Source organism: Kitasatospora sp. NPDC023120, from assembly GCF_055560835.1.
Genome location: NZ_JBVHHY010000022.1, coordinates 1 through 56,830, shown reverse-complemented (window position 1 = coordinate 56,830; position 56,830 = coordinate 1). Strand labels below are relative to the sequence as shown.

At 72.7% G+C, this 56,830-nt stretch carries 48 protein-coding genes, 1 rRNA gene, 1 pseudogene and 3 riboswitches (1 of these 53 cut by a window edge); of the genes and pseudogenes, 19 read left to right on the top strand and 31 right to left on the bottom strand.

Going from position 1 to position 56,830, the window contains the following annotated elements; translation table 11 throughout:
- Nucleotides 1–1,735, top strand: the 3' portion of a protein-coding gene (gene polX / locus ACZ3TI_RS29080; RefSeq protein ID WP_465731297.1) for a DNA polymerase/3'-5' exonuclease PolX. The gene continues 23 nt to the left of window position 1, outside the view; the window shows 1,735 of its 1,758 coding nt (coding positions 24–1,758); the start codon falls outside the window, past its left edge; its stop codon occupies nt 1,733–1,735.
- 27 nt (nt 1,736–1,762) lie between these two features.
- Here the strand turns inward: polX and ACZ3TI_RS29075 are convergent, their stop codons facing one another.
- On the bottom strand, nt 1,763–2,656 hold the full coding sequence (locus ACZ3TI_RS29075; RefSeq protein ID WP_465731295.1) for a carbohydrate kinase family protein: 894 nt from the start codon (nt 2,654–2,656) through the stop codon (nt 1,763–1,765).
- Nucleotides 2,657–2,659: 3 nt separating this feature from the next.
- Nucleotides 2,660–3,661 (bottom strand): pseudouridine-5'-phosphate glycosidase, encoded by a 1,002-nt coding sequence (locus tag ACZ3TI_RS29070; RefSeq protein WP_465731293.1) that lies wholly within the window; start codon nt 3,659–3,661, stop codon nt 2,660–2,662.
- Between the two features lie 148 nt (nt 3,662–3,809).
- On the opposite strand from ACZ3TI_RS29070, the gene ACZ3TI_RS29065 reads away from it, so the two are divergent.
- Together ACZ3TI_RS29065 and ACZ3TI_RS29060 are read left to right on the top strand one after the other, a co-directional pair.
- The gene (locus ACZ3TI_RS29065; RefSeq protein ID WP_465731291.1) at nt 3,810–4,712 is read left to right on the top strand and encodes a LysR family transcriptional regulator; all 903 of its coding nucleotides are present in this window, start codon (nt 3,810–3,812) and stop codon (nt 4,710–4,712) included.
- 135 nt (nt 4,713–4,847) lie between these two features.
- Nucleotides 4,848–6,512: a peptide-N4-asparagine amidase gene (locus ACZ3TI_RS29060; protein ID WP_465731289.1), complete on the top strand. Its 1,665-nt coding sequence runs from the start codon at nt 4,848–4,850 to the stop codon at nt 6,510–6,512.
- Between the two features lie 376 nt (nt 6,513–6,888).
- Here the strand turns inward: ACZ3TI_RS29060 and ACZ3TI_RS29055 are convergent, their stop codons facing one another.
- Both ACZ3TI_RS29055 and ACZ3TI_RS29050 read right to left on the bottom strand, forming a co-directional pair.
- Nucleotides 6,889–7,560 carry a response regulator gene (locus ACZ3TI_RS29055; protein ID WP_465731467.1) on the bottom strand — a complete coding sequence of 224 codons (672 nt, stop codon included), beginning with the start codon at nt 7,558–7,560 and terminating at the stop codon, nt 6,889–6,891.
- 404 nt (nt 7,561–7,964) lie between these two features.
- On the bottom strand, nt 7,965–9,215 hold the full coding sequence (locus ACZ3TI_RS29050; protein ID WP_465731287.1) for a sensor histidine kinase: 1,251 nt from the start codon (nt 9,213–9,215) through the stop codon (nt 7,965–7,967).
- A 159-nt stretch (nt 9,216–9,374) separates the two neighbouring features.
- Between ACZ3TI_RS29050 and ACZ3TI_RS29045 the strand changes: the two genes are divergently transcribed.
- The gene (locus tag ACZ3TI_RS29045; protein ID WP_465731285.1) at nt 9,375–9,938 is read left to right on the top strand and encodes a hypothetical protein; all 564 of its coding nucleotides are present in this window, start codon (nt 9,375–9,377) and stop codon (nt 9,936–9,938) included.
- 161 nt (nt 9,939–10,099) lie between these two features.
- Nucleotides 10,100–10,849 (top strand): (2Fe-2S)-binding protein, encoded by a 750-nt coding sequence (locus ACZ3TI_RS29040; protein ID WP_465731283.1) that lies wholly within the window; start codon nt 10,100–10,102, stop codon nt 10,847–10,849.
- A 159-nt stretch (nt 10,850–11,008) separates the two neighbouring features.
- Here the strand turns inward: ACZ3TI_RS29040 and ACZ3TI_RS29035 are convergent, their stop codons facing one another.
- The 4 genes and pseudogenes from ACZ3TI_RS29035 to ACZ3TI_RS29020 form a co-directional block, all read right to left on the bottom strand.
- On the bottom strand, nt 11,009–12,061 hold the full coding sequence (locus ACZ3TI_RS29035; protein WP_465731281.1) for a hypothetical protein: 1,053 nt from the start codon (nt 12,059–12,061) through the stop codon (nt 11,009–11,011).
- A gap of 191 nt (nt 12,062–12,252) precedes the next feature.
- Nucleotides 12,253–13,854 carry an alpha-amylase family glycosyl hydrolase gene (locus ACZ3TI_RS29030; RefSeq protein ID WP_465731279.1) on the bottom strand — a complete coding sequence of 534 codons (1,602 nt, stop codon included), beginning with the start codon at nt 13,852–13,854 and terminating at the stop codon, nt 12,253–12,255.
- A gap of 149 nt (nt 13,855–14,003) precedes the next feature.
- Nucleotides 14,004–14,531: a bifunctional 4-hydroxy-2-oxoglutarate aldolase/2-dehydro-3-deoxy-phosphogluconate aldolase gene (locus tag ACZ3TI_RS29025; RefSeq protein ID WP_465731465.1), complete on the bottom strand. Its 528-nt coding sequence runs from the start codon at nt 14,529–14,531 to the stop codon at nt 14,004–14,006.
- A 102-nt stretch (nt 14,532–14,633) separates the two neighbouring features.
- Nucleotides 14,634–15,264 (bottom strand): annotated as a pseudogene (locus tag ACZ3TI_RS29020) (amidohydrolase family protein); the annotation flags it as partial.
- A gap of 45 nt (nt 15,265–15,309) precedes the next feature.
- Here ACZ3TI_RS29020 and ACZ3TI_RS29015 point away from each other — a divergent pair.
- The 3 genes from ACZ3TI_RS29015 to ACZ3TI_RS29005 all read left to right on the top strand — a co-directional run bounded on the left by ACZ3TI_RS29015 (nt 15,310) and on the right by ACZ3TI_RS29005 (nt 17,051).
- Complete coding sequence (locus ACZ3TI_RS29015) at nt 15,310–15,651, top strand: IclR family transcriptional regulator (RefSeq protein ID WP_465731277.1); 342 nt, start codon at nt 15,310–15,312, stop codon at nt 15,649–15,651.
- A gap of 30 nt (nt 15,652–15,681) precedes the next feature.
- Nucleotides 15,682–16,146, top strand: coding sequence for a RidA family protein (locus ACZ3TI_RS29010; RefSeq protein WP_465731275.1), 465 nt, complete (start codon nt 15,682–15,684; stop codon nt 16,144–16,146).
- Nucleotides 16,147–16,331: 185 nt separating this feature from the next.
- On the top strand, nt 16,332–17,051 hold the full coding sequence (locus ACZ3TI_RS29005) for a DUF2470 domain-containing protein (protein ID WP_465731273.1): 720 nt from the start codon (nt 16,332–16,334) through the stop codon (nt 17,049–17,051).
- 9 nt (nt 17,052–17,060) lie between these two features.
- Here the strand turns inward: ACZ3TI_RS29005 and ACZ3TI_RS29000 are convergent, their stop codons facing one another.
- Both ACZ3TI_RS29000 and ACZ3TI_RS28995 read right to left on the bottom strand, forming a co-directional pair.
- Nucleotides 17,061–18,596 (bottom strand): APC family permease, encoded by a 1,536-nt coding sequence (locus ACZ3TI_RS29000; RefSeq protein ID WP_465731271.1) that lies wholly within the window; start codon nt 18,594–18,596, stop codon nt 17,061–17,063.
- Nucleotides 18,597–18,986: 390 nt separating this feature from the next.
- Nucleotides 18,987–19,934, bottom strand: a complete 948-nt coding sequence (locus ACZ3TI_RS28995) for a M23 family metallopeptidase (RefSeq protein WP_465731269.1) — start codon at nt 19,932–19,934, stop codon at nt 18,987–18,989.
- Nucleotides 19,935–19,936: 2 nt separating this feature from the next.
- Nucleotides 19,937–20,123: riboswitch (cyclic di-AMP (ydaO/yuaA leader) on the bottom strand.
- Nucleotides 20,124–20,429: 306 nt separating this feature from the next.
- Here ACZ3TI_RS28995 and ACZ3TI_RS28990 point away from each other — a divergent pair.
- On the top strand, nt 20,430–21,965 hold the full coding sequence (locus ACZ3TI_RS28990) for a DHA2 family efflux MFS transporter permease subunit (protein WP_465731267.1): 1,536 nt from the start codon (nt 20,430–20,432) through the stop codon (nt 21,963–21,965).
- A gap of 23 nt (nt 21,966–21,988) precedes the next feature.
- Here the strand turns inward: ACZ3TI_RS28990 and purB are convergent, their stop codons facing one another.
- The 4 genes from purB to ACZ3TI_RS28970 form a co-directional block, all read right to left on the bottom strand.
- Nucleotides 21,989–23,419 (bottom strand): adenylosuccinate lyase, encoded by a 1,431-nt coding sequence (gene purB, locus ACZ3TI_RS28985; RefSeq protein ID WP_465731265.1) that lies wholly within the window; start codon nt 23,417–23,419, stop codon nt 21,989–21,991.
- 148 nt (nt 23,420–23,567) lie between these two features.
- On the bottom strand, nt 23,568–24,023 hold the full coding sequence (locus ACZ3TI_RS28980) for a MarR family winged helix-turn-helix transcriptional regulator (RefSeq protein WP_465731263.1): 456 nt from the start codon (nt 24,021–24,023) through the stop codon (nt 23,568–23,570).
- Nucleotides 24,024–24,120: 97 nt separating this feature from the next.
- Entirely contained in the window at nt 24,121–24,537 is a 417-nt protein-coding gene (locus ACZ3TI_RS28975) for a DUF3037 domain-containing protein (protein WP_465731261.1), read from the bottom strand.
- Nucleotides 24,534–25,289, bottom strand: coding sequence for a HipA family kinase (locus tag ACZ3TI_RS28970; protein WP_465731259.1), 756 nt, complete (start codon nt 25,287–25,289; stop codon nt 24,534–24,536). The genes ACZ3TI_RS28975 and ACZ3TI_RS28970 overlap by 4 nt, the downstream gene beginning before the upstream one ends.
- Before the next feature lie 203 nt (nt 25,290–25,492).
- Between ACZ3TI_RS28970 and ACZ3TI_RS28965 the strand changes: the two genes are divergently transcribed.
- Nucleotides 25,493–26,851 carry an NAD(P)/FAD-dependent oxidoreductase gene (locus ACZ3TI_RS28965; protein ID WP_465731256.1) on the top strand — a complete coding sequence of 453 codons (1,359 nt, stop codon included), beginning with the start codon at nt 25,493–25,495 and terminating at the stop codon, nt 26,849–26,851.
- Between the two features lie 81 nt (nt 26,852–26,932).
- On the opposite strand, the gene ACZ3TI_RS28960 is transcribed toward ACZ3TI_RS28965, so the two are convergent.
- Nucleotides 26,933–28,135, bottom strand: coding sequence for a GDSL-type esterase/lipase family protein (locus tag ACZ3TI_RS28960; protein ID WP_465731254.1), 1,203 nt, complete (start codon nt 28,133–28,135; stop codon nt 26,933–26,935).
- Nucleotides 28,136–28,418: 283 nt separating this feature from the next.
- On the bottom strand, nt 28,419–29,756 hold the full coding sequence (locus tag ACZ3TI_RS28955; protein WP_465731252.1) for an aminotransferase class I/II-fold pyridoxal phosphate-dependent enzyme: 1,338 nt from the start codon (nt 29,754–29,756) through the stop codon (nt 28,419–28,421).
- A gap of 34 nt (nt 29,757–29,790) precedes the next feature.
- Here ACZ3TI_RS28955 and ACZ3TI_RS28950 point away from each other — a divergent pair, with 34 nt between their 5' ends.
- The 5 genes from ACZ3TI_RS28950 (at nt 29,791) to ACZ3TI_RS28930 (ending at nt 34,235) form a co-directional block, all read left to right on the top strand.
- Nucleotides 29,791–30,462 (top strand): pyridoxamine 5'-phosphate oxidase family protein, encoded by a 672-nt coding sequence (locus ACZ3TI_RS28950; protein ID WP_465731250.1) that lies wholly within the window; start codon nt 29,791–29,793, stop codon nt 30,460–30,462.
- A 14-nt stretch (nt 30,463–30,476) separates the two neighbouring features.
- Nucleotides 30,477–31,211, top strand: coding sequence for an FMN-binding negative transcriptional regulator (locus ACZ3TI_RS28945; protein WP_465731248.1), 735 nt, complete (start codon nt 30,477–30,479; stop codon nt 31,209–31,211).
- A gap of 117 nt (nt 31,212–31,328) precedes the next feature.
- Entirely contained in the window at nt 31,329–32,741 is a 1,413-nt protein-coding gene (locus ACZ3TI_RS28940) for a sugar porter family MFS transporter (RefSeq protein WP_465731246.1), read from the top strand.
- A gap of 56 nt (nt 32,742–32,797) precedes the next feature.
- Entirely contained in the window at nt 32,798–33,499 is a 702-nt protein-coding gene (locus tag ACZ3TI_RS28935; protein ID WP_465731244.1) for a dienelactone hydrolase family protein, read from the top strand.
- A gap of 199 nt (nt 33,500–33,698) precedes the next feature.
- The gene (locus ACZ3TI_RS28930; RefSeq protein WP_465731242.1) at nt 33,699–34,235 is read left to right on the top strand and encodes an HAD domain-containing protein; all 537 of its coding nucleotides are present in this window, start codon (nt 33,699–33,701) and stop codon (nt 34,233–34,235) included.
- Here the strand turns inward: ACZ3TI_RS28930 and ACZ3TI_RS28925 are convergent.
- On the bottom strand, nt 34,213–35,001 hold the full coding sequence (locus ACZ3TI_RS28925) for a CPBP family intramembrane glutamic endopeptidase (RefSeq protein ID WP_465731240.1): 789 nt from the start codon (nt 34,999–35,001) through the stop codon (nt 34,213–34,215). The two genes, ACZ3TI_RS28930 and ACZ3TI_RS28925, sit on opposite strands and share 23 nt — an antisense overlap.
- 183 nt (nt 35,002–35,184) lie before the next feature.
- Complete coding sequence (locus ACZ3TI_RS28920; RefSeq protein WP_465731238.1) at nt 35,185–36,690, bottom strand: glutamate-cysteine ligase family protein; 1,506 nt, start codon at nt 36,688–36,690, stop codon at nt 35,185–35,187.
- 380 nt (nt 36,691–37,070) lie between these two features.
- Here ACZ3TI_RS28920 and ACZ3TI_RS28915 point away from each other — a divergent pair, with 380 nt between their 5' ends.
- Complete coding sequence (locus ACZ3TI_RS28915) at nt 37,071–37,643, top strand: hypothetical protein (protein ID WP_465731236.1); 573 nt, start codon at nt 37,071–37,073, stop codon at nt 37,641–37,643.
- A gap of 445 nt (nt 37,644–38,088) precedes the next feature.
- Entirely contained in the window at nt 38,089–38,280 is a 192-nt protein-coding gene (locus ACZ3TI_RS28910) for a DUF5999 family protein (protein ID WP_097235094.1), read from the top strand.
- Between the two features lie 135 nt (nt 38,281–38,415).
- Here ACZ3TI_RS28910 and gcvP read toward each other — a convergent pair whose 3' ends face one another.
- Nucleotides 38,416–41,316, bottom strand: coding sequence for an aminomethyl-transferring glycine dehydrogenase (gene gcvP / locus ACZ3TI_RS28905; RefSeq protein WP_465731233.1), 2,901 nt, complete (start codon nt 41,314–41,316; stop codon nt 38,416–38,418).
- Nucleotides 41,317–41,420: 104 nt separating this feature from the next.
- Nucleotides 41,421–41,553: riboswitch (glycine riboswitch) on the bottom strand.
- 1 nt (nt 41,554) lies between these two features.
- Nucleotides 41,555–41,658: riboswitch (glycine riboswitch) on the bottom strand.
- A gap of 223 nt (nt 41,659–41,881) precedes the next feature.
- On the opposite strand from gcvP, the gene ACZ3TI_RS28900 reads away from it, so the two are divergent.
- The gene (locus ACZ3TI_RS28900) at nt 41,882–42,937 is read left to right on the top strand and encodes a PRC and DUF2382 domain-containing protein (RefSeq protein WP_465731231.1); all 1,056 of its coding nucleotides are present in this window, start codon (nt 41,882–41,884) and stop codon (nt 42,935–42,937) included.
- 243 nt (nt 42,938–43,180) lie between these two features.
- Nucleotides 43,181–44,677: an MFS transporter gene (locus ACZ3TI_RS28895; RefSeq protein ID WP_465731229.1), complete on the top strand. Its 1,497-nt coding sequence runs from the start codon at nt 43,181–43,183 to the stop codon at nt 44,675–44,677.
- 144 nt (nt 44,678–44,821) lie between these two features.
- Here the strand turns inward: ACZ3TI_RS28895 and ACZ3TI_RS28890 are convergent, their stop codons facing one another.
- The 12 genes from ACZ3TI_RS28890 to rrf form a co-directional block, all read right to left on the bottom strand.
- Nucleotides 44,822–46,255, bottom strand: a complete 1,434-nt coding sequence (locus ACZ3TI_RS28890; RefSeq protein WP_465731227.1) for a DNA polymerase IV — start codon at nt 46,253–46,255, stop codon at nt 44,822–44,824.
- A gap of 73 nt (nt 46,256–46,328) precedes the next feature.
- The gene (locus ACZ3TI_RS28885; RefSeq protein ID WP_465731463.1) at nt 46,329–47,000 is read right to left on the bottom strand and encodes a SanA/YdcF family protein; all 672 of its coding nucleotides are present in this window, start codon (nt 46,998–47,000) and stop codon (nt 46,329–46,331) included.
- Between the two features lie 145 nt (nt 47,001–47,145).
- Nucleotides 47,146–47,790 (bottom strand): MerR family transcriptional regulator, encoded by a 645-nt coding sequence (locus ACZ3TI_RS28880; RefSeq protein ID WP_465731225.1) that lies wholly within the window; start codon nt 47,788–47,790, stop codon nt 47,146–47,148.
- Between the two features lie 235 nt (nt 47,791–48,025).
- Nucleotides 48,026–48,502, bottom strand: coding sequence for a bifunctional nuclease family protein (locus ACZ3TI_RS28875; protein ID WP_030062493.1), 477 nt, complete (start codon nt 48,500–48,502; stop codon nt 48,026–48,028).
- Between the two features lie 97 nt (nt 48,503–48,599).
- Nucleotides 48,600–49,295 (bottom strand): transcriptional regulator FtsR, encoded by a 696-nt coding sequence (gene ftsR / locus ACZ3TI_RS28870; protein WP_465731461.1) that lies wholly within the window; start codon nt 49,293–49,295, stop codon nt 48,600–48,602.
- A gap of 179 nt (nt 49,296–49,474) precedes the next feature.
- Nucleotides 49,475–50,017: an FHA domain-containing protein gene (locus tag ACZ3TI_RS28865; protein ID WP_465731223.1), complete on the bottom strand. Its 543-nt coding sequence runs from the start codon at nt 50,015–50,017 to the stop codon at nt 49,475–49,477.
- A 565-nt stretch (nt 50,018–50,582) separates the two neighbouring features.
- The gene (locus ACZ3TI_RS28860; protein WP_465731459.1) at nt 50,583–51,431 is read right to left on the bottom strand and encodes a DUF881 domain-containing protein; all 849 of its coding nucleotides are present in this window, start codon (nt 51,429–51,431) and stop codon (nt 50,583–50,585) included.
- Nucleotides 51,432–51,789: 358 nt separating this feature from the next.
- Nucleotides 51,790–52,122 (bottom strand): small basic family protein, encoded by a 333-nt coding sequence (locus ACZ3TI_RS28855; RefSeq protein WP_030062488.1) that lies wholly within the window; start codon nt 52,120–52,122, stop codon nt 51,790–51,792.
- Nucleotides 52,119–53,222 (bottom strand): DUF881 domain-containing protein, encoded by a 1,104-nt coding sequence (locus ACZ3TI_RS28850; RefSeq protein ID WP_465731221.1) that lies wholly within the window; start codon nt 53,220–53,222, stop codon nt 52,119–52,121. Before ACZ3TI_RS28850 ends, ACZ3TI_RS28855 begins: the two co-directional genes overlap by 4 nt.
- Nucleotides 53,223–53,400: 178 nt before the next feature.
- Nucleotides 53,401–55,896: a sugar phosphate nucleotidyltransferase gene (locus tag ACZ3TI_RS28845; RefSeq protein WP_465731219.1), complete on the bottom strand. Its 2,496-nt coding sequence runs from the start codon at nt 55,894–55,896 to the stop codon at nt 53,401–53,403.
- 124 nt (nt 55,897–56,020) lie between these two features.
- The gene (locus ACZ3TI_RS28840) at nt 56,021–56,641 is read right to left on the bottom strand and encodes a CDP-alcohol phosphatidyltransferase family protein (RefSeq protein ID WP_465731217.1); all 621 of its coding nucleotides are present in this window, start codon (nt 56,639–56,641) and stop codon (nt 56,021–56,023) included.
- A 97-nt stretch (nt 56,642–56,738) separates the two neighbouring features.
- A 5S ribosomal RNA gene (gene rrf / locus ACZ3TI_RS28835) occupies nt 56,739–56,830 on the bottom strand; the annotation flags it as partial.

The following is a 56,830-nucleotide window of genomic DNA, read 5'->3' as shown; positions in this document are numbered from 1 at the left end:
CGGCGAGCTGCTCCAGGAGTACGCCGACCTGATCAACATCACCGGTGGGGACGCCTTCCGGGCCCGCGCCTACGAGAAGGCCGCCCGCGCGGTCGGCGGTCACCCCGAGGACCTCGCCGGCCTGGACGTCAAGGGTCTGCAGCAGATCCCCGGCGTCGGCAAGTCCACCGCCGAGAAGATCGCCGAGTACCTCTCCTCCGGCAGGATCACCGCCCTGGAGACCCTGCGCGCCGAGATCCCGGCCGGCGTACGGGAGATGATGGCCGTCCCCAGCGTCGGCCCGAAGCGCGCCCTCACCCTCTTCCGCGACCTCGGCATCTCCTCGGTGGACGAGCTCGCCGAGGCGGTCCGCGCCGACAAGCTGTCCGACCTGGCCGGCTTCGGCGAGCGCAGCGGCGAGAAGATCCTGCACGGCATCGAGCTGATGCGGCAGTCCGGCGGCCGGACCCTGCTGGACGCCGCCACCGAGCTGGCCGAGCAGCTGGTCGCCGCGCTCTCCGCGGTCCCCGGCTGCACCCGCTGCGCGTACGCGGGCTCACTGCGCCGGATGCGCGAGACGGTGGGCGACATCGACGTGCTCGCGACCGCCGAGGACTCCGCCCCGCTGATGGCCGCGCTCAGCGAACTCCCGTACGTGGCGGAGGTGATCGGGAGCGGGACGACCAAGACCTCGGTGCGCACCACGCGGGGCGTCCAGGTGGACCTGCGGGTCGTCCCGGAGGAGGACTGGGGTGCGGCGCTGGTCTACTTCACCGGCTCGAAGGCGCACAACATCAAGCTGCGCACGATGGCCGTGCGGGCCGGGCTGAAGCTCTCCGAGTACGGGCTGTTCGAGGTGGACGGCGGCGCCAAGGTGGTCTCGGAGACCGAGGACGAGGTGTACGCGGCGCTCGGCCTGCCGTGGATCGCGCCGCCGCTGCGCGAGGACCGGGGCGAGATCGAGGCCGCCCTGAACGGTGAACTCCCGGACCTCGTCCAGGAGTCCGACCTGCGCGGCGACCTGCACACGCACACCGACCTGACCGACGGGCTGGCCACCCTGGAGGAGATGATCGACACCGCGGCCGCCCGTGGCTACTCCTACTTCGCCGTCACCGACCACGCACCGAACCTGGTGATGCAGCGGATGACCGACGAGAAGATCCTCGCCCAGCGCGACGAACTGCGCCGACTGGCCGACCGGCACCGTAAGTTGCGCCTGCTCCACGGCACCGAGCTGAACATCGACCCGGACGGCGGCGTTGACTGGCCGCCCGAGTTCCTGGCCGGCTTCGACGTCTGCGTGGCCTCCGTGCACTCGCACTTCACCCTCGACCGCGCCGCCCAGACCCGCCGGTTGATCCGCGCCTGCGAGAACCCGTACGTGCACGTCATCGGGCACCTCACCACCCGCCGGATCGGCAGCCGCGGCCCGATCGACGTCGACCTGGACGCGGTGTTCGAGGCCGCCGCGCGCACCGGCACCGCGATCGAGATCAACAGCTCGCCGCAGCGGCTCGACCTGCGCGACGAGGACATCCTGCGGGCCAGGCGCCACGGCGTCCGGTTCAGCATCGACAGCGACGCCCACGCCACCCCGCACCTCGCCTACCCGCGCTTCGGCATCGGCACGGCGCAGCGCGGCTGGCTGACCGCGGAGGACGTGGTCAACACCTGGACGTGGCAGAAGCTGAAGCACTTCCTGCGCAAGGACGCCCTACGCAAGGACGCCCTGCGCAAGGACGCCCTGCACTGAGCGCACAGAGCGTCCGGCGGCGACCCGCTACCCCCCGCCGCAGGAAGCCCCCGGCGAGGCCAACACCCGGGCCGCGCTGCGGTGCCCGGACCCGACCGCGCGCCGCAGGTCCCCCGTCTCCGGGCCCCCGCCGCTCAGGAAGCCGGCCAGGAACCCCGCCGCGAAGGCGTCCCCGGCCCCGGTGAGGTCGCGCACCTCCGCCACCGGCGGCACCGGCACCGTGAACAGCTCCTCGCCGGGCACGTCGACGGTGGTCGCCTCGGCGCCCGCCTTGGTGACCACCGTGGTGGCCGCCAGCCGGGCTCGCTCCGGCCCTGGCAGGCCGTCCACCAGCAGCCCGAGGAAGGCGGACTCGGAGCGGTTGGCGAACACGAAGGTGGGCGCCAACTCGGCCAGCAGGGCGAGGAATCGCTCCCGTCCGAACTGCTCCAGCATGCCGGTGGAGGAGGCGTCCACCGAGGTGGTGCCGCCCGCCCGCCGGACCCGGTCGAGGGCGTCCACGGCGGTGGCGCCGACCGGCTCGCCGTCGAAGGAGTAGGCGGGCACGTGCAGGTGGGTGAGGCCGGCCAGCCACTCGTCCGGGACGCGCTCCAGCAGGGTGGCGGCGCCCCGGTCGGGCAGCATGGTCCGCTCGCCGTCGCGGTCGATCAGCACCACGATGCTGCCGGTCTGCCCGCGCCGGGAGACCCTCACGTCGACGCCGTGGCCGCTCAGTTCGGCGACCACGGCGTCCCCGACCGTGTCCTCGCCGACGCAGCCGAGGAAGCGGGCCGGGTACTGCCCGGCGGCGAAGCAGGCGACGTTGGCGGCGCTGCCGCCGCGCCGCCGGAAGACCTGGGCGCCGGAGTCGGTGCCGTGCCGCAGCGGTCCGTCGACCCAGACCACGATGTCCTCGACGAGGTCGCCGAGCACCCCCAGCACGGCTCAGGCCCCGGTCTCGACGGCCGATGCGGCCAGGGCGGTGGCGATCTCGCCGCCGAGGCGGACGTTGCCGCGGTAGACCTCGACGTTGACCTCCAGGCTGCGGCCACCGGTGTCGCGCTGGATGTGGTCGAGCAGGAAGGGCGTGGAGGCGTTGCCGGTGATGCCCTGGCGCTCGGCCTCGGCCCAGGCGCGCTCCAGGATGCCGTCCAGCTCCTCCGGCGGAAGCTGCTTGGCCGGGTCGACCGGGTTGGCGATCAGGACGGCCTGCGGCAGGTCGAGCCGGTCGCGGGCGTCGATGACCTTGGCGGCCTCCTCGGGCGACTCGACGCTGAAGTTGATCTCGTGGCCGGAGTCGGTGATGTAGAAGCCGGGGTACTTGCGGGTGCGGTAGCCGATGACCGGGATGTTGAGGGTCTCGAAGCGTTCCAGGGTGGCCCGGATGTCGAGGATCGACTTCACGCCCGCGCTGATCACGGTGACCGGGGTGGCGGCCAGGGTGGTCATGTCGGCCGACTCGTCGAAGCTCTCGGAGGCGCCGAAGTGCACGCCGCCGAGGCCGCCGGTGGAGAACACCCGGATGCCCGCGCGGTGAGCCAGGAAGGCGGTCGCGGCGACGGTGGTGCCGCCGTGCCGGCCGAACGCGGCGACGACGGGCAGGTCGCGCAGGCTGACCTTGTCCAGGCCGTCGGCTGCGGAGAGTTCGGTGATCTGCTCGGTGCTCAGACCGACCGTCGGCACCCCGGCGTGCACACCGATGGTCGCCGGGACGACGCCGGCTTCCCGCAGCTGCTGCTCCGCCTCCAGCGCGACGGCCAGGTTGCGGGGGCGCGGCAGGCCGTGGGTGAAGATGGTCGACTCCAGGGCGACCACGGGCCGGCCGTCGGCGAGGGCCCGCACGACCTCCTCGGCGACGCGGACGGCGGAGCCTGTGGAGGTGAAGGAGCCGGCGGAAGTGGCGGAGCCGGAGAGGGCGGTGGGGGTGCTGGGCGGCAGTCCGGTCATGATGCCAACTCTCTGTGAGATGCCACTGCGGTGGGGCAACGTGATGATCAGCGTATGGACGGCTCGCATCGGAATCCAGAATGCGTCCTGGGGCTTCCGATAGGCCCACGCCTATTGGTTCGTCCACACTTCGCCTACCCTGGCGAGCATGGGTTTCACCTTGCGTCAGCTGGAGGTCTTCCTGACCGTCGCCGAGACACTGCACTTCGGACGGGCCGCCGAGCGCCTGCACATCTCGCAGCCGACGGTCAGCCAGGAGGTCGCCCGGCTGGAGCGGACGGTCGGCGTCGAGCTGTTCGACCGCAGCCGCCGCTCGGTCGCGCTCACCGAGGCGGGCGAGGTGATGGCCGCCGAGAGCGCGCGGCTGCTCGGCCAGGCCGAGACGCTGCTGACCCGGGTCCGGCTGCACGAGGAGTCCCGGCTCGGTACGGCCCGGATCGTCGCCTCCCCCAGCGTGGTGAACCGGCTGCTTCCCGCCGTGGTCAGCCGCGCCGAGCAGGAGCTGCCCGCGCTCGACACCGCCGAACTCGCCGTGGACACCGGCCAGGTCTCCGCCACCCTGGCCGCCGAACTCGCCGACATCGGGCTCGGCCGCTTCCTGGAGGAGGTGGACGGCTACCGGCTGGAGCGGATCGCCGACGAGCCAGTGCTGGTCGCGCTCGGCCGGGACCACCCGCTGGCCACCCGGGCCGGCCTGCGCCTGGCCGAACTGCGCGACCTGCCACTGCTGTTGTGGCCGCGCGAGCAGCACCCCCGCTACTACGACCACGTACTCGGCCTCTGCGGGGACCACGGCGTCGACCCGCCGGTGCTGGTCAGCCCGCCGCGGATCGTCGGCTCCCGGCTCTACCTGCTCGCCCGCAACCGCGCCTTCTCGCTGGTGCCCGGCTCGATGACCGGCCACCTCACCGAGGACGTGGCCACCGTACGGCTGGAGGGGCGGGCCACCCTGCCGCTGGAGATGCAGTGGCGGCTTGACGACCGCCGCCCCCGGCTGGCCACGCTGCGCGACCTCATCCGGCAGGAGGCGGCGGCCCTCGAGGAGCAGTAACCCGAGCCGCAGCAGGAGCAGTTGCAACGCCACCCCCACCACCCTTGACGCTGGCATGCCACCGCCGGAAGGATGCCGGATCATCCCTCCGGCCCGCGGCAGTGCCGCGGGCCGCCCGAGACCCGGGGATCCGCCTTGGCCCTGCGCCCGCTGCTCCGCCGCGCCGCCGGCTTGATCGGTGCCGCCGTCCTCACCCTCGCCGGCACCCTCACCGCCGCCGGCCCCGCCCACGCCGACTTCGGCACCGACTACCACGACCCGGTCACCGCCACCAAGCCGCTGACCCGCCCGGACACCCGCTCCTGCACCGTCGAGGCGATGCACCGGCGAGAGTTCCGCAACGGCTACGGAAACCCGCCCGACACCCCGTACACCGCCACCCTCACCGCGCCCGCCGACTGCGCGGGCCCCTGGTCGGCGGTGGTGCTCGACCTCCACGGGCAGGTCGCCGGGCGGCAGTTCGACCGGATCTTCAGCGTCCGCGTGGGCGGTGTCCAGGTGCTGCTCTCCTCCACCCCGGAGCCGTCCAAGGACGGCATCGAATGGAACGTCGAGCGCGATGTCACCCGCTACGCCCCGCTGTTCGCCTCCGGTCCGCAGGAGTTCTCCTTCGACCTCGCCAACGTCACCGACGCCACCTACACCGGCGTCTTCACGATCACCGCGAGCCTGACCTTCTACACCGCGAACGACCGCCGACCGGCCGCGCGCGGCGCCGACCGGCTGCTCACCACCGGGCCGTTCGCGCTCACCCAGGCCGCCCCCGCCGCCGGACGCGAACTCACCTTCCCGCAGAACCTCGAACGCCTCACCGCCGAGGTCTACACCCGCGGCGGCGGCGCCTGCGAGGAGTTCGCGTACGCCTCCGCGCCGGACGCCTTCGTCGCCGCCAATCCGGGTCTCGGCCTCTGCGGCAAGGGCCCGTTCCGCGAGCTGCGGCTCACCGTGGACGGACGAGTGGCCGGCGCGGTCTGGCCGTACCCGGTGATCTACACCGGCGGCTGGGACCCGCTGCTCTGGCGGCCCGTCCCCGGGGTCTTCGCCTTCGACCTGCCCGCCTACCGGCTCGACCTCACGCCGTACGTCGGCCTGCTGCTCGACGGCCGTCCGCACACCGTCGGTGTCACGGTGAACGCGGCCGAGGCACAGAGCAACGACGTCTGGACCGGCCAGGTCAACCTCTTCGCCGAGACCGACCACGGCACCGTCCGCACCACCGGGCAGCTCACCGACTACCGGGTCGCCCCCGAGGCCGCCGTCGGCACCGCGCTCACCGACCACGGCGGCGGCAGCGGCGACTGGACCGTCACCGCCGCCCGGCACGACCTCGCCCGCGGCTGGGTGCAGACCTCGCACGGCCGGATCACCACCGAGGTCCGCGACGACCTCTCCTTCCGCTCCGGCCAGCAACTGCGCGACAGCGGCAACGACGTCACGCTGCACGACGGCACCGACCTCACCCGCACCACCTCGACCTGGGGCGGCGGGCCGCACCGCACCACCACCGTCCACGAGGGCGAACCACTGGACGTCACCTACAAGGTGAGCCACGACGCGGCCGGCAACACCGACCAGACCACCGCCATGGACCTCGGCTACCACCGCGAGGCCACCACGGCGACCGGCGGCCACGTCACCGAGCGCTCCACCGTCGACCACACCCTGCGCCCGACCGCCCAACGGCACGACGGCGACCGCACCGTCCGCACCGGCAGCAGCACGGAGGACTACCGCAGCACCGGGCCCGAGGGGCCGTACCACCGGGTGCTGAGTTTCGTGGACGGGTGGCCGCGGTCCTGACCCGGCAACCTCACCCGACCCGAGACCGAGCGGCCTCACCCTCCAACCAGAACAACCTCGCCCGACTTGCGAAAATTGCCCGAATTCATGGGGTTCACCCCTGGTGCACGCGGCGTGCGAGGCGCATGATGGGAATTGGACCTGCGAGGTAGCTGAAGGAGTTCGACCGCAGGAGGCAGTGGCGACAGATCGAGACGGATCAGGGTCTGCCGCTGGCTTTTCTACCTCGGTCGACGATCGAACTACCGGCCGGAGGACGTGACGTCCGGAGGCCACCCCCACCTCGCAGGTTCCGCGCGTCCACGGAGCATCCCCTCGGCTCCGTGGATGCGCTGCCCATGTCCGCGGGCAATGCTGTCCGTACGGGCCGACGCGCCTACCCGAGGCCCTGGTTCGGTACGACGTAGCCCATCTCCCAGGCGTGCACGGCGATCCCGACCCGGTTCGCCACCCCGAGCTTGCGCTGGATGCTGGCGACGTGGGTCTTCACCGTCCCCGGCGAGATGAACAGCTCGGCGGCGATGTCCGCGTTGGTGCGGCCCGCCGCGACGTGCCCGGCGATCTCCACCTCCCGCTCGGTGAGCGGCACCGCGGCCGCGGGCCCCCGACGCTCCGGGCGGCGCGGCGCCGTCACGTGCCGCAGCAGCCGGACCGTGACCGACGGGCTGATCAGGCTCTCCCCGTGCGCCGCCGCCCGCACCGCCTCGGCCAGCAGGGACGGACCGGAACGCTTCAGCAGGAACCCCGAAGCCCCGTGCTGCAGCGCCGGGTAGACGTACTCGTCCAGGTCGAAGGTGGTCAGCACCACCACCCGCACCGGCTCGGCCACCCCCGGACCGGCCAGCCGCCGGGTCAGCTCCAGGCCATCCATCCGCGGCATCCGGATGTCCACCAGCGCGACGTCCGGCCGCAGTTCGGCCGCCAGCTCGAGCGCGGACAGCCCGTCCGCGGCCTCCCCGACCACCTCGATGTCCGGTTGGGCCTCCAGGAGCCGCCGCACACCGCGCCGAACGGCCTCCTGGTCGTCCGCGATCAGGGTGCGGATCACCCGCGGGGACTCGCCGTTCGCACTGCTCGCACTGCTCGCACCACTCGAACTGTTCGCACTGCTCGCACCGTTCGCACTCGTCACGCCGAGCAGTCTGCCACGCGGCCGCCGACGGGAAAGTTCACGCGGCGGCCCCGGCGCGGTTCATCTGCGTACGGTGAGCTGACCGCCATGAACGCTTCCAGTGGACGTCCCCCCGTCAGCCGGCGCGGCCTCCTGGCCGGTGCCTCCGGTCTCGGCCTCGGCGGCGCCGTGTCCTCTCCGGCCTCGCGGCCTCCCCGGCCGGCGCCGCCCCCGCGGACCCCGCCGCCTCCCCGCTGCTGTGGCAGCGGCCCGGGCGCTCCGGTGCCCCGCGGGTGGCGGGCCTGCACCTGCAGTTCGGCTCGGACACCTCGCGCGGCCCGCTACCGCCCCGGCAGCACGCAGCTGACCTGCCAGCCCGCGGGTTCGAGCGGGCCCGCGGTCAGCGAGCCGCCGTGGGCGGTGGTGCGGGCGGTGAGGCCGGCCAGTCCGGTGCCGCCGGAGCCCGGACGGCGGCGCAGCAGTGGCTTGCGGGCGGAGCCGCCGTTGTCCGTGACGGTCACCCGGACCGCGCCGTCCCCGTCGGGGGCCGCCCGGACGGCGACCTCGGTGGCCTGCGGGGCGTGGCGGCGGATGTTGGTCAGGGCCTCCAGGACGACGGCATAGGCGGTCGCCTGGGTCTCGGCGGGAAGCAGGTCGGCGGTGCCGGGGGCGAGGTCGGCGGTGGCGCGCAGGCCGCCGCCCGTCACGCCGAAGCGGGCGACCAGTTCGGGCAGGTCGGCCAGGCCCAGGCGGCGCGTGGTCGCTGCGGTGGCCGAGTCGTCCTGCCCGCGCCGCTCGTGCTGCCCGCTCTGCCGGCAAGGGCTGGCCTGCGGATCGCGCAGGGCGCCGACCATCTCGTCCATCGAGTCCAGCGCCCGCAGCCCCGCCTCCTCCAGCCGGCGCAGCAGCGCGGCGGTCTCCTCCGGTTCCTGGTCCGGGAGTTGGCCGGCCTGGGCCTCCAGCACGATGCCGGTGATCTCGTGGGCGACGAAGTCGTGCAGCCCCCGGGCCACTTCGAGCCGCTGCTCGCGCCGGGCCCGGGCGACAGCCCGCTCCCGGCGGGCGTCCAGGACGCGCAGGTAGAGGGCCGCCCCCGCGACCCCGAGCACCGGCAGCAGGGAGAACAGCACGCCGATCACCGGAGCGGCCGCACCGCCCTGGGGCGTCCGGAGCGCGAACCGCAGCGGCAGCAGGACGGCCGCGAGCCCGACCAGCCCGCCGACCGGCCCCGCCCACCGGTCGGACAGCCGACGGACGACCCGGAAGAGCACCCCGAGCAGCGCGAGCCACTCGAAGGGCAGCCAGAACGCGGGCACCCGGTACGGCCCCGGGTAGAGCAGGTCGAGCAGCAGCGAGGCACCGGCCACCGCCGCTGCCGCCGCGCCGAGCGTGATCCTTCGGGTGGGCCACGGCAGGAGCGCGACCGCCGCGGCGAGGACGGCCGACAGGGCGAGCAGCACGGCCGGGCCGCGGTCGCCCGGGTGAGCGAACGCGACCGGCGCCGACAGCAGCAGCGCGGCGAGGACGGCGGGCGGCCACCGGAGCCGGGCGGACCGCGACCGGGCGGGGCTGGACGGGGATTCGGTGCGCACCCGGCCGAGCCTACGGGCAGCTCTCCCGGGGGAGGCGGGCTCCTCCCCGGGAGGGAGCCGCTCACCGACAACTCCCCTCCGCAGCGGGAGGTCTGCCCGGACGGGCCGGAGCAGACTCGTAGCCGTCGGAACAACCGCCCGCAAGGAGAACGAACCGCCATGAACCGTCGCCTCGCCACCGCCGCAGCCTCGCTCCTCCTCCTGGCCGCGACGGTCGCCACCGCAGCCCCGGCCTCCGCCGCACCCGCCTCCCCGGCGGAACTCGCCGCCGCCGTGGACGGCTTCGGAGCGGTGAGCGTGCGCGGCACCGGCAACACCGTGCTCAACGCCGCGTTCCACGGCTTCGAGGGCGATCCGGTGCAGATCTCGGTGGACGCCCGCACCGCCACCAACACCGATCCGCGCAGCACCACGGGCCACTTCCACGTCCGGCACGTGCACACCGACGGCCGGCTGGTCGCCGACTTCGAGGGCGACATCACCTGCCTGGCCGGCGGCGGCCGCGAGGCGATCGCCACCGGGGTGATCACCAAGGGCGAGGCGCCGTGGTTCCCGGGCCAGGAGCTGGTCGGCAAGAAGGTCGCGCTCTCGGTGGAGGACAACGGCCGGCACGGCGACCGGATGGGCTGGGTCTGGGGCATGTTCGGCCAGCCGATCTCGGACTGCCAGGGCACGGTACCGTTCATCCGCACGACCAGCGGTGACTTCTCCGTGCGCGACTGACACCCGGCCGACCGGGCCTGCCAGGCCTCTCGGGTCCGGCCGGGGCTGCGCACCGCCGCCCGACCGAGTACCGCAGACCCGGAGGCCCCGTTGTCCCTCGACCGCCAGACCGCCCCGCCGCGCGTCGATGCGGGGTTCAACGACCGCACAGGGGACGGCCGTTGAACCCCGCATCCGACCGGCAGCCGCCCGACTACGGCCGACTCGCCGCCGTCGGCCCGTACTTCGCGCTGGACACCCCGTCCGGCGGTTCCCCCGGCGATGTCGCCCCGCCCGAGGGCTTCTGCCCGCTGTCCGAGCTGTACGGCACCGGGCCGGACGCGCCGCTGGCCGCCCGCCTCCGGGTGGTGGCGCAGCGGCTCGGCACCGCCGAACCCCGGGTCGCCGCCTCGATCCTGCACCTGGGGCTGGCCGCCCGGTTCTGGTCGGTGGGCCTCGGCTCGGCCGTCCTGTTGGGGACGGTCCCGACGCTGGAGCGCGCCTGGGTACGGATCCCGGACCAGGGGCCGCTCGACCTCTGGACGTTCCCGGAGCCCACCCGGCCGGACGCGGGACCGCTCGCCGACCAGCTCCACGCGGCCGTGCTGGTCGGCCAGTTGGAGCCGCTGGCTGCAGCCGTCCGGGCCGCCGCCCCGCTCTCCCCGCGCCTGCTGCTCGGCAACGCCGCCTCCGCATTGGCCGGCACGCTGCGGGTGCTGGACGCCCACGCGCCGGGCACCGCAAGGGCGTTGGTCGCGGAGCTGCTGGACCGACCGCCGCTGGCCGGTTCCGGCACGCTGCGCACCGGTCCGCGCGGCACGGCGTTCCGGCGGAACAGCTGCTGCCTCTACTACCGGGTCGGGCCGGGCGCGGGGCTCTGCGGGGACTGCTGCTTCACCGCGCCGCCCACCCGCCGGGGGCGGAACGACTGACACTCGCACGTCCGACGGCCGTGGGCGACGCGCTTCGGCCCGCGTCCGGCTTGTCCGGTGCCGGGCGCGGGCCGCCGATCCCCACCCGGTGCCGATGCCCTGGCGCCGGGTGAAGCCTTCCGAGGGGCGCGGTCGAACCGCGCTTCCCGTGCCGTGCGGTCAGACCGCGACCGCCTCCTCCATCTCCTCCTCGGCCTCCGCCGGCGTCTCCACCGGGCGGCGACCGCGGCCCTCGTACAGCGCCCCGGCCACCACGGCCGCCCCGCCCAGCAGCAGCCAGACCAGCAGCGTCACGACGTGCCCGCCGAGGCCCGCGCCGCCGTCGAAGTACAGGATGCTGCGCGCGCCCTCGAGGAAGCCGGCGCCGGTCCAGAAGCCGTGCAGGGCGCCGAAGAAGCCGTTCTGCAGCTCGGGCCGGTAGATGCCGCCCGAGGAGGTGAAGTTAAGCATCACGAACAGCACCATCAGCGCCAGCGTGGTCCACTTCTTCAGGAAGCTGTGCAGGCCGATGCCGACCAGCACGACGCCCGCCGAGTAGAGCCAGCCCAGTGCCCAGACCGCCGCGAGGTCGTGGTCGACCACGTGGAACACCGGCCCGGCGGTGACGATCCCGATCACGCTGACCACCAGCGAGACCGCCAGCCCGACCAGCGCCCGGACCTTCATGCCCAGCGCGGCTCCGGCGGCGCCGATCACCGCGACGCTCGCGTACGAGCCGATGCTCAGCGCGACCAGCAGGAAGAACAGCCCCTGGCCGGTGGGGTCGCCCTCGGCGGGGGTGGTGAGGTCGGTGACGTGCAGCGGAACGCCCTGCTTGTCGGTGACGTTGGTGAACACCGCCGTCGCGGCCACCACCGAGGTGTCCGAGTTGCCCTTGGCCACGATCAGCTCGGGGCTCCCGGCGTCCGGGACGAAGGCACCGACCAGGTCGCGGTCGCGCAGCTGCTGCTCGGCGGCGGCGCGGTCGTCGACGGTACGGACGTCGAGCGCGCTCCCGGCCTTCTGCTGGATGGCCTGCGCCAGGCCGTGCGCCTGCGGCGTGGTGCCGACGACGGCGACCTTGAGGTGGTGCGGCTCGGGCTGGTGGAAGGCGCCCTGGTAGGCGAGCGCCATGCCGAGGCACATCAGCAGCGGGGTGATCAGGTGGACGGCGAGGTGCTTGAGCGACTGCCGCAGGGTGGGCGCCGCGGCTGGGTGCTGGGGTGTGCTCATGACGTTCGGACCGTCCTCCGGTGGTGTCGGTGTCCCTCGTTCATAGAGGGTGGCAAATACAACCAATTCAGGTGGTAAATGCAACCACCTATGGATGCAGCTTACAACCATCCGACGGTAAGCGGAAGCCGGCCCCACCGACCGGCTCCGCTCAGCCACGCTCAGCGCGGCTCAGTTCAGCCCAGCCCGGCTCAGCGCAGCTCGAACACCCCGTACGCGAACCCGTCCGCTCGCAGCTCACCGTCCGCCACCCGCACGCCCTGGACCTCCAGCGGCCGCACGCCCCCCGGCTGCCCCGGCAGCAGGTCCGACAGCGGCACGGACCCGGGCTCCCGGCGCGGGTTGACCGCCACCAGGTACCGCCCGGCGGCCCGGGTGTACACCAGCGGGTACCCGGTGTGCCGGACCTCCAGCCCGCCCGCGGAGCCCAGCCCTGGGTGCGCCCGGCGCAGGGCGATCAGCCGCCGGACGGTGTGCAGCAGCGAGGCCGGGTCGGCCCGCTGGGACAGCACGTCCGGGCGGTGCAGGTCAGGGTCCACCGGCAGGTACAGCCGCTCGGGCGGCGCGCTGGAGAAACCCGCCGTCGGCCCCGGCGTCCACTGCATCGGGGTGCGCGAACCGGCCCGGTTGAAGCGCGGGCCGAGCACGCTGCCCTCGGTGTCGGGCAGCCCGGGCAGGTAGCGCATGCCGATCTCGTCGCCGTAGTAGACGGCCGGGAGGGTGGGCCAGGTGAGCAGGAAGGCGAAGGCGGGGGCGAGCTGCTCGGCGGTGCGCGGGCCCGCGGCCAGCCGGGAGAAGTCGTGGTTGGCGGTGGGCAGCACGATGTGCCCGTTGCCCTCGGTGAGTTCGGCGGCGGAGCGCCAGGCGTCCAGGAAGGTCTGCGGGGTGCCGCGGCCCTCGGCCTCGAAGTAGCAGACGTCCTGCTGCCAGAACTCCTCGACCGTCCCGCCGTTGTTGTTCCACAGCGATCGCAGCGGAAGGCCGTGGTCCTCGCCGCCGAAGTGCAGGAAGAAGTCCGCGTGGAAGCCGGCCGCGACGGCGGCGGCCGGTTCGCCCCACTCGGCGAACAGGGCGGCCTCGGGATGGGTGCGGTCCAGCCAGTCGCGCAGCTCGGTCCAGAGCTTGGTGGTCTCGGCCTTGCCCGGGTCGTCCTTGACCAGGGAGTACGCCATGTCCACCCGGAAGCCGGCCACGCCGAGGTCGAGCCAGTGCGCCATGATGTCGCGCAGTGCGGCCCGGTTGGCGCGCGGGCCCTCGGCGTCCACCGGCTGGCGCCAGGGCTCGTCCGAACTGCTGCGCGCGTAACCGAAGTTGAGGGCGGGCTGGCAGTCGAAGAAGTTCGGCCGGTACCAGCCGGGGCGGCTGCCGGGCGAGGCGACGAAGCCGTCGACCTGCACGTCGGACCAGATGTAGCGGTGGTCGGACGGGTCCTCGGCGGAGGTCAGGAACCAGGGGTGGCGGTCGGAGGTGTGTCCGGCGACCAGGTCCAGCAGGATCCGGATGCCCCTCCCGCGTGCCGCTTCGACCAGTGCGACCAGCCCCTCGGTGCTGCCGTAGCGCGGCGCGGGGGCGAGGTAGTCGGTGATGTCGTACCCGGCGTCGCGGAACGGCGAGGCGAAGCAGGGGTTCAGCCAGACGGTGTCGACGCCGAGCCAGGCGAGGTGGTCGAGGTGCTCGGCGATGCCGGCGAAGTCGCCGATGCCGTCGCCGTCGGAGTCGGCGAAGGTCTGCGGGTAGATCTGGTAGAGGACGGCGTCGGCGAGCCAGTCGGGGCCGGGGCGGGTCGAGGTCATGGGCGGGGTCCTCCTACCGGGTCCGGGGCCCGGGGTGCACCGGGCGGGGCTGAGCCGGGCCGGAATCGGCCGGGGCCGAACCGGGTGCCACCGATTCTCGTCCAATCCCGGCCGTCCGGACAGCCCGCCTGGCACCCTTCACCGGTCCGCTACCGGGCCCGCACCCCGACCCCGCAGGCCGCCGTGAACGCCCGGGCCCGCCGGGTGATCTCCGCCCAGTCCCCCGCCGCGACCGCGTCCGGCGGCAGCACGTCCGTCCCCGCGCAGACCGCGAGCGCGCCCTGCGCCAGGAACTCGGCGGCGTTGCCCGTGTTCACCCCGCCGGAGGCGACCAGCGGGACGTCCGGGTACGGGCCGCGCAGGTCCTTGAAGTAGCCGGGGCCGAACGCCCGGGCCGGGAAGATCTTGACGGCGGCGGCGCCGAGGTCCACCGCCCGGGCCACCTCGGTCGGGGAGAGCGCCCCGAGCACCACCGGCACCCCGGCGGTCCGCGCAGCCTCCGCGACCCCGGGCCGGCAGCCGGGCGTGACCAGGAAGGACGCGCCGACCGCGATCCCGCGCTCGGCCTGCTCCGCGGTCAGCACGGTCCCGACACCGACCCGGTACCCGGCCTGCGCCGACCTTCGCAGATGCTTCGTCACATCCGGTGTGGTGTACGTGAATTCGGTCCAGTGAATGCCCCCGGCGGCGAGTGCGGCGCACAGCGCGGGGGCGTCCCGGATGCTCGGCGCGGCGGACCACCGCGATCATCCGGTCGTCCTGCAGGGCGGAGAGGGAGTTCATGCGGCTCGGGTTCCTCGGTCGGTGCGGCGCAGGGCGCGCCCGGGCCGGGCGCCGGTGGTGCGACCCTGCCGGACGACGGCGGTGCCGTTGACGTACACGTACTCGATGCCCTCGGCGGGCCGCCGGGGGTGCTCGAAGGTGGCGACGTCCCGGACCCGTTCGGGGTCCAGGAGCACCAGGTCGGCGTGGTGGCCGGGGGCGATCCGGCCGCGCCGGTCCAGGCCGAGGCGGGCGGCGGGCCGGCCGGTCATCCGGGCGACCGTCTCCTCCAGCGTCAGCACGCCCGACTCCCGGCTGTAGTGGCCGAGGTAGCGCGGGAAGGTGCCCCAGGCGCGCGGATGCGGGCGGGCGCCGACCAGCAGCCCGTCGCTGCCGACGGTGTGCGCGCGGTGGCGCATGATCGCCCGGACGTTCTCCTCGTTCCCGACGTGCTGCAGGATCGTGGTGGCCAACTCGTCCCGGCGCAGCAGGTCGAGGAACACCTCGGCAGCCGTCGCTGCCCTTCTCCTCCACCTCGTACCGGATCCGGGCGCACTGCGCCGGGTCGGCGAGCCTGGCGAGGGTCGCGGCCGGTCCCCCCTCGCCGGCCCAACTCGGCAGCAGGGCGGCCAGGGTGGTGGAGCCCGGCTGATCGGCCTGCGCGCCGCCCTGCACAGTGCAGCCGTCTCCAAGGTGCTGCTGGCCGACCTTCCGCTGCCCGAGCGGCGCCAGGTGGCGGCCGGGATCGACTTCACCCCGCACACCGAACGCACCCTCACCACGCCCGAGGCGCTGCTGGCCGAGCTGGAGAAGGTCGCCGCCCAGGGCTGGGCGCAGGACCACGCCGAGCACGAGGCCTTCATCAACTGCGTGGCCGCGCCGATCCGGGACGCCAGCGGCCGGGTCGTCGCCGCCGCCTCCATCTCCGTCCCGGACGTCGTCCTCCCGTACGAGCAGGTGCTGGACCTGCTCCCGCAGCTGCTCGCCACCGTCCGGGCCGTCTCGGCCGACTGCGGCCGCCCCGACCACAACTGACGCTCCGTCACCGCGAAGGAGCCCAGCCCCATGCCCGCCGAGCAGTCCCCGACCACCGAGCAGTCCCCGACCACCGGGCAGCCCCGGACCGCCGAGAAGGTCGAGATCCGCACCGACGGCGCCCCCGCCCCCGCCTGGGTATTCTCCCAGGGCGTCCGCAAGGGCCCGATCCTGCAGGTCTCCGGACAGGGCCCGCAGGACCCGGCGACCGGGGAGTACCTCCACCACGGTGACGTGAAGGCACAGACCCGGCGCACCCTGGAGAACGTCAAGGCCGTCGTCGAGGCCGGCGGCGCCACCATCGAGGACGTGGTGATGTTCCGCGTCTACCTCACCAAGCGTGCCGACTTCCCGCTGATGAACGAGGTCTACGCCGAGTTCATCGAGGAGAACATCAAGCCCGGCGGCGTGAAGCCCTGCCGCACCACCGTCTTCGTCGAGCTCCCGCAGGAGCCGATGCTGGTCGAGATCGACGCCCAGGCCGTCATCGCCTGACGCCGCCCGCCGCAGCCACCCCGGCACCCGACACCCGAGCACCCCAAATACCCGAGCACCCCGATACCCCGCCACCCCGAGGACCCGGACGACCCGTCCGGGCCCTCGGCATGTCCCGACACCCGCTTGCCACACCCCGCCACCAACATTAGGTTAGGCTCACCTAACCAACTGGAGGTCCGTCCATGAGCCTGCCCACCGGCGACACCGAGGTCCCCGAGCCCACCACCGCCGAACGGGTCCACAGCCTGCTCGGCACGACCTCCTCGCTCACCGTCCGCGCCCTGGGCGAGCACCACGACCTGGACACCCCGGTCTCCGTCCACGGCTCCCGCCTGCGGATGCGCGCCCCGCTGGACGCCCCGCTCACCGCGGCCGCCGCCCACGCCACCGACGGCCTCGCCGTCGTCCTGGACGTCACCGACGTCTCCCCCGTCGCCGTCCGCGACCGGATCCGCGCCCGCCTCACCCTGGCCGGCCGTCTGCACCTGGCCCACCTCGCCGACGACGGCCTCAGCGTCCACCTGCGCGTCGACGTCGCCCACGCCGTCCTCGCCACCCCGTACGGCACCGGCGCGGTCACCGCCGCCGACCTCGCCCTCGCCGGCCCCGACCCGATGGCCCGCCACGAGGCCGCGCTGCTCACCCACTTCACCGACGAGCACGCCGACGCCCTCGAGGTCCTCACCCGTCTGCTCGACCCGGTGCTGCTCGCCCGCAACCCGGACGTCCGCCCGCTCGCGCTGGACCGCCACGGCCTGGTGCTGCGCCTGGACCACCCGGACGGGCACCGCGACGTCCGCCTGGTCTTCCCCGAACCGGCCCACGACATGGAGGACTTCGGCCTCCGGATGCACGACCTGCTGGCCGCCGCCGAGTACGGCCTGCCCGCCCACCGGGGCTGAGCCGCGGGCTCACCGCTCGACCGCGTCCTCCAGCACGATCCGCCCCATCCGCCCGTACAGCCCGGGCCGCCACCGGCGCACCGCGAGCGCCAGCGCGATCCCGCCCGCGAACACCCCGATCACCAGGTACGGGATCAGCCGGAACAGCAGGGTGTGCGCCGCCTCCCCCGCCGCGGTGTCCTTGTTGAGCACCAGCAGCACCACCACCCCGGCCATCGCCACCCCGCCCACCAGCGGCGCGACCAGCGTCCGGAACCAGTGCGCGGTCTCCGGGTGCCGCCGCTGCACGTGGAAGTACCCGACGACGGCGAAGGAGCAGAGCGTCTGCACCACCAGGATCGCCATCGTCCCGAGCAGCGCCAGCAGCGTGTACAGGTGCGCGTACGGATCCATCCCCGCCACCAGGAACGCCACCACCAGCCCCGCCGCGATCACCGACTGCACCACCGAGGCGACGTACGGCGAGCCGTGCCGCGGGTGGGTGCGCCCCAGCGCCGGGTGCAGCAGCCCCTCCCGCCCGATCGCGTACAGGTACCGCGCCGCGCACTGGTGGAAGGCCATCGCGCAGGCGAACGAGCCGGTGACGACCAGCCATTGGAACACTGTCACCGCCCACGGCCCGAGATGTGCGCCCAGCGGATCGAAGAACAGGCTGTTCCCGTCCTTGCCCGGCACCTCGCCGCCCGCCACCGCGATAGCGCGTCCGACGCCGTTGCCGGACACGATCATCCAGGAGACGAAGACGTAGAACACCCCGACCCCCACCACCGAGACCAGGGTCGCCCGCGGCACCACCCGCTTCGGGTCGCGGGACTCCTCGCCGTACATCGCGGTCGACTCGAAGCCCACCCAGGACCAGAACGCGAAGAACAGCCCGAGCCCGGCCGCCGCGGCGCCAGAACTCCCCACCCCTTTCAGCGCGTTGATCGGGTTCACCGCCTCGCCCACGATCCCGTCCGGCCCGCCGCCGGAGAACAGCACCGCCAGCGAGACTGCGCCCAGCACGGCGATCTCCAGCACCAGCGCAACCCCGAGCACCTTCGTCGTCAGGTGCAGGTCGAACCAGGCCATCACCCCGATCGCCGCGACCCCGAACAGCGCGTACCAGCCCCACCCCAGGTCCACCCCCAGCTGCGAACGGACCAGCCCGCGCAGCGAGTAGGCGAAGAAGCCGAGGATCGAGGCCTCGAAGACGATGTACGCGAGCACCGCGAGCAGCCCCGAGGCCATCCCGGCGACCCGCCCCAGCCCGTGCGAGACGTACCCGTAGAACGCCCCGGCGGCGGTGATGTGCCGGGCCATCGCCACGTACCCGATCGAGAACACGGTGAGCACGACGGTCGCCAGGATGTACGCGGCCGGCGCGCCGACCCCGTTGCCCTGCCCGACGATGATCGGCAGGTTGCCGGTCATCGCGGTGATCGGGGCTGCGGTGGCGACCGCCATGAACACCACGCCCACCAGGCCCACCGAGCCCGCCTTCAGCCGGTCGACCCCGTCTCCCCCGGACCGCTCCCCGACCGCGTCCCCGCTCTGGACGGCCATCCGGCCTCCTCCGTCTGCCGCTGCCCCGCCGCCCGCCGAACCGGGCCCGCGCTGACTGCCCGACAGCATCGGTTCGCGGCGCAGGCCCTCGCAAGGAGCAGATCGTCAGACAAGTCGGTGGCAGAATTGACGCCCTGTTCGGTCCGGACCGCCCGACTTTCGAACAGGCCTCCCCGGAAGGCACCCGGAGCACCGACACGATCAGCACCCGGAACGGCAGCGGCCGGCCCGGCTCGCAAGGGGTTTCGTCCCGCGAGCCGGGCCGGCCTGGGCGTGTCCCGCGCCCATGTCCACTGTGCGGCGATCACCCGGTCGAGCGGTCACCCGACATGACCATCCCGGAGGATCGATTCGCCCCGCAGCAGCGGTGGTTCCTGAAACCCCGGAGGGTCAGAGCGCGACGCCGTGCGCGCGCAGGTAGGCGACCGGGTCGATGTCCGAGCCGTACTCCGAGCCGGTGCGGATCTCGAAGTGCAGGTGCGGGCCGGTCACGTTGCCGGTGGCGCCGGAGAGGCCGATCTGCTGGCCGACGGTGACGGTCTGGCCGATCGACACACCGATCACGGAGAGGTGCGCGTACTCGGCGTAGTGGCCGTCGGCGAGCTTGATCTCGACCTCGTTGCCGTAGGCGCCGCCGTTGCCGGCCTTGACCACGACACCGTTGGCGACGGCGCGCAGCGGGGTGCCGGTGGAGGCGACGAAGTCCTGGCCGGTGTGGTGGCCGGAGGCCCACATCGAGCCGGCCACGCCGTAGGCGGTGCCCAGCTTCGGGTTGGCCAGCGGCGCGACGTAGCCGGAGGTCGAGGCGACCGGAGCGGCGGTCACGGCCTGGGCCGGAGCGGCGGTCTGAACCTGGGTCTGCACCGGAGCGGCGGGCTTGGCGGCCTCGGTCTTGACCTGCACCTGGGCCTGCGGCTTGGCGGGGGCCGGAGCGGCGGGCTTGGCCGGGGCGGCGTCCGCGGCCGGAGCGGCGGCGTGGCCGGCGAGCGCGAGCTGCTGACCCGGGAAGATCAGGTTCGGGTTGGCACCGACGACCGAGCGGTTCTGCTCGTACAGCGCGTGCCAGCCGCCCTCGACGTGCTTGGCGTCGGCGATCTTGGACAGGGTGTCGCCGCTGACGACGCGGTAGCTCTCGTGCGCGGCGGCCGGGGCGGCCTCGGCGGCGGGCTTGGCGTCGGCGACGGTGGCGGCGGCCGGAGCGGCGGCGGCCGGGGCGGTGTGGGCCTGGGCGCTCATCGCGGTGACGAGCGGCAGGACGAAGGAGACGCCGGTGACGGCGGTGGCGATGCCGATGCGGGCGGCGCGGGGCAGGGCGATACGACGAGCCTGAGCAGGCATGGAAGATTCCTCTCCGACGCCTGCGAGGTGAGCTGTCGGGTTCGGGCTGGAGTTGCCCGGCCGCATGCGCGGCTTCACCCCAAGCCGGCCCTGGACGCCCGCGCCCTGAGGCGCGAACTCCGGTCCGGCGACTTACCTGTGGGTCCCCCGCTCCTGCCGTACAGAGTTCAGATCGAGCCACCGGGAAGCGGCAGGACTCGGCGTTCCACCCGGTGGATCCGTCCGGACTGGCCGGGCGGTCGCTGAACTAAAACCCATCCGTTCGGGTGAAGCAATGTCGATCTCTTGAACCCGCAACCATCCCCCGGGAGCCGGTCACCCTCCGGATGATCCGCTGCACGGTGCGTACACAATCCATTCACCCCGCGCCACTGATCCACGACCCTGCGCCGAACTCGACGCCGCTGCGCAGCCGTCCGCTCACGCACCGCGCACCACCGACACACCCGCCGGTGACCCTTGTCACGTGCGCCCCACGGGGCGCAGGATCGGGCCGTGGCCACCTCCGAAGCCGGCACCCTGCGCCTGGGCACCGCGCAGGGCCGCTGGGTACTCCTGGCAACGGTGCTCGGCTCCAGCATGGCGATGCTCGACGGCACCGTGGTGAACGTCGCGCTGCCCAGGATGGGCGCCGACCTCGGCGCCTCCCTGGCGTCCCTGCAATGGACGCTGAACGCCTATCTGCTCACCCTGGCGGGCCTGATCCTGCTCGGCGGCGCCCTCGGCGACCGGTACGGAAGGCGCCGGGTCTTCCTGATCGGCGTGGTCTGGTTCGCCGCCGCCTCCGCCGCCTGCGCCGCCGCGCCGAACATCCAGGTACTGATCGTCGCCCGCGCCGTCCAGGGCATCGGCGGGGCGCTCCTCACCCCCGGCTCGCTCGCCATGCTCCAGGCCGTCTTCCACCCTGACGACCGCTCGGCGGCGGTCGGCCTGTGGTCCGGCCTCGGCGGGGTGTCGGCCGCGGTCGGCCCCTTCCTCGGCGGCTGGCTGGTGGACGGCCCCGGCTGGCGCTGGATCTTCCTGCTGAACCTGCCGCTCGCCGCCGCCGTGATCCTGGTCGCCACCCGCTCCGTGCCGGAGAGCCGGGACGAGAGCGCCTCCGGCCGCTTCGACGTGCTCGGCTCGGTGCTCGCCGCGCTCGCCCTCGGCGCGATCACCTACGCCCTGACCGCCGCCGGCGAGGGCCTGTCCCCCGCCGTGTGGCTCACCGCCGTGCTCGGACTGGCCCTCGGTGCCGCCTTCATCGCCGTCGAGCGCCGCGCCCCCGAGCCGATGCTGCCGCTCGGACTGTTCTCCTCCCGGCTGTTCACCGCCGTGAACCTGGTCACCCTCTGCGTCTACGCGGCGTTCAGCGGCGTGTTCTTCCTGCTGGTGGTGCAGCTGCAGATCGTCGCCGGCTTCTCCCCGCTGGTGTCCGGCCTCGCCCTGGTCCCGATCACCGTGCTGATGCTCGCGCTGTCCTCGCGCGCCGCGCGCCTCGGCAAGCGGATCGGCCCGCGGATCCCGCTGACGGTCGGCCCGCTGCTCTGCGCCGCCGGGGTGCTGCTCATGCTGCGCGTCGGTGCCGGCTCGTCCTACTGGACGGACGTGCTCCCCGCCGTCACCGTCATGGGCTGCGGCATGACGCTCCTGGTGGCACCGCTGACGGCCACCGTGCTGGCCGCCGTGGAGGTCCGGCACGCGGGCATCGCCAGTGGAGTCAACAACGCCGCCGCCCGCGCGGCCGGACTGCTCGCCGTCGCCGCCCTCCCGGCCATGGCGGGCCTGAGCGGCGACGCGTACCGGGTGCCCTCCGCCGTCGACGACGCCTTCCACATCGCGATGCTGATCTGCGCCGGACTGCTGACGGCCGGCGGGCTCATCGCCTTCGCCACCATCCGGGGCAACGTCCTGGCCCCGGAGGACCACGTGGTCGCCGAGCCGGACACCGAGTGGTGCTGCGGCACCACCCCGCCGCTGGACCCGGGCCACGTCCACACGCACGAGGGCCCCGCCACCGGAACGGCGGCAGGGCCCTCGTCGGAGAGCTGACGGCGCGTCAGTTCACGGGCGCATCACAGGATGTCGCCGGGCGCGTACTTGGCGGCCTCCGGGTAGGCGGCGGCGACGGCCTCCACCCGGCGGACCACCTCGGCGACCTGGGCGCCGGCCGCACCGGTGAAGGAGAGCTTGTCGGCCAGCAGGGCGTCCAGCGCGGCGCGGTCCAGCGGGATCCGCTCGTCGGCGGCCAGGCGGTCCAGCAGCTCGTTCTCCCGGGCGCCCGCGCGCATCGCCAGCGCGGAGGCGACGGCGTGCTCCTTGATGACCTCGTGCCCGGTCTCCCGGCCGACGCCCGCGCGTACCGCGCCCATCAGGACCTTGGTGGTCGCGAGGAACGGCAGGTAGCGATCCAGCTCGGCCTCGATCACGGCGGGGAAGGCGCCGAACTCGTCGAGGACGGTCAGGAAGGTCTCCAGCAGGCCGTCGAAGGCGAAGAACGCGTCCGGCAGCGCGACCCGGCGCACCACCGAGCAGGAGACGTCGCCCTCGTTCCACTGGTCGCCGGCCAGCTCGCCGGTCATCGAGGCGTAGCCCCGCAGGATGACGGCCAGGCCGTTGACGCGCTCGCAGGAGCGGGTGTTCATCTTGTGCGGCATCGCGGAGGAGCCGACCTGGCCCTCCTTGAAGCCCTCCGTGACCAGCTCGTGGCCGGCCATCAGGCGGATGGTCTTGGCGAGGCTGGACGGCGCGGCGGCCAGCTGGACGAGGGCGGTGAGCACCTCGAAGTCCAGCGAGCGCGGGTAGACCTGGCCGACGCTGGTCAGCACGTTGTCGAAGCCGAGGTGCGCGGCGACCCGGCGCTCCAGCTCGGCCAGCTTGTCGGTGTCGCCACCGAGCAGGTCCAGCATGTCCTGGGCGGTGCCGACCGGGCCCTTGATCCCGCGCAGCGGGTAGCGGGCGATCAGCTCCTCCAGGCGGCGGAAGGCGACCAGCAGCTCGTCGGTGATCGACGCGAAGCGCTTGCCCAGGGTGGTGGCCTGCGCGGCGACGTTGTGCGACCGGCCGGCCATGACCAGCTCGGAGTGCTGGGCGGACAGCTTGGCCAGGCGGACCAGCACGGCCACCGTGCGGTCGCGCACGTGCTCCAGCGACTGGCGGATCTGCAGCTGCTCGACGTTCTCGGTCAGATCCCGGGAGGTCATGCCCTTGTGGATCTGCTCGTGGCCGGCGAGCTCGCTGAACTCCTCGATCCGGGCCTTCACGTCGTGGCGGGTGATCCGCTCACGGGCGGCGATCGAGCCGAGGTCGACCTGGTCGATCACCCGCTCGTAGTCGGCGACGGCGTTCGTCGGCACCTCGACACCGAGGTCCTGCTGAGCCTTGAGGACGGCGAGCCACAGGTGGCGCTCGAGGACCACCTTGTGCTCGGGGGACCACAGCTGGGCCAGGGTCGCCGAGGCGTACCGGGAGGCCAGGACATTGGGGATCTGGGGCTTCGCGCTCACGCTTCGCAAGACTAACAGCCGAGGTCACGCGCCCCTGAGCAGACCCACCTCACCCGGCTGCCCGCCCTCGGCGAGACCGCGGTGGTGCTGCGCACCGTCGCGCCGGACCGGTGCCGCCCGAACCCACCGGTACGGGCGGACGCGGGAGCTACTGCGCGCCGCCCGTCCGGCCGGCCAGCACCGGCAGGACCTGCAGGCAGATCGAGTGCAGCGCGATCCGCTGCTCGTCGGTCATCGCCTCGAAGGCCTGGTGGGTACGGGCCATCTCGCTGCGGATGCGGTTGAGGATCTCCCGGCCCTCCGCCGTGATCACCACGATCTTCACCCGGCGGTCACCGGCCGCCGCCGCCCGGTTGGCCAGGCCCAGCGACTCCAGCCGGTCCACGATCCCGGTGACGTTCGACGCGTCGCAGCCCAACCGCCCGGCGAGCGCGCGCATCGGTACCGGCTCCTGCACCGCGCCCAGCGCCTTGGCCTGCGAGGAGGAGAGCCCGTGCCGGGCCGCTGCCGCCGCGAAGTCCTGGAAGTACGCGGCGCCCACGGCGGCCAACGCCTCCATCAGCTCGGCGTTGGTCGGTACGGTCGTCGTCGCTGTCGAACCCATGAGATCAGGGTACGACCAGGTGCTTCACCATCTCAAGCTTTGACCCGGGCAACCGTCGGCGAACCGCCTCACCCGGCTAGGCCAGGCCCAAGAGGGCCTAGAGCACCAGCTGGTCGAACAGCCGCCGCAGCTCGGCGTCCGGGTCCGCGGTCAGTCCGGTGTGCACGGGCCCCGGCTGGACGATCGCGCTGCGCGGCGCGGTGAGCCAGCGGAACCGCTGCCCGGGGCTGTCCCCCGCCGCCGGACCGGCCTGCGGCCCGCCCAGGCAGACCGCCTCGATCCCGTGCAGCGCCCGCCGCACGCCCTGCACGTCCGCCACCGGGTCCAGCGCCAGCAGCCGGGCCTGGTCCAGGTGGGTCCGCGCCGCCAGGTGCGAACTCTGCCGGCAGTACAGCAGTACCCCGACGTTGACGCACTCGCCGCGCTCGACCCTCGGCACCGCGCGGATCACGGCGTACTCGTAGTCGTGCAGCTCGACGACGGCCGGCAGCGCGGGCCTCGACGACTCGGTCATGCGGGCACCTCCGGCAGCCAGTCACGCGGACCGGCCAGTCGCTCGGTCAGCTGGGCACGGTACGCGGCGCGCACCTCGTCGGGCGAGTCGAAGCCGAACTCGTCCATCAGCCAGACCTCGGGGATCCGCGCCACGGCCGCCTCGATCGCCGCCTCCGCGAGCGGCGCGAGCGCCTTGTCCGCGGCGGCCAGGTCCGGCCGGGCGCGCAGCAGCGCGTGGTCGGAGGCGTCGTACGGGCGGCGCACCCAGGCCGCGGCGCCGGGCCAGTTGTGGTGGAAGATCAGGCTCGCGCCGTGGTCGATCAGCCGCAGCCCGCCGGTCGCCACCAGCAGGTTGGGGTTGCGCCAGGACCGGTCGACGTTGCCGATCAACGCGTCGAACCAGAGCACCTGGCCCGCGAGTTCGGGATCCACCTCGAAGCAGAGCGGATCGAAGTTGAGCGCCCCGCTGACGAAGGCCATCCCGAGGTTGGTCCCGCCGCTGGCCCGCATCTGGTCCTGGATCTGGTGGTCTGGCTCACTGCGCGCGAGCACCGGGTCCAGGTCGACGGTCACCAGCTCCGGCACCGGCAGCCCGAGCCGCCGCCCCAGCTCCCCGGCCAGCACCTCCGCGACCAGGGCCTTGCGCCCCTGCGCCGCACCGACCCATTTCAGCGCGTAGAGCCGCCGATCATCGGCCTCGACCAGGCCCGGCATCGAGCCGCCTTCTCGCAGTGGCGTCACATACCGGATCGCCGTCACCTCGGGTAGCACGCCCCCAGCCTATCGGTGCCACCACACCCATCCCCGACACGCCCCGACCGTACCTCCCGCCCCGCCCCTCACCGCCTCTTCCTCCACCTCCTCACCCACCCCGACCCCACGTCCCTCGCCCGCCCCACCCCGGTGGCAGCCCCCGCTGCTCCGTGCGAGTGTGGCGGACAGTAATGGGGACCTTCACGGCAAAGGGATGAGCGATGGAACGACCTCGGATCCTGATCGTGGGCGGTGGCTTCGCCGGCCTGGAGTGCGCCCGCCGCCTCGAACGCAAGCTGTCACCCTCGGAGGCCGAGATCTCGCTGGTCACGCCGTTCAGCTACCAGCTCTACCTCCCCCTCCTCCCCCACGTCGCCGCCGGCGTCCTCACCCCGCAGTCCGTGGCCGTCTCCCTGCGCCGCTCGCTGCGCCGCACCCACATCGTCCCCGGCGGCGCCATCGGCGTGGACCCGGCCTCCAAGGTGTGCGTCGTCCGCAAGATCACTGACGAGGTGGTCGCGCAGCGGTACGACATCCTGGTGCTCGCCCCCGGCAGCGTCACCCGCACCTTCGACATCCCGGGCCTCACCGACTACGCCCGCGGCATGAAGACCCTCGCCGAGGCGGCCTACGTCCGCGACCACGTGATCGCCCAACTCGACCTCGCCTCGGCCACCTTGGACCAGCGGGAGCGCGAGTCCCGGCTCCAGTTCGTGGTGGTCGGCGGTGGATATGCGGGCACCGAGACGGCCGCCTGCCTGCAGCGCCTGACCACCGCCGCCTCGCACCGCTATCCGCGGCTGGACGCCCGGCAGATCAAGTGGCACCTGATCGACATCGCCCCGAAACTGATGCCCGAGCTCGGCGACCCGCTCGGCGAGGCGGCCCTGGAGGTGCTGCGGGGGCGCGGCATCGAGGTGTCGCTGGGTGTGTCGGTGGCCGAAGTCGGTGCCGAGTCGGTCAAGTTCACCGACGGCCGGGTGATTCCCTGCCGCACGCTGATCTGGACGGCGGGCGTGGCCGCGAGCCCGCTGATCGGCACCCTGGACGCCGAGACGGTCCGCGGACGGATCGCCGTGACGGCGGAGATGCGGGTGCCGCAGTTCGAGGGCGTGTTCGCACTGGGTGACGCCGCCGCCGTGCCGGACCTCGCCAAGGGCGACGGCGCGGTCTGCCCGCCGACCGCCCAGCACTCCGCCCGGCAGGGCCGCGCGGTGGCGAACAACGTGATCGCCTCGCTCCGCAACCAACCCCTGGAGCCGTACTACCACAAGGACTTGGGCCTGGTGGTCGACCTCGGCGGCAAGGACGCGGTCTCCAAGCCGATCGGTGTGGAGCTGCGCGGGGTGCCCGCCCAGCTGGTCGCGCGCGGCTACCACCTGATGGCGATGCGCACCAATGTCGCCAAGTTCCGGGTGGGCACCAACTGGCTGCTCAACGCAACCGCCGGGGACGATTTCGTCCGCACCGGCTTCCTCGCCCGTCAGCCCGCCCGACTTCGCGACTTCGAGTACACCGACGCCTATCTGACGAAGGATCAGGTGAAGGCGCACGCCCAGTCGCTGCTCGCCAAGGGCTGATCGAACCGAACGTTCCGGTGGCCCCGCGGTCACATCCGCAGGGGCACCGGAGCGTTCAATCAGCACACGGTCGGCGCACGGTCACCGCGCGCTCAGGTACATGCCGCTCGCGTCCTGCCCGGCCGTGTTGCGGCACGCGTAGTCACCGCTCGCGCGACCCCACAGCAGCGTCAGGCAGCGCCCGACCGCCTGCTGACCGTAGTAGTTGGGGTGCATCGACTCCTGCAGTGCGCCCTGCGTGGAGTTGAGGCCGCCGTCCAGGAAGCGCGCCCACTCGCTGGTGGTCGCGGACGGGCCGGAGGTCGCGGTCGGCTGCCTGGTGGCCGTCGAGCAGACCTCGCGGCCCTGCAGCATGTCCGACAGGTCGAGGAACTGCGCGCCCTTGGCGGAGGCGACGCCGGCCAGCGCCTGCGAGATCTGCGGGACCATCGAGTCGCGGGCCCAGTCGGCGTCCCCGTCCCAGAACGGGCAGCCGCCGGTGTTGGAGCGGGTCCAGCCGCTCTCGGGGTACCGCATCTCGGCGCTGCGCGGGATCGGCGACGGGTAGGACTGCAGCACCAGCCGGTAGTCCGACCGGGCGTAGCCCGCGTCGGCCATCACGGCGCGGATCTCGTCGATCGCCTTGCCGACCCCGGCCATCGCGGTGGGCATCTTGGAGTCGATCTGGGACTGCGCGGAGTCGTGGCAGTACGAGTACCAGATCAGGTAGTCCTGCACGCAGTTGGAGATGATGTCGGCGAAGCCCAGGTCGTTGCCGCCGATCGACAGCGTGATCAGCTTGACGTTGTTCTGCCGTGCCACGGTGGCGAGTTGGTCGGCCTGCGGGGCCTCGCCCTTGTACGACTGGCCGCCGTTGGCGGCGCGGAAGACGTTCGCGGTGACGGCGCCGGAGCAGGCCAGGTTGACCTCGTTCTGGGCGCCGGTCGAGGCACTGATCACCTCGGCGACGTCGGAGCGGTCGCAGCCGCTCGCGGCGGTGGCGCCGTAGACCAGCGAGGCGTCGGCCGAACTGCCGGTCCAGGCGCGGTCGCTGCCGTTGCGGCTGCCGCTCCCGCCGGCGGAGTTGCCCTTCCAGCGGCCGGCCTCGCCGGAGATGTAGCTGTCACCGAGCGTGACGCTGGCGGTGGGCCCGGTGGGTACGGCGGTGGTGGCGGCCGTGGTGGCGGAGGCCGGTGCGGCGACGGCCAGGCCCGCGACGGTGAGCGGGAGGACGAAGGCTGCGGTGAGCAGTCGTCGGCCGAGTCGAGGCGCGCTGCGGGTGATGCTCGAACAGTTTTCGGGCACGGCGGAACTCCTGCGGCTCGGTCTCCCCGAGGCATGGGGAACGGGAAGACACGTAGGTGAGGGTGGGCCGCCGGCCGGTGGCGCGATGAAGATGACATGCCCCCGCCTGTTACCGCTAGGTATCTGCAGCAGGTTTCCGCATTTGTTACCGGCGGGTTCAGACCAGCGCGGCACCCGATGAGCGGATGCCGCCCGCGGTTCACGTCCGCAACACCTGCCCCGCCCGCCCCACCGCCGGCCTCACCGCCGCCGCCACCGCCCACGGCCACGGCCCACCCGCCGCTCACACCAGCCGGGACCTGCCCCCGCCCGCTCCCAGCACCGCCGCCAGGTCCTCCGCCAGGTCCCTGGCCTGCGCCGGCTCCAGCCGGGCCGTGGTGAACCGCAGCCCGGGCGGCGACTGAGTCCGGTACCGCGCACCGGGCGCCGCGACCCAGCCGCGCTGCACCAGGGCCGCCAGCGCCGAGGTCTCGTCCGGCACCGGCACCCAGACGTTCAGCCCGCTCGCCCCGTGCGCCTCGATCCCGCGCACCGCCAGCTCGCCCAGCAGCGCCTCCCGTCGGGTCCGGTAGGCGGCGGCCAGCTGCCCGACCGGCGCCGCGTCGCCGCGCCACAGCTCGGCGACGGTGCGCTGCAGCAGGTGGCTGACCCAGCCGGCGCCCAGCCGCAGCCGTCCGGTCACCCGTCCGATCGTCTCCGCGTCGCCGACCGCCACCGAGACCCGCAGGTCCGGCCCGTACGCCTTGGCCGCGGAGCGCACCACCGCCCAGTGCCGCGACCCGGCGCCGACCAGCGGGTGGTACGGCTGGTCGACCAGACCGTGCCCGTGGTCGTCCTCGATCAGCAGCACCCCGGGGTGCTCGGCCAGGACGGCCTTCAACTCCTCGGCCCGGCGCGCGGTGAGCGCCGCGCCGGTCGGGTTCTGCGCCCGGCTGGTGACCACCACCGCCCGCGCGCCCTCGGCCACCGCCGCCGCGAGCGCGTCCGGCAACGGGCCCTCGTCGTCCAGCCGTACGGGCAGCTGCCGCAGGCCCATCGCGGGCAGCAGATCGAGCAGGCTGCCCCAGCCGGGGTCCTCGACGGCCACCGCGTCGCCGGGGCGCAGCCGGGCACCGAGGATGCGTTCGACGGTGTCGAGGGAGCCGGAGGCGACGGCGATCGGGCCGCCCGGCAGGCCGTCGGCCTCGAAGGAGGCGTGGGCGAGCGCGAGCAGTTCCGGGTCGATGTCCGGGTGCCCGTACAGCACCGGCTCGGTGCGCGCGGCCTCGGCGGCGGCCGCGAGGGCGGGGCCGAGGTCGGGCAGCAGGGCCGGGTCGGGGTTGCCGGTGGACAGGTCCCGGGCATGCGGGGGGACGGGGATGCGGATCTGGTCGCGCGGGACGAGCACGGGCCTGGGGCGGATCCGGCTGCCCTTGCGGCCGGCGGTCTCGATCACACCGCGGTCGCGCAGCAGCCGGTAGGCGGCGGCGACGGTGTTGGGGTTGACGCCCAGTTCGGCGGCGAGGTCGCGCAGCGGGGGCAGCGCGGTCCCGGGGGCGAGAAGTCCACTGCTCACGCCCTGCTCGATGTGCGCCGCGATTTCGCTGGCGCGTCGCCCTTTCAGCGGATAGTCTCCTAGCACAAACCAAATTATGCACTAGTACATAGAGGATGTCATGTCAGACACCACGGAAGGTTCGCCGACCTACTCGCGCACCCCCAGGACCACCCCGACCCGCTACAAGGACCGGGCCACCTGGGAGCAGGACGCGATCCACGCCATCCTCGACAGCGCCTACATCTGCCACCTCGGCTTCGTCGCCGACGGCGCCCCCGTCGTCCTGCCGACGATCTACGCCCGGGTCGGCAGCCGGCTCTACATCCACGGCTCCACCGGCAGCCGCCCGCTGCGCGGCGCCTCCGCCGAGCAGGGCATGCCGGTCTGCGTCACCGTCACCCAGGTCGACGCGCTGGTGCTGACCAAGTCCGCGTTCAACCACTCGGTGAACTTCCGCTCGGTCGTCGCCCACGGCACCGCGTACCAGGTCACCGACCCCGAGGAGCTGGACGTCGCGCTCGCCGCCCTGGTCGACCACGCCATACCCGGCCGCTCCGCCGAGGTCCGGCCGGCCAATGCCAAGGAGCTCGCCGCCACCGCCGTCATCAGGCTGGAGCTGGACGAGGTCTCCGCCAAGACCCGCGAGGACGACGCCGGCGACGACCCGGCGGACGTCGACCTCCCGTACTGGTCCGGCCTGATCCCGGTCACCACCGTGCACGGCACGCCCGTACCGCACGACGACCGCACCATCCCGCTCCCGGCGCACCTGCGCACCTACCCCCGCTGACGAGGAGCACCACGATGCTGATCAGGTCCTGGGACCGCGGTGACGAGGACGAGTGGCGCGCCTGGCTGGCCGAGGGCCGCGACTTCGGCCTGCTCGCCGCCAACGGCGGCCCGGGCGAGGGCCCGGTACTCGTCCCGACGCACTTCCTGCTGGACGCCGAGCGCGGCGAGATCCTGCTCCACCTCGCCGCGCCCAACCCGCTGCTGGCCGCCGTCCGGGCCGACCCGCAGGTCACCCTCGCGGTCACCGACGGCTACGCCTTCGCCCCTGGCCACTGGCGCGGCGCCCCCGGCACGCCGACCAGCTACTACGCCTCGGTCCACTTCCACTGCACCGCCGAGGTGGTGGAGTCCGCCGCCGCCAAGGCGGAGCTGCTCAACCGTCAGCTGGCGCACTTCCAGCCCGAGACGCCGGAGGTCCGAGTGGTGCCCGGCGAGGGCGAGTTGGCCCGGCAGCTGCCCGGCATGCGCGGGCTCCGGCTGACCGTCAACGAGGTGCGGGCCAAGTTCAAGTACGACGACAAGAAGCCCGCCGAGACGCAGTACGAGTTGGCCGAGCGCCTCGCCGAACGCGCGGGCTCCGGCGGCCGCGGCCGCGACCAGTACGCCGCCGCCCGTACCCAGCTGCTCCGCCGCAACCAGCGGCGCGCCGAAAGGTCCGACTCCTCGTCGCCGCGCGCCACCCTCCAGCGCACCACCGTCCAGCGCACGACCGCCCAGCACACCACCGCGCCGCGCGCCGCCGACTGACCCCGCATCACCCGATCGGCCCCGAACTCGCGCAGGTCGGCCCCGGCGCTGCTCGAATGTGAGACGAGCCCTGCCCACTCGGCGTCAGAGCAGGCCCGTCCACCCCGGGGAGCGCGCGTGTCCACCGTCAACAGCCAACGGGCGTCCGGCGAGGCCCACCTCGGTCACGTGGTGTTCATCTCGGCGGCCGCCGCGATGGGCGGCTTCCTGTTCGGCTACGACAGTGCGGTGATCAACGGCGCGGTGACGGGCATCCAGAAGCACTTCGGGGTGGGCAACGGCACCACCGCCTTCGTGGTGGCCATCGCGCTGCTGGGCTCGGCGGCCGGCGCGGTGGCCGCCGGCCGGCTCGCCGACCACCTCGGCCGGGTGCGCACGATGCTGCTGGCCGCCGTGCTGTTCGCGGCCAGCGGCATCGGCTCGATGTTTCCGCCGAACATCGAGGTCCTCGCCACCTGGCGCGTCGTCGGCGGCATCGCGATCGGCATCGCCTCGGTGATCGCGCCCACCTACATCGCCGAGGTCGCGCCGACCGCCTACCGCGGCCGCCTCGCCTCCTTCCAGCAGATGGCGATCGTGCTCGGCATCACCGTCTCCCAGCTCGCCAACTGGGCGCTCAACCAGGCCGCGGGCGGCGAGTCCACCGGCCACCTCGGCGGCATCCAGGCCTGGCAGTGGATGCTCGGCGTCGAGGCCATCCCTGCCCTGGTGTACGGGCTGATGGCGCTGGCGATCCCGGAGTCGCCGCGCTTCCTGATCGCCGACCACCGCGAGACACAGGCCCGCAAGGTACTGGTCGAGGTCGAGGGCGAGGACGTCGACCTCGACACCCGGGTCGCCGAGATCCGCGCGGTGCTGGAGTCCACCCACAAGCCCCGCCCCAAGGACCTGTTCGGCGGCCGCTTCGGTCTGCTGCCGATCGTCTGGGTCGGCATCGGCGCCTCGGCGTTCCAGCAGTTCGTCGGCATCAACGTGATCTTCTACTACTCGTCCTTCCTCTGGCAGTCGGTGGGCATCAACGAGTCCAACTCGCTGCTGATCAGCCTCTCCACCTCGATCATCAACGTGATCGGCACGGTGATCGCGATGGTCCTGGTGGACCGGATCGGCCGCAAGCCGCTCGCTTTGGCCGGCTCGGTCGGCATGGCGGCCGCGCTCTCCACCGCGGCCTGGGCGTTCTCCTACCGGGAAGGCACCGGCGACACCGCCACCCTGGACAACACCCACGCCACCGTCGCCCTGGTCGCCGCCCACGTCTTCGTGCTCTGCTTCGCCTTCTCCTGGGGCGTCGTGGTCTGGGTCCTGCTCGGCGAGATGTTCCCCAACCGGATCCGCGCCCTCGCCCTCTCCGTCGCCGCCTCGGCCCAGTGGATCGCCAACTGGGCGATCACCGTCAGCTTCCCGGACCTCGCCGACTGGAACCTCGCGGCGACGTACGTCATCTACGCGGCCTTCGCGCTGCTCTCCATCCCGTTCGTGGCCTTCTGCATCAGGGAGACCAAGGGCCGCGCGCTGGAGGAGATGGGCTGACCCCGCCCGCCCCACCGACCCCCGCCGCACGCGGCCCGACCCACGGAGAAGAAGCCATGCCTGACCAGGGCGGCTCCCGGCAGAACGTCACCTTCCCGAGCAACGGCCGTACCGCGCACGGGTATCTGGCCCGTCCGCCGCAGGGCGTCGGGCCCGGACTGGTGGTGGTGCAGGAGTGGTGGGGGCTCACCTCGCACATCGCCACCATGGCCGACAAATTCGCCGCCGAGGGCTTCACCGTCCTCGCCCCCGACCTGTTCGGCGGCGCGACCACCCACGACCGTGCGGAAGCGGCCCGGCTCAAGCGCGAACTCCCGGTCGAGCAGGCCGTGGAGGACCTCTCCGGTGCCGTCGACCACCTGCTCGAGCTGGACGGCGTGGTCGGCGACGCGGTCGGAGTGGTCGGCTTCTGCATGGGTGGCGGCTTCGCCCTGCTGCTCGCCGCCCGGGCCGGCGACCGGGTGGCCGCGGTGGTGCCCTTCTACGGCCTCCCGCCCGACCCGGAGTTCGACTACCGCGGCCTGACCGCCCACGTCCTCGGCCACTTCGGCGAGTCGGACGGCTCGATCCCGACGACCGCCGTGGACGAGGCCGCGATCCGGATCGGCGAGGCCACCGACGTCCGCCCGGAGATCCACTTCTACCCGGCCGGGCACGCCTTCATGAACGAGGAGGACCTGCTCGGCACCTACGACCCCCTCCAGGCCCGGATCGCCTGGCGCCGCACCGTCACCTTCCTCCAGGGCCACCTCGGCTGACCGGTCCGGCCCCACCCGTACGCCGACCGAGCCGCCGGAGCAGCATCGACGCACCACCGACGCACCAGGGCGCGCCGCCGTGCCCGCACCCACGTCGTGAGCGCCCCGTGCGCCCCGCGTGCGCCCACCGGTGAGCAACCAACGGTACGGACGGTTCGTCCGAAGAGGTAGCAAACACCACCGCCTTGGGGGGCCACCGGTGCCGAAGCCACTGCTGTTCCTGGACGTCGACGGCGTCCTGAACCCGGTCTGCCCGCACCCGGACGCCGGGTTCGACACCCACACCCTGCTGGGCTGCGCCGTCCTGCTGTCCACCCGGCACGGCGAGTGGCTGCGCGAGCTCGCCGGGACGTACGACCTCGTCTGGGCCACCACCTGGGAGGAGGACGCCAACAGCCACATCGCCCCCGCGATCGGCCTGGACCCGCTCCCGGTGGTCTGCTTCAGCGGCTACGTCCCGCAGCCCGGCGACCCGCGCGTCCCGCTGATGGAGCTGTTCTCCGCGCAGAAGTGGGCCCCGCTGCTGCGCTACGCCGGGGGCCGTCCGTTCGCCTGGGTGGACGACGTCATCCCCGGTCGGCTGGTCCGCAACTCGCTCTGGCGCCGGGACCGCCTGCTGCTGCCGATCGACCCCGGCCAGGGCCTGGAGCGCCGGCACGTCGAGCGCCTGCTCGCCCGCCCGCCGCGCGGCCGGTCCCTCCCGGGCAGGGCGCTCAGGGGGTCGGCAGCCAGCTGACGTGCCCGGCGAGCAGCGCGTACCCGACGAAGGCCACCGTGTCGATCAGCGCGTGCGCCACCACCAGCGGCATCACCCGCCCCCACCGCCGGTACAGCAGGCAGAACACCGCCCCCATCACCATGTTGCCGACCAGCCCGCCGACCCCCTGGTACAGGTGGTACGAGCCGCGCAGCACCGAGCTCGCCACCACCGCCGCCGGCCAGGACCACCCCAACTGCCCCACCCGGCGCAGCAGGTAGCCGAGGACGACGACCTCCTCGAGGATCGCGTTCTGCCAGGCCGACAGCACCAGCACCGGCACCCGCCACCAGACGTCCGGCAGCCCCGAGGGCGCCACCGTCAGGTTGTACCCGGCCGCCTGCGAGGCCAGGTACAGCACCAGCCCGGACCCTCCGATCGCGGCCGCGACTGCGGCGCCCCGGCCGAGGTCGCGCAGTTTCTGCCCGAGGTCGAAGCCCAGCACCCGCAGCGCGACGCCCTCGCGCACCAGCAGGTAGCCGACCAGCACCACCGGCATCAGGCCGCGCCCGATGTAGTACAGCTGCCACACCAGGTCCAGCCAGGGCCGCCCGGGCGCCCGCGAGCCGTTCAGCGTGGCGACCTGCTGGCCGAGCTTGATCGGTTCGGTGAGCGAGCCGGCGAAGCTGATCAGCGCACTGATCCCGCTGGCCCCGAGCGAGAGTCCGAGGACGATCAGCAGCTCCACCCCGAGCAGTTTGCGGGTGGGCTGCGCGGTCTCCGGCGCGGTCGGGACGGTGGTCACGGGGGCTCCAGCGGACGGGCGGTCGCTCCGGCCGTCGGCCGACCGGAGCGATCATCCTGACACAGCGGGCGCCCAGGCCGACCGGCCAGGTGCGCCCCGGCCTGCTCGTCCCTCCGGACCGGCGTCGGCGTCCTCGCGGCGCCGGCGCCCGTCCCGTCAGCCCACCGGCCGGCTGCGCCCCGGCTACCCGACCGGCCAGGTGTGCACCGGCTCCCCGCCGCGCATGTGCTCGGCGTAGCGCCGGGTCATCGCCGCGAGCGCCGTCGGCCGGTCCATCCCGTACCGCTCGCGCAGCCGGTGGAAGGTCGCGCTCTGCCAGGCCGCCCCGTTGGTGCGGCGCAGGCAGCGCTGCTCGATGATGCCCAGGTAGCGGTCCCGGTCGGCGGGCTCCACGCCCCACGCGTCGAGGCCCTGGTAGGCCATCGGCAGCAGCTCGCCCAGCACCAGGTCGACGGCGGAGACCGTCTGCAGCCCGCCGCCGCGCCCGGCCCTTCCGGGGCGCGGCCACTGGAACACCGCGTCGATGCCGTACCGGGCACCCTGCCGGAAGTTCTCGTCGGCCCGCTCGAACGGCAGCCGGGTCCAGACCGGCCGGGGCTGCTCGGCGAGCACCCGCACCAGCCCGTAGTAGAAGGCGGCGTTGGCGAGCGTGTCGGCCACCGTCGGCCCGGCCGGCAGCGCCCGGTTCTCCACCCGCAGGTGCGCGACCCCGCCCGCGACGTCGTAGATCGGCCGGTTCCAGCGGTAGATGGTGCCGTTGTGCAGCCGCATCTCGGCGAGCTTGGGCGCACCGCCGGAGGCCAGCACCTTCAGCGGGTCCTCGTCGTCGCAGATCGGCAGCAGCGCGGGGAAGTACCGCAGGTTCTCCTCGAACAGGTCGTACGCCGAGTCCACCCAGCGCTCGCCGAACCAGGTGATCGGGCGCACGCCCTGCGCCTTGAGCTCCGCCGAACGGGTGTCACAGGCCTGCTGGAAGAGCACCGGCCGGGTCTCCCGCCACAGCTCCCGCCCGAACAGGAACGGGGAGTTCGCGCCCATCGCGAGCTGCGGACCGCACAGCGCCTGGGCGGCGTTCCACACCGAGGAGAAGCGCTCCGGGGTCACCTGGAGGTGCAGCTGCAGCGAGGTCGCGGCGGCCTCGGCGACCATCGTGATGGACTCCAGCTGGAGGTGTTCGACGCCCTCGATGTCGAGTGCGATCTCCTCCCCCCGGGCGGCCAGGATCTGGTCGCTGAGCAGGTTGTACCGCTGGTTGTGGCTCATCGCGTCCAGCCCGGTGTGGGCGTGCTCCAGCGTCGGCAGGATGCCCACCATGACGATCCGGGCGCCCGTCTCGGCGGCCCGCCGGTCGGCGTAGCGCAGCCCGGTGTCGATCTCCTCGCGCAGCTCCTCGAAGACGTGCCCGCAGAGCCGGTGCGGCGTGATGTTGACCTCGATGTTGAACTTGCCCAGTTCGGTCTGGAAGTCGCTGGAGCCGATCTCGCTCAGCACCTGGGCGTTGTTCATGGCCGGCAGGCCCTGCTCGTCGGCCAGGTTGAGCTCGATCTCCAGACCCATCACCGCCCGGGGCCGGTCGAAGCGGTCCTCCCGCAGCATCCGCCCCAGCGCCTCCTGACAGGCCTGGAGCTTGCGCCGGTAGAGCTGCCGGTCCGCCAGATCCGCCCGAGTCGCCACGACCTTCTCGCCCACGGTCCCCTCCTCCTGAGACACCCCGTTGAGCCACCGGCCGACCGACCGTGCAAGCATCATGCCCACCTCGAAGATCGATACCCGAATGCTTGTACTGGCTTGCAATGCAAGGCAACTGACGGAGATTCAGTTCATCTGTGGACTTGCCCGGCGCCACCGCCTGTGATAAACAGATCACCCTGCGCATCTGTTCGATGGAATTCGCACTGCGCTCCGGCCGGTCCGCTCCCGCCTCGAAGCCCTCGTCGAGGGCAGCGACCGCGCCGACACCGCGATCCTGCACAACCGGACACGGCCAGGCCCCGTCACCGAAGACGCGCCGCGCCGTGCCGGTATGCCGCACTCGCACGCCGATCTCGTTTGGAGAGGCGGTCCCCGCCATGACTCTGCAGACCCCCCAGCCCCCACCCAGCGCCCTGCGCGCGGTCCTGGGCGCACTCGACTCGGAGACCGCGCTGTGCCAGCCCGCCGCCGCAGCGCTGCGTCATCCGGCCGGCCCACTGGTCCCCGCACATCCGCTCGCGGTGCACGTCCTGGACGGCCCGCGCCCCGAGCTCCCCGCCGCCCGCCGCACCGGGTGGCGCTTCCTGATCAAGGACGGCGCCGACGTGGCCGCCGCCGCCGAGGTGGTGCAGGGCGTCCAGGGGCACACCTTCTCCCACTTCACCGCCGGCCCGTACCTCGACTCGACGGTCCGGGCGCTGCGCGAGGCCTGGCAGCTCGCCCAGAGCTCCCGGATCCGCCAACAGCCCCGCCTGCTGACCTTCCCGGGCCAGTACGCGACGGCGCTGTGGCTGCACGCCCCCGACACCGGCCCGGCCGCCGACCTGCTGATCCCGCTCGCCCCGGCCCCGCTCGGCGTCACCGCCCACCGCGCCTACCCGGCCGCCGAACTGCTGCCGCTGCTGGCCCGCGCCCCGCTCGCCAGGCCGCTCCTGCTCGGCTCCTCCTGAGCCGCCCGCATCCCACGGGCCGCCGGACCACCCGCCCGGCGGCCCTCCGCCGCGCGCCCGCGCACCCGAGGCCGCGCACTCGAGCCCGCACACCCGAACCCGGGGCGCATCACCCGAACGGCGACCACCTGAACAAGGCACCCGCCATAGCCCGATCGGGCCATCCCCCGCCTGGCCCACCGGTGCGTGTTTTCCCCCCGACCCCACCTGAACGGGTGATCTCTGTGCGGGAGTTGTGGCGCATGTCACGAAATACCTGCGAGCACGTCCGCAGATGCCGACACTGGGAACCAGCGTGGAAGGACCACCTGTCCTACCCACTTGAGCGCCGGTCAACACCTGGTCGGCGTGCGGACAGGATCCGACTACCGCGGCGGCCCCGGACGGCACAACCTCCGGCGACCGCACCACGGGGAGGATCGCAGAGCGAAGCGAGGGTACGCGTATGTGCCAGCACCGTCCTGAGTGCCCGTCGGCCGAGTCCGAGGACCGCGAGGCGGCCGTATCGGTGGCCCGCCACCCGGAGCAGGGTTGGAGCCTGCTCTGCAACGGCGTCGTCCTGTTCGAGGACACCGGAGAGCTGCTCCCGGACGGCCGGGTGATCGCCCCGCGCCGCCCCGTCGCCCACGCGGCCTGACCGTTCGGTCCCACCTCCGGGTCCGGCCGTACGGCGGGGGCAGCCGCCGGATCGACGCGAGTACGGGCAGGGCCCCGGCGGAAAGCTTCCGCCGGGGCCCTGCCGTTCGTCCGGACTACCCGGTCACCGGGTCCGTCAGACGCCGTACTCGTCCAGCGGCGGGCAGGAGCAGACCAGGTTGCGGTCGCCGTACGCACCGTCGATCCGGCTGACCGGCGGCCAGTACTTGTCCGCGGGGTTCACGCCCGCCGGGAAGACCGCCTCCTGCCGCGAGTAGCCGTGCGCCCAGTCGCCGGCCAGCTCGGCGGCGGTGTGCGGGGCGTTGCTCAGCGGGTTGTCGTCGGCCGCCCACTCGCCCGAGCCGACCTTGTCGATCTCGGCGCGGATCTCGATCATCGCGTCGCAGAAGCGGTCGATCTCGTGCAGGTCCTCGGACTCGGTCGGCTCGATCATCAGCGTGCCGGCCACCGGGAAGGACATCGTCGGCGCGTGGAAGCCGTAGTCGATCAGGCGCTTGGCGATGTCGTCCACCGTCACGCCCGTCTCCTTGGTCAGCGGCCGCAGGTCGATGATGCACTCGTGCGCGACCAGCCCGCCCGGACCGGTGTAGAGCACCGGGAAGTGCGGCGCCAGGCGCTTGGCGATGTAGTTGGCGTTCAGCACCGCGACCTGGGTCGCGCGCTTGAGGCCCTCGCCGCCCATCAGCCGGACGTACGCCCAGGAGATCGGCAGGATCGCCGCCGAGCCCCACGGCGCGGCCGAGATCGGGCCGACACCGGTGGCCGGGCCGGCCTCCTCCTGCAGCGGGTGGTTCGGCAGGTACGGCGCCAGGTGGGCGCGCACCGCGACCGGGCCGACGCCCGGGCCGCCGCCGCCGTGCGGGATGCAGAAGGTCTTGTGCAGGTTCAGGTGCGAGACGTCCGCGCCGAACTTGCCCGGCTTGGCCAGGCCGACCAGGGCGTTCAGGTTGGCACCGTCCACGTACACCTGGCCGCCGGCCTCGTGCACCAGGGCGCAGATGTTGGTGATCTCGGTCTCGTACACGCCGTGGGTCGACGGGTAGGTGACCATCAGCACCGACAGGCTGTCGCGGTGCTGCTCGATCTTGGCCTTCAGGTCCTCGACGTCCACGTCGCCGTCGACCAGGGTCTTCACCACGACCACGCGCATGCCGGCCATCACCGCGGAGGCCGCGTTGGTGCCGTGCGCGGAGGACGGGATCAGGCAGACGTCGCGCTGGGTGTCGCCGTTGGCGTGGTGGTAGGCGCGGACGGCCAGCAGGCCGGCCAGCTCGCCCTGCGAGCCCGCGTTCGGCTGGATCGAGACGGCGTCGTAGCCGGTCACCTCGACCAGCTGCTGCTCCAGCTGGCGGATCAGGGTCAGGTAGCCCTGGGCCTGCTCGATCGGCGCGAAGGGGTGCAGCTGGCCGAACTCCGGCCAGGTCACCGCCTCCATCTCGGTGGTCGCGTTGAGCTTCATGGTGCAGGAGCCCAGCGGGATCATGCCGCGGTCCAGCGCGTAGTCCCGGTCCGACAGGCGGCGCAGATAGCGCAGCATGGCGGTCTCCGAGCGGTGGCTGTGGAAGACCGGGTGGGTCAGGTACTCGTCCTCGCGCAGCAGCCCGGTCGGCAGCGCCTCGGCGGCCTCGGCGACCTCGACCGCCTCGACACCGAACGCGGCCCAGACGCCGGCCAGGTGCTCGCGGGTGGTGGTCTCGTCGGTGGAGACGGAGATCCGGTCCGCGCCGTCCTGGTACAGGTTGATGCCGTTGGCGCGGGCGGCGGCGGCGATCTCGGCGGCACGGCCCGGGACGACGGCGGTGACGGTGTCGAAGAACTCGCCGTGCAGCAGCTCGACGCCGCCGGCCCGCAGGCCCTCGGCGAGGGCGGCGGCGTAGCGGTGGGTACGGCGGGCGATGTCGGCCAGGCCGTCCGGGCCGTGGTACACGGCGTACATCGAGGCCATGACGGCGAGCAGCACCTGGGCGGTGCAGATGTTGCTGGTGGCCTTCTCGCGGCGGATGTGCTGCTCGCGGGTCTGCAGCGCCAGGCGGTAGGCGCGGTTGCCGTCGGAGTCGACGGAGACGCCGACCAGGCGGCCGGGCAGCGAGCGGGCGTACTCGGCGCGCACCGAGAGGTAGCCGGCGTGCGGGCCGCCGAAGCCCATCGGGACGCCGAAGCGCTGCGAGGTGCCGCAGGCGATGTCGGCGCCCAGCGCGCCCGGGGACTTGAGCAGGGTCAGCGCCAGCAGGTCGGCGGCGACGGCGACGATCGCGCCCAGGCCGTGCGCCTGCTCGATCACCGGGGTGAGGTCGCGGACCACACCGGTGGCGCCCGGGTACTGCAGCAGCACGCCGAAGACGCCGCGCTCGGCAATCTCGGCCGGGATGCCCTCGGACAGGTCGGCGACGACGACCTCGACACCGGTCGGCACCGCGCGGGTGTTGATCACCGCGATGGTCTGCGGCAGGGTCTCGGCGTCGACCAGGAAGACACCGCCCTTGACCTTGGTGACGCGGCGGGCCAGCGCCATCGCCTCAGCGGCCGCGGTGCCCTCGTCCAGCAGCGAGGAGCCGGAGGTCGGCAGGCCGGTCAGGTCGGAGACCAGGGTCTGGAAGTTGAGCAGCGCTTCCAGGCGGCCCTGCGAGATCTCCGGCTGGTACGGGGTGTACGCGGTGTACCAGGCCGGGTTCTCCATGACGTTGCGGAGGATCACCGGCGGGGTGAAGGTGCCGTAGTAGCCCAGGCCGATCATCGGCTGGAGCACCTGGTTGCGGCCGGCCAGCTCGCGCAGCTCGGCGAGGACCTGGGCCTCGGTCCGGCCGGCGGGCAGGTCCAGGCCGGTGATGGAGCGGATCGCCTCGGGCACGGCCGTGGCGGCGAGCTCGTCCAGCGAGCCGTAGCCGACGGACGCCAGCATCTTCTCCTGCGCGGCGGCGTCGGGGCCGATGTGGCGGTTCTCGAAGGGGCTGGCCAGCTCAAGCTCGGTGAGGGTCGAGGCGCCGGTGGGGCGTCCCGCGTTCGGCTGGGCGTTCATGGTGGTCGAGGCCTCCTGGTCACGGACCGGCGGGGGTACGCACGCCGACCGGCCTTCCCGCTGCGGACAGCGAACTCGGCGATGGCGGGCGGACCCGACAGGCCTCCCCCTCTGTCATCGGGACCTGAGAGCTTCGCCCGCACGGCGCGCTGTGAGCGCTCCGTCGGCTTGCACCGTCGGTGAGGGTGGTGGTCGCCGGCTCCCATGCCGAGACTCCTGCCCTGCTTTCCAGAGTGACCTACCCCACACGGTACGGATGCCTGAGAGATTCCGGGGAGGAGTTGCTCCTTCGGCGCCCCGACCAGCGGTTTTCGCGGTCGGAGACTCTCCCGAGCGGGCTCTGCGGTCGCCGCCCAGGGTACCAGCGGGAGGCCTTCCGATCACGGGTGCTTCCCGTCACCCCGGGTCTACGCGCGTCCCCCGGACAGCTCAGCCCGCAGCCCGTCCGGCGCACCCCGGTCGCGCCCGTCCGTTTCATGGCATTTGGTGTGGAGAGGCGGACGGGACGGGCGCTCCGACCGCCGACCTGCGGGAGTGCCACAGGCCCAGCGCACTGGAGGAAAGAGTGCAGACCGACATCGACCCCCGGGACCTCATCGGCCACAAGGCGGTCGACCGCAACGGAGACAAGATCGGCACGGTCGACGAGGTGTACCTGGACGACGCCACCGGCCGGCCCGAGTGGGCCGCCGTCCGGACCGGCATCTTCGGCCGGGACGCCTTCGTCCCGCTCACCACGAGCGAGTTCGCCGGCGACGAGCTCCGGGTGCCGTACGACAAGTCGCTGGTCAAGGAGTCCCCGGACTTCGGTGTGGGCCAGCACCTGTCCCCCACCCAGGAGCTGCAGCTCTACCGCTACTACGGCCTCGACACCGCGGCGGACGGCCACCAGGCCGGCGAGAACGGCAGTCGGTCCGCGCCGTCCGACGTCGACTTCGGCACCACCCCGGCCGCGGCGCCCGCCGCAGCCGCCGCGGCCGCGGCCGCCGCCAAGCCGCCCGCCTTCCGCCCCCCCGAGCACACGCCGATCAACACCAGCACCGCCCCGGAGGCCAAAGTACGGACCCTCAGCACCCCCGCGCCCACCCGCGCTGTCACGCCGCACGTCGAGCCGAAGCCGCAGCCCACCCCGGCGGCCACCACCCCCGCGCCCGCCGCGGGTGCCGCCGCGTCCGCTCCCGACGCCCCGATCGAGATCACCTGCCGCGAGGAGCGGCTGGACATCACCACCGAGTGGCACACCCTCGGCACCGCGAAGCTGCGCAAATACGTGACGACCGAGCAGATCGAGCGCCGCGTCCCGGTGGTCCGCGAACGGGTCCGGGTCGAACGGATGCCGGTCAGCGAGGCCGAACGCGCCTCCCTCACCGAGAAGGAGATCGACGAGGCCGTCGAAGAGGTCACCCTCCGTGAGGAGCGCCCGGTGGTCCGCAAGTACCTCGCCCCCATCGAGCGCGTCCGCCTCGTGGTCGAGCGCTACACCGAGGAGAAGGTGATCCGGGAGGAACTCCGCCGCGAGCACGTCGACGTCAACGACAACACCACGCCCCCGGACACCGCCGCCCCACCCTCACCGGCGACCGACACCCCCCACCCCACCGCCCCACGCCCCCTCATCTGACCCCACCCCCACCCAGGGCCCCGACCCCCCAAAGGCCGGGGCCCTCCCCATGCCCGCTCTCCTGCCATACCCCAGCCCCTCCCCGTCACCAAGGCGCCGCCCCCTCCCCCAGCCCGCCGCAGGCGCCCCCACCAGCCCGAACTCCGCCCTTTGCCAAAGCTTAACCGCTCGATATTTGACACTCTGAAGTATCTCCCTGCATGGTTACTTCAGTTCATTCACTATGTACGGGAGGAAGCAACCGTGAGTGAGGCACCCCAGCCCACCACCGCGGCCGAGAAGCAGAGCAGCGCCCGGGTCCTGCCGGCCCTCATCCTGGCGATGCTGTCGTTCAGCGTTGTGCAGACCGCGGTCGTCCCGATCCTGCCCTCGCTGGCCAAGGAACTGAGCGTCTCGGCCTCCAGCGTCACCTGGCTGATGACCGCCAACCTGCTCTCCGCCGCCGTGCTGACTCCCCTCCTCGGCCGCTTCGGCGACCTCCGGGGCCGCAAGCCGATGCTGCTGATCTCGCTGGCGGGCCTGGTCGCCGGTTCGGCGCTGGCGGTCAGCACCCACTCCTTCACCTGGCTGGTCGTCGCCCGTGTCCTGCAGGGCGCCGGCGGTGGCGTGATGCCGCTGGCGATCAGCATCGTCCGCGACGAGCTGCCCAAGCAGAAGGTGACCGGCGGCGTCGCCGCCATCAGCGCCTCGATGGGCGTCGGCTCCGGCCTCGGCCTGGTCGCCACCGGTCTCCTGCTGGAGCACTGGAACTACACGTCGATCTTCTGGATGGGCCTGGTCTTCGGCCTGATCGCGATCGCCCTGGTCGCCTTCCGCGTCCCGTCCGACCCGGTCACCGACAAGGACGGCGGCGCCGACCCGCTCGGCGCGCTCACCCTGGCCGGCTGGCTCTCCGCGCTGCTGGTCGCGGTCAGCCAGGGCAACCACTGGGGCTGGACCTCCACCAAGACCCTCGGCCTGTTCGCCGTCGCCGCCGTCGTGGCCCTGGTCTGGGGCATCATCGAGACCAAGGTCGCGCACCCCCTGGTGGACATGAAGATGATGTCCCGCCCGGCCGTCGCCTTCACCAACCTGGCGGGCCTGCTCATCGGCTTCGGCATGTACGGCTCGTTCATGGTCATCAGCAACTTCGCCCAGGCCCCGGACAAGCTGACCCACTACGGCTTCACCGCCACCGTCCTGCACGCCGGTGTCATGCTGCTGCCGTCCGCGATCGGCTCGATGGTGGCCGCCCCGCTGGGCGCGCTGCTGATCGCCCGCCGCGGCCCGCGCCTGCCGCTGGTCCTCGGTGGCGCCCTCGGCGCCGTCGCGATGGCCTACCTGGCCCTGCGGCACAGCCGGGAGGGCGACATCTACACCGCCTCGGCGATCTTCGGCCTCGGCGTCGGCCTCGCGTTCGCCGCGATGCCGGCCTACATCAACGGCGCCGTCCCGGTCGAGCAGAGCGGCATCGCCAACGGCATGAACTCGGTGCTGCGCACCGTCGGTGGCGCGATCGGCACCGCCGTCATGGCCGCCATCCTGACCGGCGACACCATGAAGCTGCCGCCGCAGATCCCGCTCACGCTGCCCACCCTGGACGCCTTCAAGCACGCGTTCTGGACCGCGGCCGTGGTCTGCGTCGTCGCCGGTGTCGTCCCGTTCCTGATCCGCACCGTCAAGCCGGCCGTGCCCCTGACCGTCGTCGACGGCTCGGCCCAGCAGGACTCCAGCGACAAGCTGGTGAAGACCGACGCCTGACGAGGCGTCCGGCCCCCGCGCTCAGGGACAGGGCGCGGGGCCCCGGCCTCCGTACGTCGCGAGGGCATCACGAACGTACGGGGACCGGCACGGTGATGCGGCCCCACCCGGTACTCCCCCACCGGGTGGGGCCGTTTTCGTGCCTCAGGCCCCGCCATCCGTCCCGCCGTCCGCCCCGCCGCTGGCGTCCGCATCCCCGTCCGCCTCCGCGTCCTCGCCCCGGCGCAGCGGCAGCGGCCGGGTCGGCTCGAGCGCCGGGTCGTCCACCGCGAAGGTCCGCACCCGCCCGGGTCCGCTCCACGGCGTCTCGAACCGTACGGTGACCCTCCCGACGCCGCTGCCCTGCACCCAGCCCAGCCCGAACTCCTCGTGCCGGACGTCCTGTCCGGGCATCCACCGCCGCACCGCGACGGCCTCCGCCTCCTCCGCGGCCTCCTCGGACTCGGCCGCCTCCTCCGTGTGCTCCGCCGCCTCCTCCCGCAGGGCCTGTGCGAACAGGTCCTCCTGGGTGTAGTCGGCGAGTTGGGCGACGCCCACGCCGAGCAGCCGGACCCCGCCGGTGATGTCCACCTGCTCGGCCAGCCGGCGGGCGGTCGCGGTGATCACTGCCTCGTCGTCCGTGGGCCCGCCGAGCGTTTCCGAGCGGGTCAGCGTCGAGAAGTCGAAGCGGCGGACCTTGAGCACCACCGTCCGCCCCGAGCGCCCGGCCGCCCGCAGTCGCCGCACGCACCGCGCGGCCAGTGCCTCCACCTCGCGCAGCACCCGCTCCCGGTCGGCCAGGTCCACCTCGTAGGTGTCCTCCACCGAGACGGACTTGGCGTCCTGGTCGGCGACGACCGGCCGCTCGTCCAGCCCTATCGACATCTGGTGGATCCCGGCGCCGTGCGCCCGCCCCAGCAGCTGGACCAGCTCCGCCTCGCCCGCCTCCGCGAGGTCGGCCACCGTGGTCAGCCCGGCCCGCCGCAGCACCTGCTCGGTGGCCGGCCCGATCCCCGGCAGCGCCCGGACCGGCATCGGCCCGAGCACGGCCCGCTCCTGCCCCGGCTCGATCAGCACCAGGCCGTCCGGCTTGGCCTGCTCGGAAGCGATCTTGGCCATCAGCTTGGACCCGGCTGCCCCCACCGAGCCGGTCAGCCCGGTCAGCCGCAGGATGTCGGCCCGCAGGTCCTCCGCCAGCGCGAGCACCAGCCGCTCGCCGGTCTCATGGTCCGTCTCCGCCAGCACCGGGCCGTACGGTCCGGCTTCGAGGTCCACGAAGGCCTCGTCCAGGCTCAGCGGCTGCACCAGCGGCGACAGCTCCCGCAGCAGGCCCATCACGATCTCGCTGACCTGCCGGTAGGCCTCGAACCGGCCCGACAGGAAGGCCGCGTTGGGGCAGAGCCGGCGCGCCTGGGCCATCGGCATCGCCGAGTGCACCCCGAACTTCCGCGCCTCGTACGAGGCCGTGGAGACCACCCCGCGCCCGCCGAGCCCGCCGACGATCACCGGCTTTCCGCGCAGGCTCGGCTTGGCCGCCTGCTCCACCGCCGCGAAGAAGGCGTCCATGTCGAGGTGGATGATGCTCGGCAGTGATCGCACCAGCCGATCATCGCGTACGGGTCCGACAGTGCGTACGAACCCCGGCCGGTCTCCCGCCGCCGGCGGCCGTCGGCTACTTCTTCGCGGCGTCCGCCAGCGCCTTCGGGATGCCGTCCTCCTTGGGCCCGAGGAACACCGGGTCCGGCCGCAGCCAGGCGTTGACCGCCGCCTTGCCCGCCCCGGCGACCTCCCGCAGCCCGCCGTACAGCCAGGTCTCGTCGTGCAGCTCCGACACTCCGACCGCGTACGACCGGATGCCCGCCGCCTCGCACAGCGCCAGCGCCCGCCGGACGTGGAAGTCCTGGCTGACCAGCACCGCCCGGTCCACCCCGAAGACCCGGTGCGCCCGGGTGCAGGAGTCCCAGGTGTCGAAGCCCGCGTAGTCCCGGACCACCCGCTCCGCCGGCACCCCGTGTCCGGTCAGGTACGTGTACATCGCGTCGGGCTCGTCGTACTCGACCCGCCCGTTGTCCCCGGTCACCAGGATCGCCTGCACCTTTCCCTCCCGGTACAGGTCCACCGCCGCGACCAGCCGGTGCTCGAGGTAGGGCGAGGGCTTGCCCTGGTCCAGCCCGGCGCCGAAGACCACCGCGACCGGCGCGGACGGCGCGCTCTCCACCGTGCCCACCCGGTCGCCCGCGGAGAGCCACACCCAGGCGCTCGGTGCCAGGGCCAGCGCGCAGAGCACCGTGCCGGCCTGGAACACCCTGCGCTGCGTCCGGCGCCGCCGCAGCCGCGTCCCCATCACTCCCGCCCTGCGCCGCAGCAGCCCCGCAATCCCGGTGCCGACCCCCACGTGCCCCTCCCTCGATCGTTTCGCCACGCAACACGACGGGGCCGCGGGCCCGAACGGTTCCCCGTCCGGGCCCGCGGCCCCGTCGAATCCGTGCTCAGACCGCCCGGTTGCGGCGCTGGGCGAGCTCGTCGGCCGGGTCCTGCCCGACCAGGGTCTCGCCGGTGTCGGTGCGCTCCGCGTGCAGCCGCCCGAGGGTCAGCTCCAGCTCCTGCCAGACCGCTCCCACCGCGATGCCGAACACCCCCTGACCGCCCTTCAGCAGGTCCACCACCTGCTGCGGCGTGGTGCACTCGTACACCGTCGCGCCGTCACACATCAGCGTCATCCCGGCCAGGTCGGCCTGCTCGGCGGCCTGCAGATGGGCGACAGCCACCCGGATGTTCTGCAGTGAGACACCCGCGTCGAGCAGCCGCTTCACGATCTTGAGCAGCAGGACGTCGCGGAAGCTGTAGAGCCGCTGACTGGTCGAGGGGTACGCCGTCCGGACGCTGGGCTCCAGCAGCCCGGTGCGGGCCCAGTAGTCCAGCTGGCGGTAGGTGATGCCGGCGGCCGCGCAGGCCGTCGGGCCGCGGAAGCCGACCAGTTCGGAGGTCGGGGCGAGCCGCTCGATGTCCGGCTGTCCCGGCTGCACGGCCGGGAACCTGCCCACCCGGGGCAGGTCCGTGACGGTGCGAGCGGTGCGCGGCACGTGCACGGCGCACAGGCCTCCCACGGCCGCGTCATCGCCGGTGCTGCTCATGCCTGCCTCCGTCCACTTGTGCTGCGGGCAACCCGACTGCGGGCATCGGCCACCCGGACAGCCACTCCTGACGGTAGGCAGTCCCCTATGACCCGTCAACGATCGCCACGCCGGGCCAGACAAACCACATCACTCAGGAGAGTGGTTTTTCGTGCCCCTAGTGTGGGTAGACAGGCGATTTTTGGCAAAACGCCGGGCCAATGGGCAGGAGGGGCGGTCGAGGAGCCGGCCCCCGCTACTGCGGGCCGCCGCCCCCGAAGTCCTCGGGCGACACCTGGTCGAGGAACTCCCGGAACTTCTCGACCTCGTCCTCCTGCTCGTCCGGAATCGCGATGCCCGCCTCGGCGAGCACCTCCTCGCTCCCGTAGATCGGCGTGCCGGTGCGCAGCGCCAGCGCTATCGCGTCGGACGGCCGGGCGCTCACCTCGACCCCGCCGGCGAACACCAGCTCCGCGTAGAACACGCCCTCCCGCAGATCGGTGATCCGCACCTCGGTGAGCTGCTGGCCGAGCGCCTCCAGGACGTCCTTGAAGAGGTCGTGCGTCAGCGGACGCACCGGCGTCATGCCCTGCTGGGCGAAGGCGATCGCGGTCGCCTCGCCGGGGCCGATCCAGATCGGCAGGTAGCGATCTCCCCCGACCTCCCGCAGCAGCACGATCGGCTGGTTGGAAGGCATCTCCACCCGGACACCCACGACGTCGAGCTCATTCACACAGGCAACCCTATGGCTCCGATCCCGGATATGAAAGCGCAGGGCCGACGCCGCTGGTCAGCGCGGTGCAGCCGGTGTCCGCAGGCCGTCCGGGAGGCTACCCGCGGGTTCGCAGGCCGGCCTGGACCATGGCCGCGTGCAGTCGTACGGACAGGGTCGCGAGCTCCCGCGCGGTGGCCTCGGCGTGCGCCCTGGTCTGCGGGTTGCGGTGCCGGCGCAGCGGTGCCACCACCTGTTCCACCAGTGCGATCTCGCGGTCCGCCGCAGCCTTCATGGCTCTCAGGTGCCGCGGCTCGAGGCCGTACCGGCCGAGCTCCGCGACCAGCCGGGCCACCTGCAGCGCCTCGCCGTCGTACCCGCCGTCCGGGCCCGGCGCGACCAGCCCGTACGACTCCCACTCGGCGAGCTCCCGCTCCCCGGCCCCGGCCGCGGCCAGCAGCTCGGCGCGCCCCAGCCGGACCCCGGACGGGACGTCGGCGGCGGCGACCAGCTCGCGGTCCGCCTCCTCCATCGGTCCGGGCCGGGCATCGGCCGCGGAGGGCAGCGCGGGTGGGCTCTCACCGCGCTCGATGGCGTCCAGGTGCTCGCGGATCACCCGCAGGGGCAGGTAGTGGTCCCGCTGCATCCGCAGCACGTAGGCCAGCCGCTCGACGTCGGCCGGACTGAACTTGCGGTACCCCGAGGGCGTGCGCTGCGGCTCGACCAGCCCCTCCGCCTCCAGGAAGCGGATCTTGGAGATGGTCACCTCGGGGAAGTCGTCGCGCAGGAAGGCCAGCACCGCGCCGATGCTCAGCAGTTCGTCACCGCCACGCCGCCGCCCGGCGGGCCGGTCCGTACGGACCGGCTGCCTGGGTCCCGCGACCACCCCGCGCCCGCCGCGGTCCGCCTGCGGACCGGACGAGTCTGGGGTGGCCGCCCCGAGAGAAGAGGAAGGGGTATTCGTATTCACTCGGGCTCCTGCCGACGTTGGTTTCAGTACCCCCGGTTGTGGCCGGCGAAGAACACCAGCCGGTACTTCCCGATCTGGACCTCGTCGCCGTTGTTCAGCGCCACCTCGTCGATCCGCTCCCGGTTCACGTAGGTGCCGTTGAGGCTGCCCACGTCCGCGACGCTGAAGCCGGCCGGGGTGCGGCGGAACTCCACGTGGCGGCGCGAGACCGTGACGTCGTCCAGGAAGATGTCACCCTGCGGGTGACGCCCCGCCGTGGTGACGTCCGAGTCGAGCAGGAAGCGGCTGCCCGAGTTCGGGCCGCGCTGCACGATCAGCAGGGCCGAGCCCGGCGGCAGCGCGTCGATGGCGGACAGCACCTCGGCCGACAGGGCCGGCGTGGCACCGGTGCCGGTCGTGGTGTTGGGGTCGTACGACTCCAGGCCGGAGATGGAGATGGTCGACGTGGTCTCCGCCGCCCCCTCCGGCAGCAGACCGCCGCGCAGCGCCGTACCGCAGTTGGAACAGAACCGGGCCGAGGCCGGGTTCTGGTTGCCGCACCTGGGGCACGGAGAGGGGCCAGCCATGTTCACAGCCTCCTGGCGCGGCACACCCGACGGGTTGTGCCCGGCGTACGGGTCCGGGGCAAACCCTCCACCAGAGGTTGAGGGTGCTGACGGGAAACCTATGCGCGGGTCGCCGGAGGGGTCAACCGACGCGCCGTAGCCCGCCTGATTCCCCGCGTACTGGGCGGCGCCGCCGTCCCGGAACATCTGCTGACCCCCGTACGGCGCAGCCTCGGGGGCGGGTCGCATGCCCGGCACGGCGGGCTCGTCCTCGGGCCGGCGGTGACGTGCGGTCGGCGCCTCGACGGCGGCCTCGTCACGGTCCTTGTTGCGACCGAACAACTTCGAGAAGAAACTCACGGGCGAATCCCCTTGCGTGTGACAGACCCGCCCGCGGGGCAGGGTGAGAACCTCGGACAGGCGGCGAGCCCGGCTGCGGCTCGGGCCCGCTGGAGTGGTACTCCGACAGTTGGTGCTGCGGTTGTTGCTCCGGAGCGTACTGGTGCGAACCAGTCTCGCCCACGTGACGGCGGCGGCCCGCACCGGGTGCCGCCGGCCCGTGACGGGCCGTTCGTCGGGCGCCTCGTCACTTCGACGCCGGCTTGGCGTACTGCGGCGTCTTCAGGTCCACGAGGGCGTCGACGACCACCTTCTGCTGCTGGGTGATCGTCGCCCGCGCCTGGTGGCTCTCCAACGTGCGGACGACACCACCCGGGATGTTCAGCGCGGGCGTCAGATCCTGCGGGTTCCCCACGACGGTGAACCGATAGGGCTGCGAGACCTTCTTCCCGTCGATCTGCACCCCACCGCCCGCCAGGTCGGTGAAGTAGGTGTTGACCACCACGCGCACATCGTTGATCTGAATCGCCTCCGCCCCCGCCGCTCGAAGTTCCTGCAGGGTGTCCAGCAGCATATCTGCCTTCACCTGCCCTTGGGGATCATCGACCGTGAGTACGATGCCCGGACCAGTGGCCTTGACGGTACCGGCGAGCACACCGAGTTCCGTCACCTTCTTCCTGGTCTGCTCCTGGGCCTCCTTGGCCTGGTTGGAGCTGTTCTCCAACTTCGCCAGGGACTGCTCCAGCTCCGCCTTCTCCTGCTGCAGACGCTGCTGACGGCTGTCCAGTTCGTCGAGGATCCGGACCAGGTCCTCCTGCCGGGCCCCGCGCAGCTGGCTGTGGTGGTCGTTGGTCGACCGCACCTGGATCGCCAGCGCCAGACCGAGCGAGAACAGGAGTAGCGCCACCACCAGCTGACCGCGCGACAGCCGCGGCGGCCACAGCGCCGCCTTCAGCCGCCGCCGTCCGGCACTGCGGTCCACGGCTGCCGGCTGCTCGACGGCCTCCTCCGCGGCGGGCTCCGGCTCGGGCTCCGGTTCCGACTCGGACCGCACCGCCGACTCAGGCTCGGGCTTCGGCCGGACCGCCTTCACCAGCCGGAGCGTCCGTTCCGGCGCCGACTCGACCACAGGCTCCGACTCGAGCTCGACCTTAGGCTCCGACTCTGGCTCGGGCTCCGGCTCCTGCACGTCCGCCTCGGGCTCCGCAGCGGCGGCCGTTGCGGCCTCCTCCGCAGCCTCGTCGGCGTCCGCGGCCCCATCGGTCCCGGACTCCCCGTCCGCCACCGGCTCGGGCACCTCAACAGCCTTCTCGACGGCCTCCTCGACCGTCTCCTCAGCCGTCGTCCCACCCGCCTTCCCGGCCGGCTCCGCGACGGTCCGCTCCGCGGTCCGCTCGGCCACCGTCGCCTCCCGCTCCGGCTCCCGCTTCTCCGCCGCCTCCACGCGGCCCGACTCAGGCACGGAAGACATGGCGCCGGATCGCAGCCGCGTTGGAGAAGATGCGGATGCCGAGGACGACGACCACACCCGTGGACAGCTGCGAGCCGACGCCCAGCTGGTCACCGAGGAACACGATCAGCGCCGCGACCACCACGTTCGACAGGAACGAGACGATGAACACCTTGTCGTTGAAGATCCCGTCGAGCATCGCCCGGACACCGCCGAACACCGCGTCCAGCGCCGCGACCACCGCGATCGGCAGGTAGGGCACGACGGCGTCCGGCACCTCGGGTTGGACGAAGAGGCCGACGACCACCCCGATCACAAGACCCAGTACGGCAATCACGGTCTGGCTGCTCCTGTCCCTGTCGGGGTCTTGGCGGATCCGGTCGACGGACGCCGCTTGGTGGTCGGGCCACCGCCGGTGGCAGATGGTGAGGCGCTCGGTGAGGCCGAGGGTGAGGGCGACGGTGAGACGGACGCGCTCGGGCTCTCCGAGGTTCCGGGGCCGGTCGAGGGCGTTCCGCCCGGTACCGGTACGGCCGACGCGGGCACCGTCGGCGAGGGCTCAGGCGTCGCCTGCTGCGCGGTCCGCAGCGTGACGCCCACCGCCGCCGGCAGTGTCAGGCTCTTCTGCGTGGAGAGCGTCGACTTGATGCCGTACTTCTCCTGGAGCAGCCGCAGGTACTGCCCGGCCATGTCGTTCTCGAAGGCGGTCAGGAGCTTCGGCCCGTCCCCGATCGCCAGGATGTTGTAGGGCGGCACCAGCGGCCGGTTGTCCACCAGCACCGCCTCGCCCGCGGCCCGGATCGCGGAGAGCGCCGTCAGCCGCTGGCCGTTGATCGCGACGGCCTCCGCCCCGGATCCCCACAGACCGTTCACCACGAGTTGCAGGTCGCGGTCCCGCAGGCGGCCGCTGTTGGAGAAGCCCTGCCCCGCCCGCGGGTCGACGTTGCCGCCCAGGCCCGTCCCCGCGGCGTCCTCCAGGACCAGCTTCATCCCCGGCCCGGTGACCTCCCCCAGACCGACGCTGCCGACCAGCCCACCCGCGTCTCCGTCCCCCGAGGCGAGCGCCTGCTGCTGCGTGCTGTCGACCTTGCGGCGCAGCTCCTGCACCTGCTTCTGCAGCCGGTCGGCCGAGGTGTTGCTGTCGTTGATCCGATGGATCAGCGCGTCCCGCTCCTTGGCCAGCGTCGGCTCGGCCTTGTGCGCGTTCACCGCGCCCACCGTCACCACCGCTCCGACCAGCGCCAGCCCGGCGCCCAGAGTGAGCAGCCCCTGGAGCGTGCCGGGTATCCGGCTGTCGCGGGCACCGCCGCGGGCCGCGGCCGCCTCGGCGTAGCCCTCGTCCAGGCTGTGGTCCATCACATTGGTCAGCAAGGACATCGAGGCGTCCGGGCGGTTGTACCGTCCGTTCGGGGCACTCGGCGTCGGCGTTGCTGGCATGGGGACCATCGTCCCATGACGGCGAGGGGGCCCGTACACGGCCCCTGAGCTGCACACACGCTGCACACATGACGGAAGCGACGGATCATTCCGAATAGCGTGAAAACGGACAGCGGGGCGCACGAACCATGCCGCGCGCCCCGCCGATCGGGGGAGTTCCGTCCTCAGCCCCGGGCCGTCACCGCCCGGCGCCGTCGACCACCGCCGCCCACTCGTCCAGCAGCGCCTCGGTCGCCTCGTCGTCCGGACCCTCCGCCCACAGGTGGGTGACCGCCTCCGCGGGATCGGGCAGCACCAGCGTCCACCGCCCGTCGGCCTCGACCACCCGGACGCCGTCGGTGGTGTCCAGCCGCCGGCTGCCGGCCGCCTCCACCACCGAGCGCATGACCATGCCCTTGGCCGCCCACGGAGTCGCGATGTCCCGGCGCCGGATGTGCGCCTGCGGGATCCGCGCGTCGATCTGGCTCAGCGTGAGCTGGGTCCGCGCCACCAGACCGACCAGCCGGACGAAGGCCGCGGCCCCGTCCAGCACGCCGCTGAACTCGGGCACCACGAAGCCGCCGCGCCCGTCCCCGCCGAACACCGTGCCCTCGGCGGAGGCCGCCTTCGCGAGGTCGTCCGGCGTCGTCGTGGTCCAGATCACCTGGGTGCCGTGGTACGCGGCGACCTGCTCGGCGATCCGGGTCGTGGTCACCGGCAGCGCCACCTGCCCGCTGCGCCGCTCGGCCGCCACCAGGTCCAGCAGCACCAGCAGCGCCCGGTCGTCGTCGATCACCCGGCCCAGCTCGTCCACGAACGCGACGCGCTCGCCGACCGGGTCGAAGCGGACACCGAACGCCGCCCGCGAGGAGGCCACCAGCTCGCCGAGCCTGGTCAGCCCGGCCCGCCGCTCCTCCGCGTCCTCGGTCGGTCGCGCCTCGTCGAGACCGCTGGAGACGGTGAGCGCCTCCACCCCGAGCCGGCCGAGGATGCTCGGCAGAACCAGCCCCGCGCTGCCGTGCGCGGTGTCCACGACCACCTTCAGCCCGGCCTCCCGGACCCCGGTGGTGTCCACCGTCCGCAGCAGGTTGCCCGCGTAGGAGTCGAAGACGCTCGACGGGAAGGTCAGGTCCCCAATCTCGCCGGGGAACGCCCGCCGGTACTCCTGGCGCGCGTAGACGCGGTCGAGCTTGCGCTGCCCGGCCTGCGACAGGTCCGCGCCGCGCTCGTCGAAGAAGAGGATGTCCAGCGAGTCGGGCACCCCCGGCGTGGTCCGCAGGAAGATCCCGCCCGCACTCCCCCGCGCCGTGTGCTGCCGGGCCACCGGCATCGGCACGTTCTCCAGGTCGCGGACGTCGATCGCGGAGGTCTGCAGCGCCGAGATCATCGCCCGTTTGAGTGCACGCGCACCACGCGAGTGGTCACGCGCAATGGTGACGGTGGCCCCCTTCTTCAGGGTCGTCGCGTAGGCACCGGCCAGCCGGACGGCGAGCTCCGGGGTGATCTCGACGTTCAGGATCCCCGAGACGCCACGGAGCCCGAAGAGGTGCTCCTGCCCGCGCGACTCCCAGATCACCGAGGTGTTGACGACCGCACCGGCCTCGATGGTCTTGAACGGGTACACCCGGACGTTCGCGCCGATGATCGACTCCTCGCCGACCAGGCACTCGTCCCCGATCACCGCGCCGTCCTCGATCCGCGCGGCCCGCATCACATCGGTGTTCTTGCCGACCACGCAGCCCCGCAGATTGCTCTGCGGACCGATGTACACGTTGTCGTGCACCACCGCCTTGTGCAGGAACGCGCCGCGCTTGACGACGACGTTGCTGCCCAGCACGGTGTGCTCACGGATCTCGACGCCGGCCTCGACCTTGGCGTAGTCCCCGATGTACAGCGGCCCGCGGAGCACCGCCTCGGGGTCCACCTCGGCCCCCTCGGCGACCCAGACGCCGGGCGAGATCTCGAACCCGTCCAGCTCGACCTCGACCTTGCCCTCCAGGACGTCCGCCTGGGCCTTGCCGTAGCTCTCGTGGGTGCCCACGTCCTCCCAGTAGCCCTCGGCGACGTACCCGTAGACCCGCTTGCCCTCCTTCAACAGCTGCGGGAAGACGTCGCTCGACCAGTCGACGGACTCACCCGCCGCGACGTAGTCGAAGACCTCGGGCTCCATCACGTAGATACCGGTGTTCACGGTGTCGGAGAAGACCTGCCCCCAGGTCGGCTTCTCCAGGAATCGCTCGACCCTGCCCTCGTCGTCCGTGATCGTGATACCGAACTCCAGTGGATTCGGCACCCTGGTGAGACAGACGGTGACCAGAGCGTTCTTACTGCGATGAAAGTCGATCAATTCGGAGAGATTGAAGTCGGTCAGCGCGTCACCGGAGATCACCAGAAAGGAGTCGTCCTTGAGCGCGTCCTCGGCGTTCTTGACACTCCCCGCTGTGCCCAGAGGTGTCTCCTCGTGGGCATAGGTCAGATGCATGCCCAGCTCTTCGCCGTCACCGAAGTAGTTCTTGACCAGTGACGCCAGGAACTGGACCGTGACGACGGTGTCGGAGAGGCCGTGCCGCTTCAGCAGCCGAAGCACGTGCTCCATGATCGGCCGATTGGCGACCGGAAGCAGCGGCTTCGGCATGCTGGAGGTCATCGGGCGGAGTCGAGTGCCCTCGCCCCCTGCCATTACAACGGCTTTCATTACGGGTGCGTCCTCCTTCGCGGTGGTGGACCAGCAGGTCCATCAAACCGTTCCAGAGGGTTCTCTACCCGGAAGGTATCGTCCGACGCACCGATGGAGCGTGGGGCTTCTCTCAGATCACGTCTCAGACTGCGGACGCCGAGCCCGCCGCGCTCCCCTTGACGATCTGCCGCGCCTGAACCGCGTAAAGAATGGCGGCCCACCAGTACAGCACGGTCCCCCACCAGATGAAGGCCCAGCTCACCACCTCGGCCGGCCGCGCGATCCAACTGTCCACGCTGCCGAGCAGCAGAAGCGGGAACGCGTACATCAGGTTGAAGGTCGCGGCCTTCCCCAGGAAACTCACCTGCAGCGGCCCGTAACCGTGCCTGTTCAGAATGGGCAGCAGCGCGGCGATAAACATCTCGCGGGCCAGCAGAATCGCCGTCAGCCACCACGGCAGGATCTCACGCCAGGTCAATCCCACCAGCGTGGACAGCACATAGAGCCGGTCGGCCAGCGGATCCAGCACCTGGCCCACCCGGCTGATCTGCCCCCACCGCCTGGCGAGCTTTCCGTCCAGGTAGTCGCTGACACCGCTCAGCGCCAGGATCAGCAGCGCCCAGCCGTCATTGTTGGGCCCGTCGAACACCGGCCACAGAATGAGCCAGAGAAAGAGCGGAACGCCGACCAGCCGGCCCATGCTCAGCAGGTTGGGGATGGTGAGGACGCGATCGGTCTGGACCCGCGTCTCCTGGACCTCCACCCGGGGGCCTCCTGTACGTGTGACGACAATGCACGTTGACCTTACAACAGAGAAGCCCCCGCCCGGTTCACCCGGCGGGGGCTTCTCTCGAATGATTGTTCGGCGGCGTCCTACTCTCCCACAGGGTCCCCCCTGCAGTACCATCGGCGCTGTGAGGCTTAGCTTCCGGGTTCGGAATGTAACCGGGCG

What these genes read in the sequence shown, in the direction of transcription:
- ACZ3TI_RS29070 (WP_465731293.1), bottom strand. Translation starts at nt 3,661, where the DNA reads ATGACCGGACTGCCGCCCAGCACCCCCACCGCCCTCTCCGGCTCCGCC.
- ACZ3TI_RS29065 (WP_465731291.1), top strand. Translation starts at nt 3,810, where the DNA reads ATGGGTTTCACCTTGCGTCAGCTGGAGGTCTTCCTGACCGTCGCCGAG.
- ACZ3TI_RS29045 (WP_465731285.1), top strand. Translation starts at nt 9,375, where the DNA reads ATGAACCGTCGCCTCGCCACCGCCGCAGCCTCGCTCCTCCTCCTGGCC.
- ACZ3TI_RS29035 (WP_465731281.1), bottom strand. Translation starts at nt 12,061, where the DNA reads ATGAGCACACCCCAGCACCCAGCCGCGGCGCCCACCCTGCGGCAGTCG.
- ACZ3TI_RS29030 (WP_465731279.1), bottom strand. Translation starts at nt 13,854, where the DNA reads ATGACCTCGACCCGCCCCGGCCCCGACTGGCTCGCCGACGCCGTCCTC.
- ACZ3TI_RS29010 (WP_465731275.1), top strand. Translation starts at nt 15,682, where the DNA reads ATGCCCGCCGAGCAGTCCCCGACCACCGAGCAGTCCCCGACCACCGGG.
- ACZ3TI_RS29005 (WP_465731273.1), top strand. Translation starts at nt 16,332, where the DNA reads ATGAGCCTGCCCACCGGCGACACCGAGGTCCCCGAGCCCACCACCGCC.
- ACZ3TI_RS29000 (WP_465731271.1), bottom strand. Translation starts at nt 18,596, where the DNA reads ATGGCCGTCCAGAGCGGGGACGCGGTCGGGGAGCGGTCCGGGGGAGAC.
- ACZ3TI_RS28995 (WP_465731269.1), bottom strand. Translation starts at nt 19,934, where the DNA reads ATGCCTGCTCAGGCTCGTCGTATCGCCCTGCCCCGCGCCGCCCGCATC.
- ACZ3TI_RS28980 (WP_465731263.1), bottom strand. Translation starts at nt 24,023, where the DNA reads ATGGGTTCGACAGCGACGACGACCGTACCGACCAACGCCGAGCTGATG.
- ACZ3TI_RS28975 (WP_465731261.1), bottom strand. Translation starts at nt 24,537, where the DNA reads ATGACCGAGTCGTCGAGGCCCGCGCTGCCGGCCGTCGTCGAGCTGCAC.
- ACZ3TI_RS28965 (WP_465731256.1), top strand. Translation starts at nt 25,493, where the DNA reads ATGGAACGACCTCGGATCCTGATCGTGGGCGGTGGCTTCGCCGGCCTG.
- ACZ3TI_RS28950 (WP_465731250.1), top strand. Translation starts at nt 29,791, where the DNA reads ATGTCAGACACCACGGAAGGTTCGCCGACCTACTCGCGCACCCCCAGG.
- ACZ3TI_RS28945 (WP_465731248.1), top strand. Translation starts at nt 30,477, where the DNA reads ATGCTGATCAGGTCCTGGGACCGCGGTGACGAGGACGAGTGGCGCGCC.
- ACZ3TI_RS28935 (WP_465731244.1), top strand. Translation starts at nt 32,798, where the DNA reads ATGCCTGACCAGGGCGGCTCCCGGCAGAACGTCACCTTCCCGAGCAAC.
- ACZ3TI_RS28915 (WP_465731236.1), top strand. Translation starts at nt 37,071, where the DNA reads ATGACTCTGCAGACCCCCCAGCCCCCACCCAGCGCCCTGCGCGCGGTC.
- ACZ3TI_RS28910 (WP_097235094.1), top strand. Translation starts at nt 38,089, where the DNA reads ATGTGCCAGCACCGTCCTGAGTGCCCGTCGGCCGAGTCCGAGGACCGC.
- gcvP (WP_465731233.1), bottom strand. Translation starts at nt 41,316, where the DNA reads ATGAACGCCCAGCCGAACGCGGGACGCCCCACCGGCGCCTCGACCCTC.
- ACZ3TI_RS28885 (WP_465731463.1), bottom strand. Translation starts at nt 47,000, where the DNA reads ATGGGGACGCGGCTGCGGCGGCGCCGGACGCAGCGCAGGGTGTTCCAG.
- ACZ3TI_RS28880 (WP_465731225.1), bottom strand. Translation starts at nt 47,790, where the DNA reads ATGAGCAGCACCGGCGATGACGCGGCCGTGGGAGGCCTGTGCGCCGTG.
- ACZ3TI_RS28865 (WP_465731223.1), bottom strand. Translation starts at nt 50,017, where the DNA reads ATGGCTGGCCCCTCTCCGTGCCCCAGGTGCGGCAACCAGAACCCGGCC.
- ACZ3TI_RS28850 (WP_465731221.1), bottom strand. Translation starts at nt 53,222, where the DNA reads ATGCCAGCAACGCCGACGCCGAGTGCCCCGAACGGACGGTACAACCGC.
- ACZ3TI_RS28845 (WP_465731219.1), bottom strand. Translation starts at nt 55,896, where the DNA reads ATGAAAGCCGTTGTAATGGCAGGGGGCGAGGGCACTCGACTCCGCCCG.